The organism is Chryseobacterium sp. HNCC26DJ241 (assembly GCF_057180505.1).
The window spans coordinates 1-57,671 of sequence record NZ_JBXUGL010000016.1; the positions used below are offsets into that span (position 1 = coordinate 1).

A 57,671-nucleotide genomic window follows, 5' to 3' on the forward strand; every position below is an offset into this window, starting at 1 on the left:
ATTAAGAGAAAAAGTTTAAGTAAAGAAATAAATTTTAACAGTTCTGAAGAACTTTTAAACTTTACTAATGAAATTCAAGATAACAATATAACAGGAATTGAGTTTAGACCTATACTATTATTATTTACCAAATATATAAGTTATACAAAAAAATACAATAACATAAAGCCTCAATAATGAGGCTTTTTTATTTTGATTGACTTATTTATTATTTCTTTTTAGCTGCAAGTTTGCTCCAAGTATTCAGTACAAAAACCAAAATAACTCCTACAATTCCTGCGGAAGCAGATAGAATAAATTTAGAATTTTCTTCATGCATAAAACCGAGCTCCCAATCGATCACATAAAGATTGAAGCCAATAAAAATAATAAAAAGGACGAGGAAAACTTTATATAATGTCTGCATAATAATTCTTGTTTTAAAACTTTACATAAGTGGCAAAAAGCTGTGCAAAGTTAGCAGTAAATAATTTAATAGAGATAGCCAAAAGAATAATTCCGAAAACTTTTTTCAAAATCTGAAGTGTGCCGTCTCCCAATTTTTCTTCGAGCCAGTTTGCTGATTTCAGAACAGCAAATACAACTAGCGTATTCAGAGCAATTCCAAAAATTATATTGATGTCGTGATATTCTGCTTTCAGGGAAAGAGTTGTTGTCAATGTACCTGCACCTGCAATCAACGGAAACGCAATCGGAACAATGGAAGCAGATTTAGATTCAGTATCTTTATGGATTTCAATTCCGAGAATCATTTCTACAGCAATAATAAAGATAACAAACGCTCCAGCAATAGCAAACGAATTGACATCTACACCTATAAATTTCAAAATATTGTTACCAATAAACAAAAAGGCAATCATCAAAATACCCGCAACAACAGATGCTTTTCCCGCTTCAATTTGCCCAAATTTTTGCTTTAAACTTACAATAATCGGGATAGAACCAATAATATCAATCACTGCAAACAATACCATCGATGCAGTAAGCATTTCTTTCAGATCGAAATTTTCAAAAATATTCATAGCTTTTAAAAATTTCGCAAAAATACAAAATATTTTTTGATTAATTCTTAATTACAGAAAACAAGTCGTATATCTCAGAATAAAGCTCATTCAAATACTCATCTTCGTGAATAGGAGAATATTTTTCAATAGAAATTTTATTAGACAATGCCCTAAATTTTTCTTCCATTTGGCTTCCGAAATTTTTCTGAAAATATGAATTTACATTCAATTCTCCTTTTCCAACTATATGATTTTCAAAATCTTTTATCATGTTTTCATATACAGAAAAGAATTTTTGAGAATCTTTTTCGTCTTTCAGTTTTTCCAGATATTTCAAATCATCTTCAATAGAAAAATGGTTTTGCGCTTTTAGTTTTTCTTCTGTTTCCGCAATCGTTTCTACAGACTGTACGTTTGCATTTTTCAATGCGAATTTTCTTTTTTTATAGCTTCTTTTCAGAAAAAATAATAAAAATATCACTCCTGAAAAAAGAGTAATGTTGAGAACAATAGTTTTCCAGTTCAACTTGTTTTTTTCCCTGATCTGCAATACAGAAGTATTAATTACCGGTGTATTTACCGTTTCCAGAATATCGTTGGTATATTCATTCACTTTTTCCAAAGTACTTTTGGAATCGGAAACTTGTTCATGACTCAAAACATTAATATCCAACATTTTAGATCCTAAATCTACATATTTTTTTTCTTCCGGATTGAAATACGCAAATTGTTCGGTTGCAATAGAAATTTTGCCCGGCTTTGTAGGGATTATCACATAATGAGCTGATATTTCGCCTTCCATTCCATTATTTCCGGATGTATAGTTATTGGAAATTTGTGGAGCATAAAAACGGTAACTGTCACTTTCTACAATTTTCGGAAGTTTTACATTCACGAAATTACCCTCTCCTTTCATTCTTAGCACTACATTGATGGGCTTGTCCACTTCTATTGTTTCTGTAGAATCTTTTTCAATATCAATAGAAAATTTTCCCACTGCATTTTTAAAGTTAGACGGAGATCCGGAAGGAAGTTTTTTTACATTAAGATTTATTTTATTGGAAGCTATCTTAATATTTTTATGCTTAATTTTTGCACAGACAGGTTCAATTTCTATTTTGCCTGCTTCTGTAGGAAATATGATAAAAACACCAATCACTTGAGAAACCAAATCTCCCGAAGTTCTTTCTATATCGGATTTTTTATCACTTACAAATTGAAAATTAACATTGTTCTGACTTGGCAAAACTATACTTCCAACTTTTCTGAAATTATCAAAATCACGACTATAAGCTCTCAGAATAGCGATAGTTGGCTGATTGGTATAGATATTCCTATCTTTCACTTCCATATTCAGATATAGATCATTGGAAGCTAAATCATTATTAGAATTGGATCTTTTCTCTGAATCTTTTACAAAAATATCAAAGGGTTCCGTTTTGTACATTTTCCCATTCACCTGAACCAAAGCAGAACCGATCTTGGTTTTTCCGGCTTCTTTTGGTTCCAAAACCGCCTGATATACCAATTGGTTGATGACAATATTTTTTTTGGGATCTACATAGGTATTTCTGTTGGATGCAGTACCTACCATATTGAAATTTGATAAATCGGGAAGTCTTAACGGACTTTCCTGTACATATTCATCACCACTGATTTCCAAAACGAAAGTAACGGTAAACTTTTCATTTACTTTCAAATTATTATCTTCCGTAGCTACCACTAAAGTAACCTGACCGTATGAAAATATGGCTGACAGAAAAAATAATATGTACGAAAATTTAGGGTTCATTACCAATCTTTTTCGTTGCTTTCCGGCAATGAATAAGAATTTTTATTTAAAATTTTTCTCGCAGTTTCACGTTCTTTGTTGGAAACTCTGTTCAGGATTGCATCTTCCAGATCTTTCGGCATGTCGTTATTTTCCTTTGGCTGGTTTTGCTCGCCTTGTCCGTTATTCTGATTTTGAGGATTTTGTCCGTTGTTTCCACTTTGCGGATTTTTTCCCTGCTTATTATCCTTGTTTTGATTTTTATCATTTCCATTACCGCCTCCGGAATTTCCTTTTTTGCTTTGCTGATTTTGTTTTTCTTTATCTTTCAACATTGCAATCTCATAATTCTTACGAATCTTCTCATTGTAAGGATCCTGCTTTAGAGATTGCTTATAAAATTCCGCAGCCTTTTCCGGCTTATTGGCTTTCATGTAAGCATTTCCAAGATTATATAAGGCGGCAACTTTATCCGTTTTAGTTTTTGCAAATTTTTGAGCTAATTCGTATTCGGATTTGGCTTCTTCAAACATATTCCTTTTATAATAGGAATTGCCAAGATTGTAGTGCGCCGCAAAATCATTCTCTTTCAATTTTGCAGCCTCCTTAAATTTTGCAGAGGAAGTCTCGTAGTCTTTTTTATTGAAATTTTTGTTGCCTTCAAAAAGAAGACGTTTGTAACTTTCCTGAGCCGAAGCCAAAGTAGAGCTAAGAAAAAATAAAGTTATACCTATAATAAATCTTTTTAAAATCATCAACGCAAATTTATTTCTTTTAATGTTAAAACGACAGATCAAAATTGTTAAATTTCGGTTAAAAAATTTTGCAATGTTCTGATTATTAGAAATAATTTAAATATTCAAATCTCTTCTCGGATTGAATAGATAAATAATAAGAAAGAAGAACAAAGATATTGCCAGAAAATATTGATAATAATGAATTTCGTTGGTAGATTTCACTAAAAGAGTAGAAGTTGAGCTTGTTTTATTAAGGGCAGCAACAATTTGATTTACAGCATCATTCATATTATTACCATCAATATATGTTCCTCCTGTAGAAGAGGCTATTTTTTTAAGAGCATCCGTTTGTCTTTTAGAAATCACCGTTTCTCCATTTATATCTGTTTTATAGCCCATCAATTGCCCAAAAAGATAACTCGGAATTGGCGCTCCTTCTTCTGTTCCCACTCCAACAGAAATGACGGACATTCCTTGATTATTGGCTTCACGAATTGCAGCAGCATCATTTCCTTCATTATCTTCTCCATCGCTGATTAAAACAATCTTTCTTGAACCTTTGGAAATATTTTTGAATTTTTGTGCTGCCATTTGCATTCCTTTTAGAAAATCAGTACCCTGTATTTTCATAACATCAGTTTCAATTCCGCTTAAATAGGTTTCGGCAGCAGTATAATCTGTAGTTAGCGGCATGATTGAAGCTGCATCTCCCGCAAAAATCACCACTCCTACTCTATCATTCTTAAATTTTTGTAAAGAATTAATGATCAGATTTTTTGCCACTACCAAACGATTTGGTTCAATATCTTCTGTATTCATGGAATTGGAAACATCCAGCAGAAAAACTACATTACTCATTTTCTGCTTGGTTTCTACTTCTTCATTGCCCTTCAAAACATCTATAATAGAAAAGATCAAAAAAGTAAAAGCTAAAATATATAAGAGAAAAAAGGCTTTAGAAAACCATGTATTTTTTTCAAACAGATTTTCATGAAATCTACTCTCTGCAAATTGTTCTCTTCTTTTCTTTTTCCATTTTACAAAACTGAAAACAAGAATTCCCAGCAACGGCAAAAGCAGCAGCAATATAAGATAATACGGATTCCCAAGATACCAGTTCATCAACTCAAAAATTTATAAAAAACCCATCTTAATAACGCATCCAAAATCAAAACAAACAAAGCTATCCATAAAAACAATCTAAAATATTCTTCATAATTATAGAGTTTAGACGATTTAATGTCCGATTTTTCAAGCTGGTCAATCTCATTATATACTTCCTGCAAACTTCTATTGGAAACAGCCCGAAAATATTTTCCGTTCGTTACATTTGCGATATCCATAAGAGTTGCTTCATCTATATTAACTACGGTCTCACTAAAAATCAAATTTCCGAATACATCAATTTGAGTTGGCATTAAAGCATAGCCATTGGTTCCGATTCCTATTGTATAAACTTTTATATTATTATTTTTTGCCAGTTCAGCAGCAATTTTAGGCGGCATTGCATTTTCTATGGTATTAACGCCATCCGTCATCAAAACAATAATTTTACTTTTCGCTTTGCTATTTTTCAAATGATTTACTGCAACTGAAAGTCCCTCTCCAATTGCAGTACCCGGCTCAAGTTCAGCAGGATTAAGATTTTGAAGCTCATCAATAACTACTTGATGATCAGAAGTGACCGGAACTTTTGTAAAGGCTTCTCCGGAATAGGTAACCAAACCTATTCTGTCATTTGTTCTTTTTTGAACAAATTTTATTGCAATTTCTTTAAGTGCAGTCAATCTATCCGGATCAAAATCTTTCGTAAGCATACTGAACGAAACATCTATCGATAAAATGATATCCACACCTTTCGCATCATCTCTGTTTTCAGAAACGCTGAATGTTCTGGGTCTTGCCAAAGCAATAATGAGACAAGAAAGAATAACATATTTTGAAATTTTCAGGAGAAATAATATAAAAAGAATTTCTCTATTATTCTTCATGTTTTTTATAGTAGGAACCGTTACTCCTTTTCTTTTCTTTTTACGAATATCCAGAATAAGAATGGGTATCAGCAAAAGAAACAGAAGCAAAAACCACGGACTACAAAATTCAAAATTTCCTAAGCTAAACATCTTTCCGTATTAAGTTTTCGAATTCCAGATCTTTGGAAGAGCGTTTTACAAAATCACGAATTTCTTGCCAATCTTTTTCCATTGTCGATTGATCGGGAAAGGTTTTTGCAAATTTTACCAAATCTCCTCTCTGAAAAACATCTTCCAATATTTTTTCATTTTCCTGCGAAATAGTATTATGATTTTTCATCAGATCAATAAGATCATCCGTTAATAAAACATCAGCAGGAATGTGATATTGGTTGGTTAAAAAATTTCGAGTAATATCGATAAGTTCCACATAGAAAGAACGGAAATTTCCAGTCTCGATATATTTTTTCTTTTTGAGTGCATCAAGTTCTTTCAGCGCTTTATTTGTTATTACTACAGGAGAATTCTTTCTTTTTCTTCCGTATTTTATTAATTGGTAGATCACAAATATCAAGGCAAGCAAAATCAGAAATCCGAGAATGTACCATTTATAGATCTCCCAATAATCTTTTACATCCAGCTTCACTTCCTTATTATTCATAATGTCATTAATCTGGTCTTCTTTTTTAGCTGTATTAACGACATCTATTTCATAAGGAACAGTCTGGTAAACCTTTCCGTTGATCTTAAAATCCAAAGCCGGAATTGTGAATTTTCCTTCCTGAAAAACCTGAAACTGGATAATTCTTTCATACGTTTCAGGAGTTTTACTGATGGAATCTTTTATTTCTTCAAAATGAAATGGCAACAGTTCATTTTTCGGAGCAGAAGCTACATCTTTTCCCTTTAAGTCAAAAACTTTTACTTTATATGTACCTACTTCTCCAAGTGCCAACGTTTTTTTATCCAAACTGGCGCCCAATGTTTGAGAAAACCCCAAAACATTCATTAAAACGAGAAACAGTAAAAATATTTTTTTCAAAATTTTTAAATATTTTAAATTCAATCTGTTAGATATCGCTCCTTCGGAGCTTTTTTATAGCTCTGAAGCTATTTTCTATCCACATATCGCCGCTTTGCGGCTTCCCTTGCAATTATTATTTTTTCTTGAAATATTGAAAAAGATGTTTTGCATAATCCCCGCCAGTTTCTATGTCCATAAATCCGGCAGAAGAATTTTCAAAATCTTCTTTTATTTTTTTCACTTTTTGCCTTTGTTCTTCTGCGAATGTGTAACGCCATCTTGCACTGGAAGTATTTGCCCAGATTTGTTTTCCGGTTTCCGCATCGCGAAATAACGTGTAGCCAATATTTGGAATTTCATTATCCTTTTCATCAAAAATCCTCATTGCCAAAAGCGAATGTTTTTTAGAAGCCACTCTTAAAACCTTTGTACTGAATTCATCTTCAAAATCCGAAAATAAAAACACGAAAGATTTTTTCTTGAAAACATTCATCATATATTCCAAAGCTCCATCAATATTACTTTCAGAAGGAACATAATCCGCTGTAAGAATCTGGGAAATTATTGCTAAAATATGTTTTCTGCCTTTTTGCGGAGGAATTACTTTGTACACTTTATCGGCAAAAAGAATCACCCCGACCTTATCATTATTACCCACCGCAGAAAAACCGAGGCTTGCACAAATTTCTGCAACAAATTCTCTTTTCAAGGCGGTTTTTGTTCCATAATCCATAGAAGCCGAAATATCTACGAGAAGCATAACGGTAAGTTCCCGTTCTTCTTCCATTACTTTTACATAAGGTTCGCGAAAACGGGCGGTTTTGTTCCAGTCGATTCTTCGGATTTCATCACCAAATTGGTATGGACGCACTTCTGAAAATGTCATTCCCTGTCCTTTGAAAGCACTGTGATATTGCCCCATTAAAGATGCTTCCGTTTTCTTACGAGTTCGGATTTCTATTTGTTTTACTTTTTTGACAATATCTTTTATTTGCATAATTTCAGTTGTTGGTTGTCTGTTGATAGTTGTTGGTCTCAAAAAAACTGACAACCAACAACTATAAACACTCAACTAATCATTAAGGTGCCTGAATTTTTGAAAGAATTTTATCTACAAGATTTTCGCTTGAAACTTCTTCTGCTTCTGCTTCAAAGGTGAGTCCGATTCTGTGTCTCAAAACATCTTTTGCCACTTCTTTTACATCTTCCGGAATTACGAATGCTCTGTTTTTCAAAAATGCATACGCTCTGGATGCAACAGCCAAATTAATAGAAGCTCTAGGTGAAGCTCCGAAACTGATGTAATTTTTCAAATCTGAAAGTCCATATTTTTCAGGGAAACGAGTAGCAAAAACCATATCCAAAATATATTTTTCAATTTTTTCATCCAGATAAATCTGGTTGATTAGGCTTTTTGCTTCCACTACATTGTTAAGAGAAATTACCGGAGAAATAGCCGGTTGATGCGAAGTAGAAACCATTCGCATTACCTTTCTTTCGTCCTCAAATTCCGGATAATCAATTTTGCATTTCAGCATAAAACGGTCGCTTTGAGCTTCCGGCAAAAGATAAGTTCCTTCCTGATCTATTGGATTTTGTGTAGCCAAAACGAGAAAAGGTTTCGGAAGTGGCATTGTTTCATCACCAATAGTTACTTGTTTCTCCTGCATCGCTTCAAGAAGAGCAGATTGCACTTTAGAAGGTGCTCTGTTGATCTCATCTGCTAAAACAAAATTGGCAAAAATTGGCCCTTTTTTTATAGAAAAATCATTTTCCTTTACATTATAAATTTGTGTTCCTACTACATCCGCAGGCAATAAATCAGGGGTAAACTGGATTCTTGAAAATTCTCCGTGAACTGCTTCTGCCAATGTTTTGATTGCCAAAGTTTTTGCCAATCCCGGAACGCCTTCCAAAAGAATATGTCCATTTCCTAAAAGACCAATCAGCAAACGATCAATCATGTATTCCTGACCAATAATAGCTTTATTGATTTCCTGTTTCAGAAGAGTGAAAAAATAATTCTGCTCCCGAACTTTTTCGGTGAGTTGTCTGATATCTTCAGCCTGATGTAATTCTGACATAATTTTATTAAAAATAATTCGTAAAAATGCAATAAAATACCCGCATCAAGCAACACAATTAATGCCATTTTTGAGTTAAAGTTTGTTAAAAAAACAGAAATTGTATCAATACCAAGAATTCTTATTCCCAAAACAACAAACTTCTTGCATCCAAATTGCTACATCCAACATAATAAACTTTGGCATTCTCAGTTTATTAGAGTATTTTTGAACCGATAAAATTTCACAAAATGAATTATCATTTTTTGGCTCACCGACAAGTGAGAAAAAATCTTCTGGATATTCTTCAAAACACTTCGCATGAAGATCTTTTGCTGATTCCTGATGGTTTTAACAATAATGTATACTGGAACATCGCCCATTGTGTAGCTACCCAACAACTTTTACATTATTATCTAAGTGGAAATCCCTTCAGAATTGATAAATACTGGATCGAAACCTATAAAAAAGGAACACTTCCCAATCTGAACGTACAACCTTCCGAAGTAGAAGATCTTACTTTTTTGCTTACGGAGACTTCTAAAATATTGATGAAAGATTACGATGCCGATTTCTTTTCGGATTATACTCCTTACACTACAAGTTTTGGAATGGATCTGAAAAGTATTCAAGATGCCATTATTTTCAACAATATGCATGAAAGTTTGCATTACGGATATGTGATGGCGCAAAAACGGGCAATTTTAGGAGAAAAGTTTTAAATATGGGAGAAATAGTTGTAGGGAGTTTTCATTTCAGATTAACTGACGCCGGAAATTTAATTGGTGAGTACTTCAATAATTACGGAAATTTTGTTTTAACTGAAAGTTCCAATAGAACAGAACCTGGTTCCGGGTTTGAAGGAACATTCGTAACATCCTGGCTGGAAAAAAATCAAGCTCATTCCAATCGACTTACTATTAAAAATATTGCAAATACAAATATGTTTACTCTAATCTGGACAAAAGGAAATAGAGAAACGTTTCGAGGAAAAGCAACTCGCTTAGGAGAAAATATTATTTATGGATATTACTCTGGAACACCATTTATACAAGAAAATAATTAATGAATAATACTAACGATAAAAAAGACGATTTCATTTTCGGACTGCGACCAGTAATGGAAGCAATAGAAGCCGGAAAAACCATAGACAAAATATTTCTGCAAAATGCTTTACAGGGAGAAATTTATTATGAACTGAAGCAGCTTTTAACAAAACATAAAATTCGCCCGAATTATGTTCCGGTGGAAAAACTAAACCGTTTTACCCGCAAAAATCATCAAGGTGTAGTTGCCTTTATTTCGGATGTTCCGTTTTATAAAATTGAGGATGTTCTTCCGCAACTATTTGAAGAAGGAAAAACTCCTTTTCTTTTGATTTTGGACAGATTGACGGACGTTAGAAACTTCGGAGCAATTTGCAGAACCGCAGAATGTGTAGGAATTGATGCCGTTATTATTCCTGAAAAAGGAGCTGCTCCTATTAATTCTGATGCCATCAAAACTTCAGCAGGAGCTATTTACAACGTTAAAATCTGTAAAGAAAAAAATCTGGCTCATACTGTAGATTTTTTGCAGCAATCAGGAGTTCAGGTTTTTGCATCGACTGAAAAAGCACAGAAATTAATTTATGAAGTGAATTTCACTGAACCTTGCGCAATTGTAATGGGAAATGAAGAAACCGGAATTTCCAAAGAAGTTTTGCATCATTCCGACGAAAAAATAAAACTCCCAATTGAAGGAAAAACCCAATCCCTGAATGTTTCCGTAGCTTGCGGAGCAGTTTTATATGAAGCCTTAAGACAAAAATTAGGCAATATTTAAAAACTTTTTATAAAAAATCTGGCAAGAGAATTGCCGAAAACAAAAATTAAAATTTAAATAATGAAAAAAATTACAGCACTTGTGCTTCTATCAATAGCCATGATTTCTTGTAAAAAAGAAACCCAAACTATAACTAAAGTTGATCCCAAAACCGGAAAAACCATAACTGTGGAAGTTCCTGCCGATTCTGTGAAAGCGGTTGCCGAAATTCCTGCAATTAAAGATTCTTTGGGAGTTTACAGACAATCATTCAAATTAGAAAAAGGGAAAACGTATCCAATGGTTACGCTTCAAAAAGATGAACAAACGGTAACTGCTCCAAACGGACAATCACAGTCGGGAAAAAGCGAAAGTAATGACGAAATGTCTTTCACAGTGAACGATTTCAAAAATGGAGTTTATGACATTACCATCAATTTGATTAATAAAAAAAGTTCTCAATCGGCAAATGGAAAAACACTCGTTGTTGATACGAAAGCTGCTGCTCCGAAAGAAGAACAATTGAAAACGATGTGGAGTATCAATAAAGCTTTGGTTGGAAATAAACTTCAAATGAAAATGAAAGAAAATGGAGATGTGGTTTCCATTACGGGATTTGATCCTATTTATTCCAAAGTTGTAGCTTCAACAGGAAGCACTCTGAAAAATGCAGACGAAAAAGCAGCTTTCACAAAAAGTTTCAAAAATAGTTTTAACGAAAACGTAATAAAGGAACAATTTATGAAAAATCTAAAACTGATTCCTGCAAAAGGCGTTAAAATAGGAGAAAGCTGGACCGATACACAAAATGCTACTCCAAATGGTGGAATACAACTAACAACCAAATATACATTGAAAAGTGTTGGAAATGGTTCTGTAGAAATCGGAGTTTCCGGAGGAATTCCAAAAAAATCGGATAAACAAACCAATCAGGGCGTTACACATAGCATGAGTTCTGAACTGAACCAAAACGGAACAATTATTCTTGATCAAAATACGGGTTGGGTAAAAAATCAGAAAATTTCTGTAAACACGACCCAGACAGAAACTTATTCTGATGGGAAACAATCTCAAAGCATGAAAAGTTCCACCACTTCTACTGTAATGGTAAATCCGTAACTTTTATTCTTAAAAACCAACTAATTTCCTGATTTAAAAAATTTAAAAAGGAAAAAGAAAATGAAATATATTTTTGAATTCATACTTCTTGTCATCATTATTTTCTTTGTCTGGAATATATTGAAGCGTATTTTTTTTAATACCTTCTATAAATTTCCTACAAACAATACTTCTGAAAAACCTTCCGACCCTAAGGAAAAGATAAAATCCGGAAAAAACGGTCTGAATTGGGATGCAGAAACCATTGAGTATGAAGAAGTAAAAGAAGAAAAAACTAAAAATTAATCTGAACATTCAAAGAAAAATGCTTAAAGACAAAAAAAACCTGATTTTTATTATAGCAAGTATCGTTCTTTTTGCGGTTCTGGCTTTTGTTTATGCCAATCCTGTCATCAGTGGAAAACAACTTTTCCAGCATGATATTGTACAATACAAAGGCGGAGCAAAAGAACTTCTGGATTACAGAGCACAAAACGGAGAAGAAACATATTGGAGCGATTCCATGTTTGGAGGGATGCCAACTTATCAAATGGGAGCTCAGTTTCCGGGAGATATTATTAAAAAAGTAGACGGTATTTTCAATATTTTTCCGAAACCTGCCAATTATCTTTTCCTACTTTTTTCAGGATTTTTTCTTTTGGGAATTGTTGCAGTTAGAAATTGGAAGTATGCTTTATTGGGAGCTACTTTCTTTGGATTGTCCACTTATTTTTACATCATCATTGCAGCCGGACATAACGGAAAAGTTCATACTATTGCTTATTTTGCTCCACTTTTAGCGGGAATTCTTCTGGTTTATATTCGTAAAAAATATATTCTCGGCTTCATTGTCACTACTCTTTTCATGGGATTGCAAATTGCTGCAAACCATCCACAAATGACCTATTATTTATTTCTGGCTTTAGGTTTTTTATTCCTTTCGGAATTGGTGCGTGCTTTTCAGAAAAAAACACCTTGGAAACATTTTCTGATTTCCACAGGAATTGTCGGATTAGCCTCAATAATCGGAGTTGGAATGAATTCCCAAAGAATTATGGCGAATTCCGAATACATCAAAGAAACCGTTCGTGGAAAACAAATTCTGAATAACGATAAACTTTCTTCTGAAAAATCCGGAATGGACAAAGAAAGTATGCTGATGTGGAGCTACGGAAAATTGGAAACCTTGAATCTTTTTATCCCGAGATTGATGGGAGGAGCAAGTCAGGAATCAGGTTCAGACAAAATTGCGACAGGTGTACAAAGTAGAATTCAGGAAAATGTAAATACTCAGGAAGAATACGACCGAATTATGAAAGGTTTTGGCGGACTCACCTATTGGGGAGACCAGGAAGGAACTTCAGGTCCTGCTTATCAAGGAGCAGTAGTTGTATTTTTAGCCATTTTAGGATTTTTCTTTGCCTGGAAAAAATACAGATACTGGATTTTAGGAGCTTCCATTCTTACGATTGCTTTGGCTTGGGGAAGAAATTTCCTTCCGCTTTCAGATTTTTTTATAGATTTTGTACCTTTTTATAATAAATTCAGAGCACCTTCTTCCATTCTTGTAGTGGTAGAACTTTTATTTCCGTTAATCGCAATTTTAGGATTATACCGTTTCTTTAATTCCAATGAAAAAACAGAAACTCAACCAGAAAATATTTTAACTGAAGAATATAAAAAGAAAACCCTTATTTATACCACTTCCGGAGTTTTAGGGTTCACTTTCATTCTTTTACTTTTCGGAAAATCGCTTTTAGGATTTCATACCGAAGCAGAAAAAACCTATTTTCCGCCTTATCTTTTGGATTTTCTTGTAGATGAAAGATTTAAAATGTTCCGCGAAGATGCGATAAAAGCCATTCTGTATGTCGGAATTACGGCAGCAATTTTATTCTTTAGTCTTAAACAAAAAATCAATCAGAACATTGCACTTATTGTAATCGGATTGGTGAGTCTTTTCGATTTATGGAGTGTAAACAAACGTTACCTGAACAATGATAATTTCATAGACAAAATTTTTGCTGAAAATCCGTTTCAAACAGAAAATTCCGAACTTTTGATGGGAAAAGTGGGCGATAACACCTCGCTTCAATCTTTACTTCAAAATACCAATGTCAATAAAACTTTAGAAACTATTGCTGAAAAAGATAAAACTCATTACAGAATTTACAATCAGGTTTTAGGAACGTTCAGCGAAACCAATACTTCGTATTTCAAATCTTCAATCGGTGGTTATCATGCTGTAAAACTGAGACGTTATGACGATCTTATCAATGAATATTTGATGAATATGGACACCGTAAAAGCTCCAAAAATCCTGAATATGCTCAATGCAAAATATATGATTTTCGGAGATACGGAAAAACCTCAGGTTGTTCCAAATCCTTATAGCAATGGAAATGCGTGGTTTGTTTCCGATATCAAATTTGCCTCAAATCCGAATGAAGAAATCAAGCAAATTGGAATAGTTGATACCAAAAAAACAGCGGTTGTTTCTATTGACGACAAAAAATATTTCGATGGAAAACAAGTAGTAACAGATTCTACCGCAGCCATAAATCTCACAAAATATCAACCTAATGAACTGGAACTAAAAACCCAAAGTAAAACTCCACAATTGGCAGTTTTTTCAGAAATTTATTATCCTTACGGATGGAAAATGTTTGTGGATGGAAAAGAAGTTCCTTATATCAAAGCTGATTATTTACTGAGAGCAGTTCACGTTCCTGCCGGAAATCATACGATAAAAATGACTTTTGAACCTGAGGTCATTAAAAAGGGAAAACTATTTTCAATGATTTCTTTTGGGCTGTTTTTGATATTGAGTTTAATTGGAATCTGGTGGTTATTTAAAACTACAAAAGAAAAAACTGAGTAAAAACTATTACATTGTCATTCAGAACGAAGCAAAGCGCAGTGAAGAATCTTTTTATATTTTGTTATTTAAAAAATTTCAATTTCGATTCTTGTTTTTGAATATTAATTCTTTTGTTTCTTTTTTGTTCAAATAAAAATGGATTCTCCAAAAAAAATACTAATCATTTCATATTATTGGCCACCAGCTGGTGGACCGGGAGTACAGCGATGGTTAAAATTTGTAAAATATTTACCGGAACTCGGATGGAAACCTACTATTTTTATCCCTGAAAATCCAAGTTATCCTTTGATTGATGAAAGTCTTGAAAAAGAAATTTCAAAAGACTTAGACATCATTAAAACAAAAATCTGGGAACCGTACCAATTAGCAGAAAAACTGAATAAAAACAATAAAAAATTTAAAGCAGGACAGTTTGATGTCGGGCAAAACCAAAGTTGGAAATCTCGATTTTCGATTTGGGTTCGGGGAAATTTTTTCATTCCTGATGCGAGAGTTTTTTGGGTAAAACCTTCGGTAAAATTTTTGAAAAAATATTTGTCTGAAAATCATTTCGATGCTTTAGTAACAACCGGACCTCCACATTCTTTGCATTTAATCGGATTAGAATTAAAGAAAGAATTTCCAAATCTGAAATGGATTGCCGATTTCCGTGATCCATGGACAGAAATTTCGTATTACAAACACTTAAAACTTTCCAAAAGAGCAGATAAAAGACATCGTGAACTGGAAGAAAAAGTTTTCAAAAATGCAGATATTACTTTAGCTACGAGTTATACAGATGCAGAAAATTTTAGGAAAAAGGGAGCGAATTCGGTTTGTATTACCAATGGATTTGATGGAGAAGCTGGAAGTCGGAAGTCGAAAGTCGGAAGTTCTGAAAAAGATTCCTCGTTCCTCGGAATGACAAATTCGCAGAAATTTACATTAAGTTATGTCGGAGTTTTGGAGCAGCTTCGGAATCCTGAAATTCTTTGGGAAGTATTGAATGAAATCCTAAATGAAAATCAAAGTTTTAAAAACGATTTTGAACTAAAATTTGTAGGAAAAGTAGATGATAAAATTTTGAAAAATTTAGAAAATTCTGATCTGAAAAATAGCATTCAAAATTTAGGATACGTTTCTCATGATAAAGCTGTTGAAGAAATGGAAGATGCCTCGCTTTTATTAATTACAAATTTTCCAGAGGACTCTTCAAAAGGTATTATTCCCGGAAAAATCTTCGAATATTTGGCAACCGGAAATCAGATTTTATCATTTGGACCAAAAGACGCCGATGTTGCAAAAATTTTAGAAAAAACCAATTCAGGAAAGCATTTCGGATATAATGAAAAAGAAAATGTAAAAACATTCATTCTCGAAATTTATGAAAAATGGAAATCCGGAAATCTTCAACAAGGAAATTCAAATATTGAAGAATTTTCAAGAAAAAAATTAACGGAAAGATTGTCAGAGATTCTTTAATTTTTCAAAAGAAGAACGCACCTTGATGGTGCGTTCCTACAAAATATTTTTATTCTAACCAGCCTTGTTCGCGCATCCAATCGTCATTGTAAATTTTTGCAACATAACGAGAACCATGATCGTGTAAAAGAACGACAATCACATCATCTTTTGTAAATTGGTCTTTCATCTGTACCAGTGAAGCAATGGCACTTCCGGCAGAATATCCACAAAAAATTCCTTCTTCTTTTGCTAATCTTCTTGCGTAAATTGCTCCGTCTTTATCGGTCACTTTTTCGAAATGATCGATCACGCTCATATCATAATTTTCGGGAATTATGTCTTCACCAATTCCTTCCGTAATATAAGTGTATGCATGATCGTAATGAATCTCGCCCGTTTCGTGGAATTCCTTTAGAATAGAACCATACGTATCCACACCAATCACTTGAATATCAGGATTTTTTTCTTTGAAAAATTTTCCACAACCGGTGATAGTTCCGCCTGTTCCGGCTCCAACTACGAAGTGCGTTAATTCTCCATCAACCTGCTCCCAAATTTCAGGAGCTGTTTGCTCATAATGAGCCTGTCTGTTGGAAAGATTATCATATTGATTCACATACCAACCATTTTCAGTTTCTGTTGCCAATCTTTTGGAAACGGAATAATACGAACGTGGATCGGTAGGTTTTACATCCGTCGGACAAACGATAACTTCCGCACCAACAGCACGAAGAATATCGCATTTTTCTTTGGATTGTTTAGAATTTGTTACAAAAATACATTTATATCCTTTCACAATAGCCGCCAAAGCCAAACCCATTCCTGTATTTCCTGAAGTTCCTTCAATAATAGTTCCACCAGGCTTTAAGCGGCCGTCTTTTTCAGCATCTTCAATCATTTTCAAAGCCATTCTATCTTTTACGGAATTTCCCGGATTGAAGGTTTCGATTTTTGCTAAAACCAAAGCTGGAAAATCTTCACCTAAAACTTTATTTAGTTTTACTAATGGTGTATTCCCAATGGTTTCGAGAATATTTTGAGCGTATTTCATTATATAAGATTAGGGTCGTAAAGATAGTTTTTAAAACTAAAAGTTCAAAACCACACTTATGTTGTTAAAATCTTTATTCTAATAAACATGAACTCGGGTGGAAAATAGAAAATATCTTTTAACACAAAGTATTACTTTTCAATCTGCTGTATTTTAAGGCGCTTTGCTTAGCGAAATTCGCAAGGCAAAAAATCAAAGATTTTTATTTCAAAACAAACCCTTTATCTATGTTTTAAAAAACAACTTTTTCAAACAGCTCATTTTCAATAAAATACTATCGAATTATTATTTATAAATTTTTAGCTTTTTTATGCCAAAGCTGATCTCCTTTTAGATATAATTCCGATTCAAAATTATTGATGAAAAGTGCGCCGGTTCCCAATCCTTGCGGAATTTTCGGATTTTTGGTGAAGGTATATTGTGCAATTGCATTCAATCCAATATTGCTTTCCAGAGCGGAAGTAATCCACCAACCGATTTTTAAATTTTCAGCTAAAGAAATCCATTCATCAGAACCGGAAATTCCACCAACTAAAGATGGTTTTAAAATAATGTATTTTGGTTTTATTTTTTCCAAAAGGCTTTTCTTTTCTTCAAATTCTACAATTCCGATCAATTCTTCGTCTAAAGCAATCGGAATTGGAGTACTAGCACAAAGTTCTGCCATATCAAAGAAAGCTTCCAACTTCCGACTTCCGACTTCCGATTTTTTTGTCGCTTTTATAGGCTGTTCAATAGAATGAATTTCCAAATCTGCCAATTGCTGCAAAACTATTTTGGCTTCGTCAAAAGTAAATCCGCCATTTGCATCGACACGAAGTTCAAGCTGTTCTTTCGGAAATTTTTCTCTTAGCTTTTTAAGGATGGATTTTTCTGAATTCCAATCGACACCAATTTTCAGTTTGATACAATCATACCCTTTTTCTAATTTTTCAGAAATCTGTTCTTCCATGAAATCTACATCGCCCATCCAAATTAGTCCATTGATTTTAATGGATTTTTTTTCTTCTGTAAATTCGCTTGGAAAATAGAAATCTGATCCGTGCTTCAAATTGAGAATTGCTTGTTCATACCCAAACCAAATGGAAGGAAAATGAAGTAATTCTTTTTTTAAATTTTCCGGATTTTGGTGAATGTTTTCGCAAAGCCATTTGAGTTTTTCTTCATATTCGGGAACATCATCATAGCTTAATCCACGAAATAATCCGCACTCTCCTATTCCTTTTTTTTCGTTTTCAGAAATTTCCAGAAAATAGGTTTCTTTTGTATGTAAAATTCCGCGTGAAGTTCCAGCCGAGCGTTTGAATTCGAGAATGTGTTTGAAATAGGTTGCCTGCATTTTTTTAACGTTTCCGTTTCTTAAGTCCGTATTTTTGTTATTTATATTGCTTTTCAAATCTTAATTTTAAAATTCTGAAAAAATTTTATTACGCTTTTTAAAATAGCCCCGATTGCAGCGGTTACCCCGCAATGAAGCTGCGGAGCGAAGCGGAGCAGCGAAATGAGGAGTATGAGCGGAAAGCGGGAAATAGCTCCTAAAAATTATTGTGCATTTCGCATAAATTCTTCAGCTTTTTCTACCATTTCGATGCTTCCACAGAAAAAGGGAACTCTCTGGTGAAGTTCTGTTGGCTCTACTTCCAAAATTCTGTTGAATCCGTCGCTGCATTTTCCGCCGGCTTGTTCCGCCAAAAAAGCCATCGGATTGCATTCATAAAGCAAACGAAGTTTTCCATTCGGAGATTGTGAAGTGGATGGGTAAATGTAAATCCCACCTTTTATCATATTTCTGTGAAAATCCGAAACCAAACTTCCGATATATCGTGAAGTATACGGACGATCGCCTTCTTCCAACTGACAATATTTGATATAATCTTTTACACCTTGCGGAAATTTGATATAATTTCCTTCATTGATAGAATAAATTTTTCCGTTTTTTGGAAATTTCATGTTAGGGTGAGAAAGATAATACGTTCCCAAACTTGGATCAAGCGTAAAACCATGAACTCCGTTTCCGGTAGTATAGACAATCATTGTGGAAGAGCCATAAACTACATATCCTGCTGCTACCTGATAAATTCCTTTTTGTAGAAAATCTTTTAGTTCTACAGGAGTTCCCGGTTCTGTAACACGGCGATAAATGGAAAAAATAGTTCCCACAGAAACATTCACATCAATATTGGAGGAACCGTCCAAAGGATCTATCAACACGACATATTTGCTGAGATGTCCGTTTTCTCCACATTTTATATTTACAAAATCATCACTTTCTTCAGAAGCAATTCCGCAAACTACTTCACGCTGGGAAAGTGCTGTGATAAAAATTTCATTCGCCAAAACATCCAACTTTTGCTGATCTTCTCCCTGAATATTTGTATTTCCCACTTTTCCTATGATATCTGCGATTCCGGCTTTGTTTACTTCCCGATTTACTACTTTGGAGGCCAATCGAATGGCACTTAAAAGTCTGGAAAGTTCACCTGTGGAATATTTGAAATCGTCCTGTTTATCGATGATAAATTCACCTAACGTTTGCAAAGGTTCGTTTGACATAAAAAAGGGTTTGTGGTTTTCTCAAATTTCGGAAATTTATTTTAATATTTAAAATCCAATGCATAACTTGATTGCTATGTTATTTTTTTATTTCTCAATCTAAATCTTTATTTTTGGAGATTAATTTATTTATTAAAATCTAATCTTAGACAACTAAAATTTACCTTACCAATAGCTTATAATGAAAGTCTTTAAATTTGGAGGAGCATCAGTAAAGGATGCCAATGGAGTGAAAAATGTAGCCCTTGTTTTGGAAAATCAAGGCTTTGAAAACTGTCTGCTCGTAGTTTCAGCAATGGGAAAAACAACCAATGCGCTGGAAAAAGTAGTGGAATTTTATTTTAAAAAAGAAGACTATCAATCCGAAATAGAACTCATCAAAAAAAATCATATTGATATTGCAAAAGGACTCTTCAGTGAGGATCATGCCGTTTTTGCAGAAATTTCTCTTTTCTTCGACGATATTGATTCTTTCCTAAGAAGAAACAAATCGCCAAACTATAATTTTGTATACGACCAAGTAGTAAGTTGCGGAGAAATGATTTCTTCAAAAATTTTAAGCGAATATCTGAATGATATCCAGTTTTTTAATCAATGGCTGGATGTAAGAGACTACATAAAAACGGATAACACCTACAGAGAAGGTGCTGTAAACTGGAAAAAAACGGAAGAAAATATCTCTACACTTAACAAAAGTGTTTGCTATGTTACCCAAGGTTTTATTGGTTCTGATGAAAATAATTTCACCGTAACTTTAGGAAGAGAAGGTTCCGATTATACCGCAGCTATTTTTGCTTATTGCTTAAATGCAGATGCGATGACCATTTGGAAGGATGTTCCGGGAGTAATGACCGGAGATCCGAGAAAATTTGAAAATGTTTCTTTGCTTTCCAACATTTCCTATGAAGAAGCAATTGAAATGGCCTATTATGGAGCTTCCGTTATCCACCCGAAAACATTGCAGCCTCTAAAACAAAAACATATTCCTTTTTTTGTAAAATCTTTCGTTGAGCCTGAAAAACCAGGAACCAAAGTAAGCGTAACAGACAAAAACCAGCACGAAGAATCATACATTCTGAAAGAAAATCAAGTATTAATGAGAATTGCAACTCGTGATTTTTCTTTTATTGCAGAAGAGCATTTAAGTCTTATCTTTAATGAATTGGCAAAAAACAAAATTAAAATTTCATTAATGCAAAATTCTGCAATTTCATTAGCTCTTTGTCTTGAGGATAAATATAACAATATTGATGTTCTGAATGAAGAACTTAGTAAGACTTTTAATACTGAAATTACAAAGCAAGTGTCTTTATTTACGGTAAGAAATGTGCATCTGGATAATGTTGTAAAATTTTATAAAGGCAAAAATGTTTTACTGGAGCAAATCTCAAAACAAACCTTGCAAATGGTCACCCAATAATAACCTAAAACATGAGTCTCATTTCTAAAAACGACCTTATTAAAGCAGCCGGTTTAAGTAAAATAGGATTTTTGAAAAATCCTGTTGCAGGAGCTTTAATGAAAATGACCAAAATAGATGAAGTAAATGCACTTTACGACAAACTAAAAGATAAAGAAGGAAAAGATTTTTTCGATTCATTTGTAAAAGAAAGAGACTTAAAGTATGTAGTTTTTGAAGAAGATCTTGCCAAAATTCCGAAAACAGGACCTTTTATCTTAGTTTCCAACCATCCTCTTGGTGCTATCGACGGAATCTTGATGTGCAAAATACTTACAGAAATTCGCCCCGATTTCAAAATAATGGGAAATTTTCTTTTAGAGAAAATAAAACCTATGGAACCGTATGTAATTTCTGTAAATCCTTTTGAAAACAGAAAAGAAGCCTACAAAAGTTCCTCCGGAATGAGAGAAACTCTAAAACACCTGCAAAATGGAGGTTGTGTCGGGATTTTTCCGGCGGGAGAAGTATCCAATAAAAATAATGAAGAAAGAGAAATAAGAGATAAAGAATGGGAAAAACCAGCCTTGAAACTTATCAAAATGGCAAAAGTACCGGTAGTCCCAATGTATTTCCATGCAAAAAACAGTAGACTTTTCTATAATGTAGCAAAAATACACCCCGATCTTCAAACAATAATGCTTCCTACCGAGATGATGAGGAATCGTGAAAAACCAATCAGAATAAGGATTGGGAAACCCGTTTCTGTAAAAGTAATGGAAGAACAGGAAACTATTGAAGAACTTGGAGAGCTGCTCCAAAATAAAATCTATCTACTAAAATCCTATTATGAAAGACGGAAAAGCATTCCTGAAATTCTAAAAATTCCTAATCTGAAACTTAATTTTCCTTTTGATAAAGAAGAGAATATTATTCAGAATATTATCGATGAAACTCCTAAAGAAGATATTTTAAAAGAAATTGAAAAGCTCCGGACTTTTGAAAAACTTCTTTTCAAAAATGGAAATTATGAGGTCTTTTTCACCGAATATGAAGAAATTCCCTCTATTATGAGAGAAATCGGGAGACAACGGGAAATCACTTTCCGCGCTATCGGAGAAGGCAGTAATCTTCCTTTTGATCTAGATGAATATGATAAACACTATTATCATCTTTTTCTTTGGGACAATGATGCTAAAAAAATTGTAGGAGCCTATCGAATGGCACTTGGAAAAGAAGTGATCAAAAAATTAGGAATCGATGGATTCTATACGGCTTCTTTATTTGAATTTGATCACGAGCTTCAGCCATTTTTCAGGAAGGTTATCGAAATGGGAAGAGCTTATATTTCGCAAGAATACCAGCAAAAACCGTTGCCTTTATTTTTGCTTTGGAGAGGAATTGTACACGTTTGTTTAAGAAATCCTGATCATAAATTTTTGATGGGAGGAGTGAGTATAAGCAACAAATTTTCAGAATTTTCAAAATCTCTGATGATTGAATTTATGCGTTCTCATTATTTTGATTCTGCTGTAGCACAATACATCCACCCAAAAAATGAATTTAAAGTAAAACTGAAAGAGCGCGATAAAAGCATCTTCTTCGATGAAATGGAAGCAGACCTTAATAAACTTGATAAAGTGATTGATGATCTGGAGCCGGAAATGAGACTTCCTGTTTTGATTAAAAAATATATTAAACAAAATGCAAAAGTGATCGCATTTAATGTAGATCCGAGTTTTAATGATGCAATTGATGGTTTGATGTATATTCGTATCAGTGATCTTCCGGAAAGTACAATAAAACCCGTTTTGGAAGAAATGAGTGAACAAATCAGAAAAGAGCAAGAAAATAATCCTTCTGAAAATCAGTAAGTTTTTTCTTAATTTGAAAAAAAAGCAACAAGAAACTTGCGAGTTATAGCAAAAAAATATACTTTTGCACCACTTAATTCAACAATGGTTTCTTAGCTCAGTTGGTAGAGCAACGGACTGAAAATCCGTGTGTCCCTGGTTCGATTCCTGGAGAAACCACTTAAAATCCCGAAAATTTTCGGGATTTTTTCATTTCTATATATTCCTGAAAAAATTATTATCTTCGCATTGAAATTTTTGCAAATGAAAAATCTATTAAAGCTTTTATATACCCTTACTCCATTTATGTTTTTTGCACAACAAAACATAAAATTTGAAGAGGGAACTTTCAAGGAAATTCTTGAAAAAGCAAAAAAAGAAAACAAACTTGTTTTTTTGGATGCATACGCTTCATGGTGCGGACCTTGTAAAATGATGGAAAAAAATATTTTTACATTAAAATCCGTAAGTGATTATTACAACTCCAATTTTATCAATGCTCATTTCGATATGGAAAAAGGAGAAGGTAGAGAAATTGCACAAAAATTTGCCATCCGCTCCTATCCTACCTATCTTTTCCTGAATGGAAATGGAGAACTTATTTTGAAAAATTTTGGATATATGGTAGAAAACGATTTCCTTCAAATTGCTAAGGAAGCCAATAATCCTGAAAATTTAAAATATTCTATAAAAGAACGTTTTGAAAAAGGAGAATCTGATCCTGATTTTCTCATTAATGCCATGAAACAATCCGCAGACACTGATTATGATTTTGCAAAAAAAGTATCTGAAAGATATTTTAAGAACAAAAAAGCGGATGATTATACAAAAGATGATGTAGGAATGCTTTTCTATTTTATTCGTTCCACTGATGATGCCAATTATAAGGCTTTTCAGAATAATAAAACTCAAATTCTGAAATTCATTCCGGAAAATTCTTACAAAGATTTTGATAACAATATTAAAATTTCCAAAATTTTAGAAAGTGCACTAGATCAGCAAAATAAAATCATCAAGGATGATTATTTTTATACCAACGCAGTTCCTTTGGTAGGAAAAGAAGAAGCTACTAAAGCTCTTAACAGAATGAAAGTAAACTTCTATCCGGCAGTTGGAAATTATGCAGAATATGAAAAAGCTGCATTGGAATATTATAAAAATCCTGAAGAAGTTGATACCAACGAACTTTTGAAAGCCGCTTGGATTTTCAGTGAATATATACAAAATCCTTCTTCCATAAAAAAAGCACAGGAATGGGCTGAAAAATGTATTATGAGGGTAGAAACCGCCGAAAGCACTTATATCCTTGCCAAACTATACAAACAGACAGGCAACAAAGATGGGGCAAAAATGTATGCCGAAATCTCTAAAAATCTTGCAGAACAAAATGGTAATGATTCTGCAATGGCAGCAAAGCTTTTGAAAGAACTTCAATAAATTTAAGGATTTGAAAAAAATAGTAGTACTTGCAACAATATTTCTAGCTTTATTTTGCAGAGCACAAGAAAATACATCGTCCGGAAAATCCACTTACATAAAAGCAAACGCTGTATTTCTTCCTTTAGGAATGCTAAATGCAGGTATTGAAACTCAACTTTCAGAAAAATATACATTTCAGGGAGATGTTTTTATTTCTCCATGGAAATCTTTTGGTGGACATTATGCACAAATGTATATGATCGGGTTTGAAGGAAGATATTACTTCGATCAGGCTTTCAAACATTGGTATATTGGTGCTAATGTTTCTGCTGCACGATATATTTTGCAAAAATGGAATTATTGGAAAAGTACTCCTTATCAATATACAGAAGATTCCCCTGTTTATGTAAAATCTGATCTTTATCAGGACGGATTTTCATTTATGTTGGGAGCAACAGTTGGTTATCAATTCCAATTGAATGAAAACTGGAATATGGATCTCTATATCGGAGGCGGAACTTCTCAGGATTTTTATAAAGGATATCATAAAACTCTTGGTGTTCGTTACGATGATCCGAACCGAAGCTGGAATCGAAGCGGAGAATGGATTCCGTATAGAGGCGGCGTAATGATTTCCTACAAACTGAAATAATGAATATCAAAAGTAAAAGATTTTTAACGATTGCAATTGCAACTTTTATCATTCTTTTTCTAATGAATTATATTGGGAATGATCAGCCTGACAAATTATACCGTGCTTTACTTACAGCTTTTGCTGGAGTTGCCGGATTAACCATCGGAGTATGGTTCTTATATAAGAATCGTGACGATAATGGAATAAATCAGAATTTTGATTAATTTCTAAATGTGAACTCGGCGGAAAACAATATATATAATTTAGCACAATATTATATTTTAAGATATATTACTAATGCGAATTAAGGGTTAAAAAATGGGTTTTAAAAAACAAGCAGTAAGTTTTCCAAAAACATGTACAATTAATCCGTTAGTTGATCGAACTTTACTTGCATTTTGAATTTGAGTTTTCTCGTTAATCCAATTAAAGAAAGATTCAATAGGTTGTCTTACAGTAGAAACAGCCTTTGAGAATAAGGTTTCATAGGCAAAATCTCTTTGTTTTAATTCATCTGATTTATCCTTTATTCCTTTGATAGGTGTAAACATAACAGATTGATTTTCAATGTATAGTTTTTCAAAAAAAGGATTATCGTGATAGATTTTATCACCAAAGAACTTTCTATTTTCAAGTTCTGTCCAATTTTCTTTGAAAATAGTCAAATCATTCTCTGAGGCTTTGCTTAAAACAATACTTTCGGGATAAGGCAAAGTTCCCTTGTTATAGGAGTTTAAGGCATGCAATTTCATTCCATAATACCATAGATTTTTAGTAGAACAAAAACTTTTATCAGTCAACTCTCGTGCTACTTTTCCTGTTCGCTTTCCACTACAGGTCATAATGGGAAAAGAGTCTAAAACAGATATTTCACTTGAATATTTTTTAGGAAAAAAGCCTTCTATTGTACATGAGCATAATTTTCTTATTGCTTCACAAAGCCAATTTAACCTTGTGTTAAAAGCAACATAAGAATGTAGCTTGGGAAACCAATCCATCAAATAGTTCTTGCTAAAATCATACATCTGCTTCACTTTAAATTTTTGTTCTTCATACACTGAAAACAGATAAATTGTAATCACTTCTTGGTCTGTAAATTCAGGTTTATTATTGGGGCTAAATCTTTCGCAATGATATTGTAATTCTTCTTCATATTTATTGCATACATAGTGGTATATTTTTATTAACTTTAGTGCCTTAGTCTGATTAATCATGTTGTTTATAATGTTTGAAATTCAATATAAATATACTGATTATCAGGCTTTTATATAAATACATACTCTGTTTTATTAAGTTTTTTTAACCCTTAATTCGCATTACTAAGCAACGACTACACTTCTTCCTCAAGTCTTAACTGCATTGCTCCAAGAGAAACAGAAATTTAAAAATATTTTTATTATTGATAATCAATAAATTAAAACATTATTTACCATTTTGTATATTTGGGTATTAGCAGAAATATCATCCAACCAGAATTTATAAAACTATTTTCTTATTTTTACAGACATTGCATAGAAATATTGTATATGAAAAAAATCGAAGTTGAGGACAAAATAATTGCTATAACATCGTATAAAGATGAAGATTATATCTGTTTGACAGATATGGTGAGAGGAGAAGAAGGTAATGACCATATTAGAAACTGGATGAGAAATAGAAATACAGTTGAGTTTTTAGGAATTTGGGAGCAATTATATAACCCAAATTTTAAAGGTGTCGAATTCGACACCTTTAAAAAAGAAGCTGGATTAAATTCATTTAATCTGACACCTAAAAAATGGATAGAAGCAACTGATGCAATCGGAATAGTATCTAAAAGTGGTAGACAAGGAGGAACATATGCTCATAGAGATATAGCTTTTGAATTTGGCGCTTGGATTAGTCCAATGTTTAAACTTTTGTTAATAAAAGAGTTTCAAAGATTAAAAGAAATTGAAACAAACCAATTTAATTTAGAATGGGATGTAAAAAGAGTTTTAAGTAAACTAAATTATCATATTCATACGGATGCAGTTAAGAATCATATAATTCCATCTTCAAACTTTACAAAAAGTAATGAATGGTTAGTATATGCAGAAGAAGCTGACATACTAAATGTTGCTTTATTTGGTTGTACAGCTAAACAATGGAGAGAAGCAAACCCTCAACAAACTCTTGAAGGAAAGAATATGCGAGATTTTGCAAGTATTAATGAATTGGCAGTACTTTCAAATCTAGAATCATTGAACTCTGAATTGATCAAATCTAAAGTAGACAAACAGATTAGATTTAATAACCTCTATAGAATTGCTAAACAACAATTAGAAATATTAAATCAAAAAGATTTTATCAAGTCTATCAAAAAAATTTCTGAAAAAACCTATATAGACCAACAAAATAGAATTGAATAAAGATACACCGCTAGTTAGAGCCATATGAAAAATACTACTGTTATTGAATTTAAAGAGAATTTTGTTGCAAATATTTTTAAAAATTTTCTGATTTTTTCAATTATTATTATATCACTTCACTTGATTTTGAAGTTTACTTTTGGTTACACTAATCACAAAATTAATTATGCATTTTTAATTGGATGGATAATTGCAACTATTCAGGATATTAGCCCAAAATCATTAATATTTAATGACGAAAAAAAGGAATTATTAATTATTAAAAAACCATTATTTGGTTCTGTTCAAAAAATAAAATTGAATTATAATGAAATAGAATTTGAATTTTATAATTACAATAAATTTTTAAGTTTATTTTTTGGAAGCAAAAGGCTTAGAGTATTGCATAATAAAAATGAAGTCATCAAATGGCAAGATATTAAATCCTCGAAGAAAATTTCAGAAATTGAAAAATTAACCGAAAAAAGATTCAATATTTCAACATAATTGAGGTCAATTCTTTAGTTTTAACGCAAATTCGATAGTATATGAGAAAATAGAATTTGAAAAATAATACTTTGCGTTAAATTTTATATGCTACTTTCTATTAATCCTGATACATTACATATTTTGATCGGATTTTCTGAAATTTTTCCAGACCTTTTTTCCATGAATTTTTAATTTCTTCAGCGGATTTTCCTACAATAATTTGCTTTCTTAATTCGTCGGTTCCTGCTAATTTATCAAAGAAAAGATTTTTCAGAAAGAAATCTTGTTGTGGATTTTTATAATTTTTGTACGCTTTAATCAGCCAATCCAAATTCAGATAACGAAGATCTTCACGATATTGAGTTAGATTTTCTCCATAGCACAATTTTCCATTCAGGAAAGGATCTTTTGCTCCGAAATTCGGTTTTGGAGTAAACTGATAAGGCAATTTTTTTGTCCATGGACTTCCATACACTTGAAAAGGAGAATCTGTTCCACGTCCTACCGAAACTTGTGTTCCCTCAAAAAAACAAAGTGAAGGATAAAGATTGATGGCTTTTTCATTTGGCAAATTCGGGGAAGGTTTTTCAAAAAAACCGTAACGTTGTTTTTTATGATAATTCATCATCGGAATTACCGTGTATTTTGCTGTGATTCCATTTTTCAACCATTTTTCTCCATTTACCATTTTTCCATATTCGCCAATAGTAAGTCCATATACAACAGGAACCGGATGCAAACCTACAAAACTGGAAAATTCCGGCTTCAAAATTGGACCGTCAATATAACCGTCATGAGGATTTGGACGATCCAGAAGAATTACCTCAATATTATTTTCCGCAGCAGCTTCCATTATATATGCAAGCGTGGAAATATAGGTATAAAATCTCACTCCGACATCCTGAATATCAAAAAGAATAATATCTGTTCCCTGCAATTGTTCCGGTTTTGGCTTTTTATTATCTCCATAAAGAGAAATGATGGGAATTCCGGTTTTTTTATCTACACCGTTTTTCACATGTTCGCCTGCATCTGCATCTCCACGAAATCCGTGTTCAGGAGCAAAAATACTTTTGATTTTAACATTATTCCTGACTAAAAAATCAACCAAATGTGTTCGGTCACTTAAAAGTCCTGTTTGGTTGGTAACCACCGAAATGGCTTTATCTTTCAGAAGTGGAAGATACAATTCCGGACGATCGGCTCCTGTCTTAAAACAATTTTTATCAAGATTCTGCCCTTTAAAGAAAAAGATGTTTCCTAAAAAAATTAGGCAAATAAGAAGTAAATTTTTAATTTTGGGACTTAAACTCATTCGTTTGAAATTTCCATTATATTTTTCAAGAAAAATAGCGTTTTCCAAAGATAACAAAAATAATCTTTCACGGGTTATTATCTTTATTGGTAGGCTTTCCGTAGCTTTAGGCGTTATTGTTTCATTGATTACCGTTTCCACAGGTTTCGGTTCAAAACGTGCAATTAAAGAAAGAACGGCAGATTTCAGTGGTCATATTTCTATTAAATCAAAACACTCCAACTCATCATACAATTCTTCTCCGCTCAGCAACGAAGGTTTTCAGCTCAATAAAATAAAAGCTCTTCCCGACATTGCTACAACGCAGAGCTATGCAACAGTAAGCGGAATCTTGAGAACAAAAGACAATTTTGCAGGAATTATTTTTAAAGGAGTGGGAAAAGATTTTGACCGTGATCGTTTTGATAAATTTATATTAGAAGGAACTACTCCTAAGATTACAGAAAATGGCTATAACAACGAAATTGTAATCTCTCAAAAACTTGCCCACAATCTGAAGCTGAAACTAAAAGATAGCATTGTTGCTGTATTTTCTAAAGCCGACCAAAAGCCCATTTACCGAAAATTTGCAATTGTCGGGATATACAAAACAGACATTAAGTTAATAGATGACCTCTTTATTATTGGAGACATCAATCATGCAAGAAAAATTCTCGAAATAGAAAAAAATAAGGTAGGCGGAGTTGATATTTTTTTAAAAAATATTGATGATATGAATCAGGATTTTCCAGAAATTGAACATCTTTCCGGTTATAAAAATTATGCAGAAAAAGCCACTGACAAATATCCCGAAATCACAGATTGGGTCAATATTTTTGACACCAATATCGCACTTATTATTACGCTAATGCTTATTGTAGTGGTGATTAATATCATCATGGTTCTTCTTATTCTGATCATTGAACGTACCAATTCTATCGGAGTCTTGAAAACATTAGGTGCATCCAACGGACAAATCCGTGCAGTTTTCATCAATTATACTTTACTGATTATGATTCCCGGCTTGCTTATCGGAAATTTTATCGGATTGGGCTTTCTTATTCTTCAGAAAATTTTTGGTTTTATAAAATTAAATCCTGAAAATTACTATGTAAGTATTGTTCCGGTAGAGCTGAATGTTTTTCATATTCTAGCCATTTCATTGGGAATATTGATAATTTCCGGTATTTCGTTGGTTTTACCAAGCTATCTTATTAGTAAAATTTCTCCGGTAAAAGCAATTAAATACAATTAGATAAATGCTGTAAAATATATTTCACATTAAACAGAATGAGAAATCTTCCGTACGATTGGATTCCCTTCCGTTGGAATGATTACCATTATTTAGATTAAAAGATTTTCAGATTCGTTTTAAAATATTATTTTTACGAATCTAGAAAATTTTATATGAAAAGTAAACATCCTAAAGGTTTGCCTTATTTGTTTTTTACGGAAATGTGGGAACGATTCGGCTATTATCTCATTCTCGGAATTTTTGTACTCTATCTTATTGAACCACAAGGTTTAAACGGCGGACTCGGAATTCCGGATAAATCAGCAGATGATATTTTCGGAACTTATATTGCTCTCACTTATCTCACTCCTTTTATTGGCGGATTTCTGGCAGACAGAGTTTTAGGGTACATCAAATCCATTTATATCGGTGGAATTCTGATGGCTTTAGGTTATATCGGTTTAGGAATTTTCAAAGAACTTCCGCTTTTTTATACGTCTTTAGGTTTAATTATTGTTGGAAACGGTTTTTTCAAACCCACTATTTCTACACTTCTCGGAAATTTATATGCAGAAGAACCGTACAAAGCCAACAAAGATGCAGGCTATAATATTTTCTATATGGGAATCAATATTGGTGCTTTTATTTGTAATATTATTGCTGCGTTCATGCGTAATAAATTTGGTTGGGGCGAAGCTTTTATCACAGCCGGAGTTGGGATGTTGCTTGGTTTGGTGATTTTCACTATCGGAAGAAAGCATTACATTCATGCTGCACAAATGAAACCAAAAGAAGAAGGCGACACCAAACTTTCTGAAATTATGCTAAAAGTTTTTCTACCTGCCATTATCGCTGGTGCAGTTGGATGGTTCATTCCTGAAAATATTTTCGGAAGTGACAGTACAGATGCTTTTATTTTTGCCTGCATTCCTGTGATTTATTTTTACGCATCATTATATTTCAAATCCAATGAAAAAGAAAAACCTGCAATTGGAGCGTTATTATCCATTTTTGTGGTGAGTATGTTTTTCTGGGCTGTCTTCAAACAAAACGGAACAGCTTTGACAAGATGGGCCAATTATTATACAGACAGAAGTGTTCCGGGTTCTTTGGAAAAACCTTTGGAAAATATTTATATGGTGGATGGAAAAGATTATAAAGACAAAGAAGTTCCAGTGTATGATAATCAGTTTCAGGCTCAGAAAGATAAAGACAAAAAACCATTGAAAACCATAGGAAAAGATATTTATTTCAAAAATATTTCCCCAGAAAAAAAAGCAGCATTAGAAGCCAATCCTGAAAGTAAAATTTTCCTTTACAATACAGAATTATTCCAATCCATCAATCCGTTTTGGGTCATTGTTCTTACACCGATTGTAGTAGGATTTTGGGCAATGCTTCGCAAAAAAGGAAAAGAACCGCTTACTCCTACAAAGATTGTCATTGGTTTATTTATTTCCGCATTATCTTGTTTGGTAATGGTTTTAGCAGTAAATGCCGGAAGTAATGGAGCTGTAAAAGTTTCACCATTATGGTTGGTTGCAGGTTATGGAGTGATTACGATTGGAGAACTTTGTCTTTCACCAATGGGACTTTCTTTTGTTTCTAAAATTTCTCCGGTAAGAATTACAGCTTTGATGATGGGCGGATTTTTTCTTGCCAATTCTGTTGGAAACAAACTTTCCGGAATTCTCGCCAGTACATGGTACAATTATGAAAATAAAACCAATTATTTCCTCGTGAATTTTGGACTGCTGATTTTTGCAACTTTACTCGGACTTTCCATGTTGAAAAGATTAAACCGAATCATGAGAGAACAAGGACATTAAATTCAAAAAAATTGATTTCTATAAAAACTGTTGAAATATTTCAGCAGTTTTTTTCATTTTAATCCAATCTCAAACTTGTCTGAATCTCAAAAAAAACTATATTTGTGAATCTTAACAAAAATTAACAAAAAAATATATGGAAAATTTAGAGGCAATTGATAAAACTGATGAGTTTCTAGAAGGAAAAACTGGTTCCAAACATCCAAAAGGATTATGGGTTCTTTTTGGTACCGAAATGTGGGAGCGTTTCAACTTTTATGGGATGAGAGCATTATTACCATTATTCATGGTAAACTCTTTAAAGCTAATTGAAGCAGACAGTTCCATCATCTATGGCGGATTCTTGGCACTTTGCTACCTTACACCAATGTTAGGTGGATTTATTTCCGACAAATATTTAGGAAACCGTAACTGTATTCTCATTGGAGGAACATTAATGGGAATCGGTCAATTGATTCTGTTTTTCAGTGCAAGTGTTTTTAGTGGAAATATGGATTTAGCAAAAACCTTGCTTTGGCTTGCCTTATTCATTATCATTTTTGGAAATGGCTTCTTCAAACCGAATATATCTTCAATGGTGGGAAGTCTGTATCCGAAGCAAGAAAAAACAAAGCTGGATTCTGCTTTCACTATTTTCTATATGGGAATTAATTTGGGTGCATTTTTAGGTCAGTTTATTTGTCCTATTTTAGGAGATGTTGTAGATGCAAATGGAAACAGAGATATTTTTGCTTTCAAATGGGGATTTTTAGCTGCTTCCATAGCTATGTTTATTGGTACTATTACGTTTTTCGTTTTGAAAAACAAATATGTTGTAACGCCAGAAGGAAGAGCAATTGGTGGATTGCCAAAAAACAATACATCTGACGATTTTGAGGAAGGAGAAGCTCAGTCTGCAAAATTTGCGGGAAGCTCTGTTGCTTTTGCTGGAGTTCTTTTTGTAGCATTATTTTTTATTTTCCGTTATCTTCATGTAGGAGAATTCTGGTTTTCAAAATTTGAAATCGGAACCTTAGTGAAAGGAATTATTTATCCTATTATTTATGGAGCAGGGATTTCTCTTGCTACTTTAATCATGCTTGACAGTTCTATTACTTCTGTGGAACGAAGCCGGATTTTTGTTATTTATATTATTTCGTTCTTTATTATATTTTTCTGGGCAGCTTTTGAACAGGCGGGTTCTTCCTTGACATTTATTGCTGATAACCAGACTGACAGACATATTTTCGGTTGGAATATGCCTCCATCAATGGTTCAGATTTTCAATGGATTATTCATTGTAATTTTAGCTGTTCCGTTCAGTATTTTATGGGATAAATTGAGAAATATGGGAAAAGAACCTGTTTCTCCATTGAAGCAAGCTATTGGTTTAGGATTAATCGCTCTTTCTTATTTTATCATTGCCCATAATGTAAAAGATTTAGGAAACACAGGACTTTTAGCAGTTAAATGGTTGATTCTTTTATATCTAATCCAAACTTGTGGGGAACTTTGTCTTTCTCCAATCGGACTTTCTTTGGTAGGAAAACTTTCTCCAAAAAGATTTTCATCACTTTTATATGGAGTGTTCTTTATTTCAAATGCTGCTGGTTATGCATTGGCAGGAACTTTAGGAGCTTTAATTCCCGCTACTGGTGATAAATTTAAAAAAGCTGAAGAATTAGGAATCAATCTTCAAAATGTTTTGGATAAAAAAGTAACACTTACCGCAGAACAATCTAAACTTTTAACTGAAAGCCAGATTGCCATGGAATATCCTACATTTGCCGGATTTACAATCCATAATTTATTTGAATTCTTTATGGTATTTGTGGTATTATGTGGAATTGCAGGAATTATTCTAGCATTAATCTCTCCTATCCTTAAGAAAATGATGCATGGTGTAAAATAAAATATTTTTAAATAAAACGTTCTAACCTCTGATTAATCAGAGGTTTTTTTTATATTCGTAGGAATTTGTTTAAAATTTTTAAACTTTGAAAAAATTTTTACATCAAAAAATAATTTTATGGAATTAACCCTCGACCAAATACAGAATTTCAAAGGAAAATACCCAAAACAAATCTGGAATCTTTTTTTCTCCGAAATGTGGGAACGTTTTTGCTTCTATGGAATGCGCGGAATGCTCGTCGTATTTATGATTTCACAGCTTGGTTTTGGTGAAGAAAAAGCCAACCTTCAATATGGAGCAACACAGGCTTTTGTGTATGCTTTTACTTTTGTAGGAGGATTATTCGCAGATAAAATTTTAGGGTTTCGAAAATCACTTTTCTGGGGAGGCTTGCTGATGATTGCAGGAAGCATCATTCTTTCTATAAATCCTCACGATTATTTCTTTTTCGGACTTTCTTTTACCATTATCGGAACAGGTTTTTTCAAACCGAATATTTCCACAATGGTCGGAAAACTCTATAAATCAGGAGATACCAGAACAGATGCAGGTTTTACGCTTTTTTATGCGGGAATTAATTTGGGAGCTCTTTTAGGTGGGTATTTTTGTGTAGCCATTGGTCAAGGTGATATTCTCAAATCTTTGATTCCGGCTGATAAAACCTGGAATGTAGCATTTGGATTGGCTGCGATTGTAATGGTTATCAGTTTAATTAATTTTATATTTACGCAAAAAAAATTAGGACCGATTGGTCTTCATCCCGGACATCCGCTTTCTGACGAACCGGATAAAAAAATTGAAAAATGGATGGAAATTGCAGTTTATGCAGGTTCATTACTTATAATTCCATTAATTATGACCATGGTTTCCAAAACGGAATACACCGATTATTTTATGTACACAATTGGGCCACTTACGTTGATTTATCTTTTTTATGAAATGACCAAAGTAACACCTTCAGAAAGAAATAAACTGATTGCAGCTTTAGTATTCATTATTTTTTCCATTTTCTTTTGGGGAATTTATGAGCAAAGTGGTGGTTCATTAAGCATTTTTGCTGTAAAAAATCTGAATCGCGATTTACTGAATCTCAATCCGAATGGTGTGAACAATTCCGGTGGTGCGTTTTTTATTCTTCTTTTGGCTGTTCCGCTTGGTTTGCTTTGGATTTGGCTGGGAAAAAGAAAAATAGAACCGAACACTATTATTAAATTCGGGCTCGGATTTTTATTTTTAGGATTAGGATATTATGTCATTTTTGCGACACGCTATTTTGCCAACGAAGCAGGAGTTTCTTCTTTAAGTATTTTTACAATTGCTTTATTTGTGATTACTTTGGGCGAAATGTGCCTTTCTCCGATCGGACTTTCCATTATGACGAAACTTTCCACAAAAAATCTTCAAGGAATGATGATGGGAATGTGGTTTTTAGCATCTGCTTACGGACAATACGTAGCCGGAATCATCGGTGCAAATATGGCTACTACAAAAGAAGGTTCTTCCAATCTGGATGCTTTGATGACGTATACGGAAGGCTATAAACAACTCGGTTTGTATGCACTGATTTGTGGAGTGGTATTGATTTTGATATCCCCTTTGGTGAAAAAACTGATGCAAGAGGTTCATTAATGCATTTTTCAAATTCTTTTTTTATGAAAAAAATATCTATTTTACTTTTGATTTTTTCTGGATTTTTGGGGTTTGCCCAAGTAAAATGGATGTCTCTTTCCGAAGCATTAGCTGCGCAAAAAATTCAGCCTAAAAAAATTCTCATTGATTTTTATGCCGATTGGTGTGGTCCGTGCAAAATAATGGATATGCAAACATATACCAATCCGATAATTATTGAACAAATCAATGCTCATTATTATCCGGTAAAATTTGATGCGGAAGGTTCAGAAAATTTTGTAATTTTTGGAAGACAATTTTCAAATCCCGATTTTGAAACAGGTAAAAAGAAAAACTCTCTACATGAGTTTACCAAATACATGAATGTTTCTTCCATTCCAAGTATGGTTTTTCTGGATGAAAAGAGCAATCCCATTACTATTTTGAATGGACTTTTAACTGCAAAGGAAATAGAACCTTATCTTTCCATGATTTCGGGAAGCGATTATAAAAAAATCAAAACGAGACAGCAATGGGACGATTATCAGAGAAAATTCAAATCGAAAATTAAAGATTAATATAGAAAAGACTTTTAGAAATGAAAGTCTTTTTTAATTGTTTTCATTTTGTTTTATATCTATTTTTACGAAAAAATTTTATCCAATGAAATTTCGTTTTGCATTTATCGGTTTATTAATGATGTTACTTTTATCGGGTCAGAAAAAATATGTTCTTGTCGTTCATGGAGGAGCAGGAACTATTACTAAAGAAATGATGACTCCCGAAAAAGAAAAAGCCTATAAAGAAAAACTTACAGAAGCACTAAAAGCCGGATATTCTGAGCTACAAAAAGGAAAAACATCAGTAGAAGCTGTAGAAGCAGCAATTATAATTCTGGAAGATTCTCCTCTTTTTAATGCCGGAAAAGGTTCTGTTTTCACGTATGATGGCAAAAATGAGATGGATGCTTCCGTAATGGTAGGAAAAGATTTATCAGCAGGAGCAGTTGCCGGTGTTCACACCATCAAAAATCCGATAAAAGCGGCAATTGCTGTCATGCAAAAAAGCCAACATGTAATGCTTTCCGGTTCTGGTGCAGAGCAGTTTGCAAAAGAACAAGGTTTGGAAATTGTGGATCCAAGCTATTTTTTCACTCAAGATCGCTGGGAAAGTCTTCAAAAATTGAAACAAAAGGAAGCAGAAAAAAGCACTAAAAAAACTTCTTCTACCACAAAGCCGGATTATTTTGAAATCGACCATAAATTTGGAACTGTTGGCGCAGTTGCTATCGATAAAAACGGAATCATTACTGCCGGAACTTCTACAGGAGGAATGACTGGAAAAAAATGGAACAGAATTGGAGATTCGCCAGTAATCGGAGCCGGAACTTACGCCAATTCACAGGTAGGAATTTCCGGAACAGGTTGGGGCGAATATTTTATACGAAGCACAGCTGCAAGAACAGCTGCCGCAAAAATGGAATATCAAAATAAAGACATCCAAACGGCAACTCAGGAAACTATTGACATAATAGAGAAATTGGGTGGAAGTGGCGGATTGATCGCATTAGATAAAGACGGAAATATAGCAATGCCTTTCAATACAAACGGAATGTATCGCGGTGCAATCACAGAAGACGGAAAAATCGAAGTTGATATTTATAAATAAAAAATTCATGGAATTTGAAGTTTACACAATAGAAAACTGGCAACAGGTAGCGGATGCAATTATTCCACATTTGCGTCATACTGTTTTGCTTCTGAAAGGAAATCTCGGTGCCGGAAAAACGACTTTCACACAATTTCTTCTTAAAAATTTAGGAAGTAATGATGAAGTCTCCTCTCCTACTTATGCTATCGTAAATGAATATAACTCGCCAAAAGGAAAAATTTTCCATTTCGATCTTTACCGCATGAAAAGCATTGAGGAAGTATATGATATTGGTATTGAAGAATATCTTGACAATGCCTATCTCTGCATTATTGAATGGCCTGAAATTTATGAACAAGATCTGGAAGAATCCTTCCATGAAATGACGATTGAAAATAAAGGTGATTTTAGAAAAGTGAATTTCAAATAATTTATTTAGGAATTATAGAAGGTTATGTATCTTTGTGGTTCAATATTAATCTTTCATCGTAATGGGCAGTAATATTTTTACACCTTTTTCAGAAGCTGAATTATTACCAAAGGAAGAAAAACTGGAGGTAGTAAAAAAAGGGAAAAAATTCAGTATTGGTATTCCTAAAGAAACCTGTCTGAATGAACGCAGAACATGCATAACACCGGATGCAGTACAAGTCTTGGTAGATCACGGCCATGAAATTATTATTGAAAGCGGCACCGGAAAAGGATCTTTTTTCACGGATGTACAATATTCTGATGCAGGTGCAAAAATTGTATCTTCTCCACAAGAAGCTTTTGCTCAAGATCTTGTCTTAAAAGTAAATCCTCCCACCGAAGAAGAAATTGAATATCTGAAACCCAATACATATTTAGTCTCTGCATTACAAATTAATCTTAGAGATAAAGAATATTTTCTGAAGCTCGCCAACAAAAAAATAAATGCCATTGCTTTTGAATTTATTGTTGATGATTATAAACAATTAGCATTGGTACGTTTAATCGGAGAAATAGCAGGAACAATTTCCATTCTCTATGCATCGGAACTTCTGGCTCTTTCCAATGGACTGATGTTAGGCGGAATTACAGGAGTTCGGCCAACAGAAGTAGTCATTATTGGAGCAGGAATAGTTGGAGAATTTGCAACGAAATCAGCCATCGGACTTGGAGCAAGCGTTAAAGTTTTTGATAATTCTCTTTCTAAATTAAGAAGATTACATACATTGGTTGATAGCAGAGTTCCTACCTCTATCATCGATCCGAAAGAATTGGCAAAAAGTCTGAGAAGAGCTGATGTAGTAATTGCCGCACTTCCACGTTTGAATATGTCTCCAATCGTAACAGAAGACATGGTTTTGAAAATGAAAAAAGGAAGCGTAATTATTGACGTAACCATTGATAACGGAAAAGCCATCGAAACTTCTGAACTTACTACACAGGAAAATCCATACATTATAAAACACGATGTTATCCATGCCGGTTTGCCGAATCTTACCTCCAAAATGCCAAGAACCACAACAAAGGCTATCTCGAATTTTTTCCTGAGTTATCTCCTAAATTATGACGAAGAAGGTGGTTTTGAAAATATGCTGGTAAAGAAAAACGAAATGAAAGACTCTTTGTACATGTACAAAGGAAGGCATACAAAAAAAATGATCTGTGATCGCTTTGATCTTACTTATCATGATATTAATCTTTTAATTTTCTAAATGCGAAAACTAAAATTCTACCTTATCGGTTTAGTTCCGGGACTTTTAATCGTTTTCTTTATACTTAATAAAAAAGGAGCAAGTTGTAGTGGATATCTTCCCAATAGTAGAGTAATTGCCGAAACTTTGAGTAAAGATTTTCAGTATAGTCCGGAATTTAAAACTCAAATGGATGCCATGAAAATTGATGAAAAATTTCTGAAAGACAGCATCATCACCAATGGAGAAGTCAATTTTGAAAAAAGCCACGCTCAAAAAAAACCATGTCCGGATTATGTACTGAACTATCCTAAAAAAAAACCGAAATTTGAAATAACTTTTGAAAAATGTAAAGACCAGGTTACGTTTTTGAATATAAAAAATCAATAATTTTGATGGAAGCTAAACTTCCAATGTCCAAATAATAAATTTTATGGGAAAATACAGGAATATTATTTTTTATATCAGTACAATAATTGTATTTTCAGCATTGATGTATTGGTTTTTCATTCAAGGAAAAACTTTGGAAATAGGGGAAAATATTTCTCGAAATGAAACTACGGGAACTATGTGGAAAAATTTCACAGAATCCTTTATAACCAATCTGCACCATCCTTTAGCATTATTACTAGCTCAGATTGTTACCATTATTTTTGTCGCAAGACTTTTCGGATGGATATGCATGAAGATGAAGCAGCCTTCGGTAATTGGCGAAATGATTGCAGGAATTGTGCTGGGTCCATCACTTTTAGGACTTTTCTTTCCGGAATTTTCAGCATTTCTTTTCCCAAAAGAATCTTTACCGAATCTTCAATTTTTAAGCCAGATCGGGCTTATTTTATTTATGTACATTGTGGGAATGGAGCTTGATCTAAGTGTTCTCAGAAAAAAAGCTCATGATGCAGTCGTAATCAGCCATGCAAGCATCATTATTCCATTTGCTTTAGGAATTGGACTTTCTTATTATACTTACAAAGAATTTGCTCCTAATGGAGTTCAGTTTAGTTCCTTCGCATTATTTATTGCAATTGCTATGAGTATTACTGCATTTCCGGTATTGGCAAGAATTGTTCAGGAAAGAAATTTACAAAAAACAAAACTTGGAACCATAGTTATCACTTGTGCTGCAGCCGACGATATTACAGCATGGTGTATTTTAGCAGCGGTAATAGCTATTGTAAAAGCAGGTTCTTTTGCCAGTTCTATCTATGTTATTTTGATGGCTATTGCTTACGTTTTTCTAATGATAAAAATTGTAAGACCATTCCTAAAAAGAATCGGAGATTTGCAGGCAGGAAAAGGAATGATCAGTAAGGCTGTCGTTGCCATCTTTTTTTTAACACTTATCATTTCTGCTTATGCTACGGAAGTAATTGGCATTCATGCTTTATTCGGTGCATTTATGGCAGGAGCAATAATGCCGGAAAATGTAAAGTTCAGAAATCTATTTATTGAAAAAGTAGAAGATGTTGCCTTAGTTTTGCTACTTCCTCTATTTTTTGTTTTTACAGGTCTGCGAACACAAATAGGATTACTGAATGAGGGACATCTATGGCTTACAGCCGGATTCATTATTTTAGTTGCTATTACAGGAAAATTTATAGGAAGTGCACTGACAGCAAAATTTCTACGAATGAGCTGGAAAGACAGTCTCACCATTGGTGCATTGATGAATACACGAGGATTGATGGAACTCATTGTATTGAACATCGGATATGATCTCGGAGTTTTGAGCCCGGAAATTTTTGCAATGATGGTAATAATGGCTTTGTTCACAACATTTATGACGGGGCCTGCTTTAGATTTTATCAATTTTGCTTTTAAAGGAAAAAAATCCGAATCTTTGGATACTATTGACGAAAACGATACCAAATATAAAGTTCTGATTTCTTTTGACAAGCCGGATTCCGGATGCTCATTGCTAAAACTTGCGGATAATCTTACTCATAAAATGAATGGTAATAAAAGCATTACCACCATGAATATAGCTCCGGTGGAAGAACTCCATGCTTTTGATGCAGAAGAATATGAAAGAGCCCAGTTTGAAGACGTAATTGATACTTCACATAAGCTAAAACTTAAAATAACGACCTTCTTCAAAGCTTCTACAGATATTGAAAATGATTTGGTGAACATCACTAATAAAGGTAATTATGACCTTCTTCTTATCATGTTAGGAAGATCAATATACGAAGGAACGTTACTCGGAAGATTACTCGGATTTACTACTAAAATCATTAATCCCGAAAAACTTTTGAACACCGTAAAAGGGAAAAATTATATTTTTAATTCGTCTCCTTTTGATGATCTTACATTGAAAATTTTGGACAAAACACATATACCGGTTGGTATTATGATGGACAAAAATTTTGAAAGTGCAGACCGTGTTTTTATCCCAGTTTTAGATCTTGGAGATTTTTTCCTTTTAGAATTTGCCAAAAGACTTATCAATAATAATAACTCCCAAATCATTATTATGGATGTAGCCGGCCAAATCAGAAAAAACTCCGAAATCCGTGAATTAATTGGAAATATCGAACAGATTGCTCCGAAAAACATTACTTTTTACAGCGAAAAAACTATTGAAAAAGATTTTCTGGAATCACAAGATCTAATGCTGATAAGTAGTAGAAGCTGGAAAAACCTTATTGATTCTAAAAATTTATGGCTTTCTGACATTCCTTCAACGTTAATTATCTCCAATCCATAGAGTTTTTTTAAAATTAATTTTTATATTCGCATAGTGAAAAAAGTAGCAAAAACATATTATTATAGAATTTTCAAATCTTAGTAAGGATTAGGATTCTGTATTTTATATAACAATGAACCTCGTCCTTTTGACGGGGTTTTTTAATGAAATTTTTGAATATGAAGATCAGTATTATTGGAGTTGGATTAATCGGGGGTTCTATAGCGTTAAAACTCCGTGAAAAAGGATTTACAAATTTTGTATATGGAATTGATAAAAACGAAAACCACCTTTCCGAAGCTCTGGAATTAAATGTTATTAATGAAATTGCGGAATTTGAGAATGGAATAAAAAATTCTGACCTCATCATTATTGCCATTCCTGTAGATGCTGCAAGAAAAATTTTGCCTTCGGTTTTAGATTTAACTAATGAAAATCAAACTGTTATGGATGTTGGCTCTACAAAATCAGGAATGACTGAAGTTGTAAAAAATCATCCTAAAAGAAACAGATATGTAGCATTCCATCCAATGTGGGGAACGGAAAATTCCGGGCCAAAATCTGCACAAAGCGACAGTTTTACAGGAAGAGCAGCCGTAATTTGTAATCAGGAAGAATCTGCTGCTGATGCTCTGGAAATTGTAAAAAAAGTAGTTGAAACCTTAGAAATGCATCCCATTTATATGAATGCGGAAGACCATGATATTCATACTGCTTATATTTCACACATTTCTCATATTACATCTTATGCTTTAGCCAATACTGTTTTGGAAAAAGAACGTGAAGAAGATACCATTTTCCAGTTGGCAAGTTCCGGATTTTCGAGTACGGTACGTCTTGCGAAATCTCATCCCGAAATGTGGGTTCCTATCTTCAAACAAAATAAAGAAAATGTTTTGGATGTTCTGAATGAGCATATCTCCCAACTTCGAAAATTTAAATCCGCTCTTGAAAAAGAAAATTATGAACTATTGGAAGAGCTAATCGTAAATGCCAATAAAATAAGGGGAATTTTGGATAAATAATATATGGAAAATGAAATTTTCATTACTAAAAAGCCTCATTCAGAAATATTAAAAAAATATATTTCTTATTATTATTTTCATTCAATAGAAACTGCCGGACAATTAAAAAAAATTATTTATTACCCTAATGTTATCAATGCTTTAACTATTTACAAAAATTCTGAATTAAAATTTGAAGAGGGTCTTTCTTTTGCATTTCCTACAGAAAATAAATTTAATTTTTACTATGGTGGAATTTTAAAAAATTACAGAATTGCCAAAATGCAGTCACCTTTCTATAAAATAGGTATTGCTTTTACAGCTCTAGGAATTCACCAATTTATAGACCAACCTCTTTATGAACTTATTAATAAAGAAGAAAATTTAGAATTCAATTATTTTAGAGAATCTATCGAAACAATTCTTGATAAAGTTTTTACAAATGAAGACTATGATGAAAAGGTAGAGCTTTTGGAAAAATATTTTCTTTCCTTGCTTAATGATTTTCAAGATATCATTTTAGAAAATTCTGTTAAATTGATTCTTGAAGATTCTCAAAAGCATAAAGTTTCTTATATAGCAGAAAAAGCAGGTGTTTCTTCAAAAACGTTAAACAGAAAATTTAAAAAATATTTAAATTGTTCGGTAAAGGATTATATTGAAATTGCACAATTTAGAAAATCTTTTAATCATTTCTTCAATCAGGAATTTTCAAAAAAATTATCGGATTTGGCTTATGAATTTGATTATTATGATCAATCTGAATTTATTAAGCATTTTAGAAAAATTACAGGCGTCAATCCTAAAAAATTGTTCAAAAATGTAGAACATTATGGAAATGAAGAACTTTTCTGGAATACAAAAATTTAAAATTGTCCATTTTTACCAATTTTAAAAATTAAATAGATGTTATTTTTGTATTATTAAAGAAAAAAAATGAAAAAAACATTCCTATTTCTATTTTGCCTATTTGCAATTATAGCTTATGGACAGAAAAATTTCCAATTAAAAAAAACTATAGACAGTTTATATGAAATTGATCAGCAAGTACAATGGAAAGTAGCTGATGCACAAAAAAATAATGTATCTATTGATAGTATTCAAAAATTGGACAGGATAAAAAAGCAAACATTTGAAAAAAATATCTCATTAGTTAAAAAGATTTATTCAACGTATAATTATCCAACAATAGAGATGGTTGGAAAACAAAGTTCTGAGAATTATTTTATTCTTATTCAGCATGCAGATAGTGATCCAAAATTTCAGGCTTCCATGTTACCAATTTTAGAAAAATATTCAAAAAAAGGTAAGATTTCTAAAAGAGATTACGCTTACTTATATGACAGAGTACAGCTTAATACAGGGAAAAAACAGCTTTACGGAACGCAGCTTTCATTTGATGGAAATGGAAATTTATTTGATAGCAATAATAAAATAATACTACCTAAAAATTTGACTGATCCAAAAAACGTGGACAAAAGAAGAAAGAAAATGGAGCTTCAACCTATTGAAAAATATTATGAAGAATCATTACAAATATTAGGAAGACCTAGAAAAAAATAAAGGGGATAGTTTTATTTTTCAGCTTTATATCTGTTTTTAAAAACTTTCATTGATATATCCGAAACACTTATCAACAATTCCCTATCTTTACACCCACGAGAAAATCGGCTTGTTGATTTTCAAAATTTTGAAAATAGGAAAGTCCGGACATCAAAGAGCAGCAAAGCGGATAACATCCGTCGTTCGTGAGAGCAGGACAAGTGCAACAGAAAGCAAGTACAGTTCGGCTGTAGTGAAATCAGGTAAACTCTTTGTGGTGCAATGATAAGTATATCGGTGCTTTTCAGCAATGAAAATAGGGGCTGCTCGTCCTGAAAACCGAGGGGTAATCAGCTAAAGTTTTACAGCAATGTAAAACGTAGATAAATAACAGGCATTCGCTTTTGCGAAAACAGAATCCGGCTTACAGATTTTCTCGTGGTTTTTATGGAAAACGAAATCCGTTGAAATACATTTCCTGAAAATTGTAATTCACTTCTTCTTTGGATTTTATATACAAAACGGCCAAAATAGTTTTATTTCCCCAACATTTTATGGTGTAATCTTCTCCTTCTGCATTTTCACCATATTCTAACAAACCTTTTACATCAGGATATTTTTCCAAGGTATGCCCTTTTCCAATATCTGTAGTTTTGGTCAATCCCAAAAAATTCTCATTAAGATAAAGTAGATAATTTTCCAAAACAATTTCAGTATTTTCTATGGGTTCGGCAAGTTTTACAACTACAGCTCCATAAGTCACATTATTGAAATTTACTTCAGCAGTATACACATTACTTTTATCTTCTGATAGTGTTTTTTCCCATTTCGGTTCATCCGGAATATATAAAAATGCCCCCGAATCCGAAACCGGATATTTTACAAATCTTGGAACTTGGGCATTAGCAAAAGAGCATAACGATATGATAATAAATAAGTTTAATGCTAAAAACTTTTTCATTACTGATTTTTTATAGAGTTTTTTTCAAGTCTCAAATTACAAAATTTATATGTTTTGTAAAGATTAATCATTTCAAATTAATAATACGAAAATAAGACTTTTTTAAATCTTAAAGATACTAAAATAAGATTTTTATATTTTCTCAATCCATCATCTTTGCTTCAAAGAAACCCAAATGAATACGGAACTCATTATAAAACAGAAAATACCACTCACCGATATATTTTGTCCACTTTTCATTTATTTAATATTTATAGCTCCTCTTGCAGAATTATCGGCTGCATCTTTGATATTTTTTGCACTTTGGGCATTACTTACCATCATTAGTCTATGTATATTTTGTTATCTTTTATACTACATATTCATTCAGGTTTATGAATGGAAAGGCTATTTTTTCAAAAAACGAATTGCCTTAGAAATTAATTCAATCGGAATAAGCGGTATTGACGAAAACGAAAATAGATTAGATGGTAAATCTCTTTTTCACACTTTTTACCCCAAAAGAAAAAAACGGGAATTTTTAATATGGAGCGAAATATCAAAAATAGAAATTATAGATAAAAAGAAAATTTCGGTAGAAGCTTTTGAAGATCCGAATCGTGATTTTGAAGTGGAATTTGGCTCTAAAAAATTCAGTGAAGTTCTTTTTTTTCTTAAAAAATACTCCAATAAAGAAATATCTATTTATGAATCACCTCCATCTTGCGGATGTTAAAAAACAATAAAAAAATGAAAACAAAAATTACTTTACAATCACTTCCCGAAGAAAAACCCGGATATTTTGCCATTATTTTTTATGTAGTCTTTATATATGCATTACTTTGGGGAATTAGAGAATTCATAAATTATTTATTTAAAGATATATATATAGATGGCTTTTTTGGGAAAATCCTCTATGAAGCTATAAGGATAGGATATATGTTTTTATACTATAAAATTGTAAAACGTTTTCTGTATCTCGTCAACAAGCAAAGAAAACCTATAGAAATTTTCCCAATTTTAAGCATCTCAGAAGAAGGCATCCATTATCATACTGAAAACAAAAAGACAAGCTGGAACAGCATTTCGGAAATTCAAATTATTGATTCCGTACTTTCTGTCGCTGTAGATTCTAATCCAAAAAACGAATTCAAATTACACTTAAATACCACCGATCTCAAAAAACAGACATCACGAGAAGATTTTGAAAAATTGCTGAAACAGTATTACAAGAAAAATATTTATACCTATGATACACCTCCATCTTGTGGATGCGGTTGTTAATCAAAATTTTGTAAAAAAACAATGAAAACAGGAATTACTCTATATAAAAAATCAAATTATGGAAATACAGGTTGTTTCACATTTATCTTTTTTATTGTATTAATTCCAATTCTATTTAGTCGTGGTGTTCCTTCGATTGTATACATTTTATTGGCGATTCTGTTTACATTAATGCTTATTAGTGCCTTTATAGAACAAATTCAGTCTCAGAAAAAATTACTGGCTATTTCGGAAAAAGGCATACTTAATCACATCAAAAAACAACAATTAATTTGGGATGAAATTTCCGAAATTCAGATTGTTGATTCTGTTCTTTCGGTAACTGTGGATTCACATCACGAAAAAGATTTTCAGTTAAGATTATGCGAAATCAATATTAAGGAACAGAAAATGAGTACAGATGATTTAAAAAAAATAATGGATAAATACTATAAAAAAAATATCTATACTTATCAATCTCCCCCATCTTGTGGATGTGGATGTTGATCTTAATACCTTCTTTTAATTATGAAAAATAAAAAGTCCAAACAAAAAAAGAAGAGAGAAAATGAAGATTGCATCAATGTTAAATTAAAAATCATTTTCCTCAATTCCAATGAAAAAGAAAATGAAGCTTATGAGAAAAAAATGAATGCTTTTTATCTGAAAAATGCAGATATAATGATTGATTAAAAATTAAAATTCCATATACTATGAAACCAGAATTTACCTCCATTTTATTAGATAGTACACAACTAGAATATCAAAAAAATCCTTTATGGGACAGAATTTCAGCCTATCAGATAGATCAGGCAGAAGTAATCATTCCGTTTTCCAGAAAATTAGGACAAATGGAAGGCTGGACAAGAAGGTTCTGTCTAGTTGCGATTGAAGAATATAAAAAATTTGTTTATTTATGCTGTGTTTCCAAAAATGGGGCATCTCCTTCCATAGTGGTAGATAAAGTGTGGCATTTGCATTTACTTTATACAACCGAATATTGGAAAGAATTTTGCCCAAAAATTTTGGAAAGAGAATTACACCATTTCCCCAATGTTGGCGGAATTAATGATTATAATAAACACCAAGATTGGTATTTGGAAACATTAAAGTTGTACATCAACATATTCAAGCAAAATCCACCTGAAGTTTTCTGGCGGATTCCTAAAGAAATTATTCCATTTTTATTACCTGAAGATAACAAAAAAACAACCGGACAATTCACATGGAGAAAAACCGTTGAAAATTGGTACTCAAAAATTTTAAATTTAAAATATTGAAAATCATTCGTTTTCTAATTGTTTTTTAGCTTCCTGCAAACTTTGCTTATCTTTTTCGGAAAGTTCAGGATACTTTAAATTCATTTTTTCCAAAGTATCAATTATAATCTGAATTGCGGCAACTCTTGCAAACCATTTATCATCTGCAGGAAGCACATACCAAGGAGCATAATCTTTTGACGTTTCACGGATTGCTTTTTCATACGCTTTCATATATTCATCAAATAATGCTCTTTCCGGTAGATCTCCTAAAGAAAATTTCCAGTTTTTTTCCTGCTCATCTATTCTGTCCAAAAACCGTTTCTTTTGCTCATCTTTGGAAACATTCAGAAAAATCTTAATAACAGTAGTTCCGTTTTGGGAAAGGTGCTTTTCAAAATTTCGAATACTTTCATAGCGGTTTTCCCAAAATTTTTCATTAAAATCCTTTGTATTATTCCATACTTTTTCGCTCAGATTATATTCAGGATGTACCTTGCATACCAAAACGCTTTCGTAATGGCTTCTGTTGAAAATTCCGATCTTTCCTTTCTCGGGAAGTGCAATATAATGTCTCCAAAGAAAATCGTGAGAATATTCTTTGGAACTTGGCGCTTTGAAAGACGTTACTTCACAACCTTGCGGATTTACTCCACCAAAAACATGTTCTATCAGAGAATCTTTTCCTGCTGCATCCATTGCCTGAAGAATGATAAGCAAAGATTTACTTCCATCGGCATAGAGTTTTTCTTGTAATTCCCGAAGTTTATCTTTTTCTTTGATAAGCATTTCCTCGCCTTCTTCCTTGGTAAGTCGTCCTTTATAGGAGTGTTCCGATTTTTTTATAGAAAAGGTTTCGTCTACAAGAAAATCATCACTAAAGTTGGTATCCATTCAAAAAATATTTTAGTGAATATAAATAAAAAAACCGTTTCAATATTATTTGAAACGGATTATTTTAAAAAAAATAGTTTTAATTATGCAGCTTTCGCTTTTTTAGTTTTCTTTACTGCTTTTTTTTCAGCTACTTGTTTTTTAGCAGCAGGTGCAGCTTTTGTAGAACTTGCATCTGCAGACTTCACTTCAGCAGATTTTGTTTCAAGACTAGAATTATCTTCTACAGTTCCTTTGATATAGATTACAGATCTACTATTTTGAGGATCATTAGAATATACTTCAATTAATTTCTGGAAAGATCCATTAATTTTAGTATTGTATCCTACTTTTATTTGTGCAGATTTTCCCGGCATAATAGGATCTTGGCTCCACTCAGGAGTAGTACATCCACAAGAAGGCTGAACTTTAGAAATAATTAAAGGCTTATCTCCAGTGTTGGTTACAGTAAACACTCTATGTCCTTCTGCTCCATTTTTTACAGTTCCGTAGTCCCAAGTTGTTTTATCAAATGTGATAGTTTGTGCAGAAGCAAATGCTGCCATTCCCATTAATGCTATTCCAGCGAATAATTTTTTCATTTTATTTAAATTTTTGTTTTTAAAAAATAATTAATAAGCAAAGGTAAAATATTTTTAATTAATACTTAAAATTTTTTTTGTTTGAACTATTTTTGCAAATTGTAAGCCAAAGATAGAGTTTTATGCAGATTTCAGAAAAATATAATCCAAAAGAGACCGAACAAAAATGGTACAATTACTGGTTGGAAAACAAATACTTCCATTCAGAACCGAATGATAAACCGCCTTATACAGTAGTAATACCTCCGCCAAACGTTACGGGGATTTTACACATGGGACATATGCTGAACAATACCATTCAGGATGTTTTGGTGCGTCGTGCAAGAATGCAGGGCTATAATGCTTGTTGGATTCCGGGAACAGATCATGCTTCTATTGCTACAGAAGCGAAGGTTGTTGCTAAACTGAAATCTGAAGGAATTAATAAATCGGATATTACCAGAGAAGAATTTTTAAAACATGCTTGGGAATGGACTCACAAATATGGAGGAACAATCCTTGAACAGTTGAAAAAATTAGGCTGTTCCTGCGATTGGGACAGAACCCGCTTTACGATGGAACCCAAACTTTCTCAGCAGGTGATCAAATCTTTTGTTGATTTATATAATAAAGGATTAATTTATCGTGGGTACAGAATGGTAAACTGGGATCCTGAAGCAAAAACCAATATTTCTGACGAGGAAGTAATCTTCAAAGAACAAAACGGAAAATTATATTTCTTAAAATACAAGATTGAAGGTTCGGAAGAATTTCTTTCGGTGGCTACAACGCGTCCCGAAACTATTTTCGGAGATACCGCGGTTTGTATCAATCCGAATGATGAGAGATATGCTCATTTGAAAGGGAAAAACGTAATTGTACCGATTGTAAACAGAGTAGTTCCTATCATCGAAGATGAATATGTAGATATTGAATTCGGAACGGGAGCTTTAAAAATTACTCCTGCTCATGATGTTAATGACTACGAGATCGGACAAAAACACAATCTTCAGATGATTGATGCTTTGGATGATGACGGAAATTTGAACGATTATGGTTTACATTACGCCGGAAAAAACAGATTTGAGGTAAGAAAGCAAATTGCAAAAGAACTGGAAGAAAAAGATCTTTTGCTGAAAGCAGAAGATTACATGAATAAAGTAGGAACTTCCGAAAGAACAGGTGCAGTAATTGAACCTAAAATTTCTGTTCAGTGGTTTTTGAAAATGTCTGAAATTGCAAAGCCTGCATTGGATGTTGTAATGGATGATGAAATTAAATTTTATCCTGAAAAGTTTAAAAATACTTACAAACACTGGATGGAAAACATCCGCGACTGGAATATTTCCCGCCAGCTTTGGTGGGGACAACAAATTCCTGCATATTATTTTGGTGACGGAGAAAATGATTTCGTAGTTGCAGAAAATATAGAAGAAGCATTAGAACTTGCAAAGCAAAAAACCGACAACGATCAACTGACAACGGAGAACTTAAAACAAGACGAAGATGCCCTTGATACATGGTTCTCATCTTGGTTGTGGCCAATGTCTGTTTTTGACGGATTGCTTGATCCTGAAAATAAAGATATCAATTATTATTACCCAACTTCAGATTTGGTAACTGGTCCGGATATTATTTTCTTCTGGGTAGCAAGAATGATCATGGCAGGATTAGAATACAGAAAAGAAGTTCCGTTCAAAAATGTATATTTTACAGGAATTGTAAGAGACAAACAGAGAAGAAAGATGTCTAAGCAATTAGGCAATTCTCCCGATCCGTTAGAATTAATAGAAAAATATGGAGCAGATGGAGTTCGTGTAGGAATTTTATTGAGTTCTGCAGCAGGAAACGATTTACTTTTTGATGAAGATTTGATGTTGCAGGGAAGAAATTTTATGACAAAAATTTGGAGTGCCTTCCGTTTAATCAACATGTGGAATCATGAGGATAAGCCTGCAAATACAACTGAAACAGAAACTATTGAATGGTTCGAAAATAAATTAAATAAAACAATCACCGAGATCAACGATCAGTTTGAGAAATTCAGAATTTCTGATGCTCTTCATTTGATTCAAAAATTAATTTGGGACGATTTCTGTGGTTGGTATCTGGAAGCAATAAAACCAAATTATGGTGAAGGAATTTCTAAAGAAGTTTATCATAAAACGGTTGAATTTTTTGAAGAACTAATGAAATTGCTTCATCCGTTTATGCCATTCTTGACGGAAGAATTATGGCAGTCCATTTCAGAAAGAAGTATTGAAGATGCATTAATTATCGCTCAACAGAAAAAGGCGGAATCTTTTGATGAAACTGTTGTTAAAAACTTTGAAACGGCATCAGAAATTATTTCCGGAGTTAGAAACTACCGTCAGACAAAAGGAATTTCTCCAAGAGAAGCTGTCGAAATTTATACAAACGCTTCAGAATTTGCGAATGAATCGGTTATTAAAAAATTAGCGAATGTTTCAGAAATTCACTTTGGAACAAAAACAGATAAGCCGAGCTTTACATTTTTAGTTGGAGCAACGGAAGTTTCCATTCCTTTAAGTGAAAATCTGGATTTAGGAGAAGAAAAAAAGAAGACAGAAGAAGAATTAGCGTATTTGAAAGGTTTCTTAATTTCCGTTGATAAAAAATTGTCCAACGAAAAGTTTGTTGCCAACGCAAAACCTGAAGTTGTAGAAGTGGAACGTAAGAAACAAAAAGACGCTCAAAATAAAATTGCAATTTTGGAAGAGAAGCTGAAAAGTTTGTAAAATTTTAAATAAGGCTTCGACTCCGCTCAGCCTGACAACGCAAAATAAAACTAGCATTTAATATTAAAGTTACTTTTTTAAGTGTTTTAGTTTCTTTCAGCATTTTGTTACATTATTATTACAAGTGTCAGGCTGAGCGGAGTCGAAGCCTAATAATTAGAATAAAATGTTTTAAATTCCTAAAGAAAATAATAGTAAATTCATCCTGAAATCGAAGCCTTGCTTATTATGAAGCAATATTTTGTTTACATATTAAAATGCTCAGATAATTCATATTATACAGGAATTACTAGTGATTTAGAGGGAAGACTTGTAAAGCATCAATCGGGTTATTATCCTGAAAGCTACACCCATAACAGAAGACCGATTGAATTGGTTTTTTATACTGAATTTATCGATGTTGAACAAGCTATTGTATTTGAAAAGCAAGTAAAAGGCTGGAGCAGAAAGAAAAAGGAAGCCATCATCAATAACAATTGGGATAAGTTAAAGGAATTATCTATTTGTAAAAATGAAAGTCATTCAAAAAATTTTAAAAAAGATAAAGCAAAAAGAGGCTTCGACTAAGTTTATATTGAGCGAAGTCGAAATACTCAGCCTGACAATGACTAACTCAGCCTGACAGTAATAATGAATTGTAGAGCCAAATGAAACATATAGAAAACATAAAAAAACTATTCTCAAAAAATTTCGTAGAAAGTCCATTATTGGAGAGTTTTGAAGTTGGAAAAATATATCTTTCCAGCGGAAAACTTGTTGCCTGTGATCCCCTGATTACAAACGATATGAAACCCTTCTCAACAGATTTTCCAAAAGGAGATTTTTCGGTTTTACTGCACAAAGAAAGAGAAAGTAATTGTGTAGCGTATGCAGAAATTGTTTTTAACCAGTCAGAAATTACAGACTGGAAACTGGCAACTACAAAAGGACAAAATAGTAACGACTTAAAAGAAGGGGAAGTTTTCGGATATCCTGTAGAAAGCGGAATGGGATGTTTTATGGATTTGGAAGCTCAGAATAGCCTCAATGAATTAGAGCAAAAACTTTTCCGAAGAAAAGGAGCAGATTTTATGGGAATCTATGAAGAATTTTTTCATGAACACTTCTTCGATGAAAATGGAGCTATCGATCAGTTTGCCTTCTTAAAACCTGATGAAGAAAAACCTGAAAATCTATTCGCTTTTGAAACAGGTTATGGTGAAGGTTTTTATGCAAGTTATATTGGATTTAGCAATGAAAAAATTCCTGTAAAAATTGTAACAGAATTTATAGAAATTAGCATATCTTAACTTTTTTTCTACGATTTTTTAATTACATTTGTTACAAATTGATGATAAATGATATTCAACTCTGAACCACCAAAAATTCTGGTAATCGGAAGTTCTTCTGTAGATCTGGTACTTAATACAAGCCATATTCCACAGCCAAACGAAACTCTAATTGCTGAAAAAATTGAAAATTTTTTCGGAGGAAAGGGTGCTAACCAAGCCGTAGGTACAGCCAGACTTGGAGCAAGTGTGCACTTTATCAGTTGCGTTGGTATGGATCCTCTTGGTCAGCAAGTAATGAGAAATTTGGTAGAAGAAGGTGTAAACGTGGGATTCATGGTAGAATCCGAAATTGCTTCTACGGGAACAGCTTATGCAACAACAGCTGACGGAAAAAATAGTATTGTGGTAGTTCCTGCTGCCAATTATCATCTACAACCCACTCATATAGATGATGCAGAAAAACTTTTTGCAACTACAGATTTAATTTTATTGCAACTGGAAATCCCTATCAAAACAGTACATCATGCCGTGAAATTGGCAAAAAAATACAATACAAAAATAGGGATCTATGCGTCTCCTGCACAACCGCTTCCTTCCGAAATTATTGAATATGCTTCTTTTATTATTGCAAAAAGCAGTGAACTTTCAATTATCTTCAATGGAGAATCCAGAGAAGATATTCTGAAAAAATATCCTAATAAACTCTTTGTACGAGACGATACCAATTCTACTACTTACTTCAATGGATCAGAAATGAAATATTTTCGAAATGATCATGACGATGTCTCTTACAAAATAGGAATGGGTGATGCATTTACATCCGGATTTGCAGTAGCACTTTGTCATAAAAATACTATTGAAAAATGTGTAAAATTCGGAAATGATGTTTCTCTAAAAGTAGCTAAAAACAGAGGTTCACAAAGCGGACTTCCCTATCTGAAAGATTTTTTACCTGTAAAAGTGTAAGCTGTTTCCACGAGACGCTGAATATTTATACATACAAAAGGGTATTGCTAAGTTGATTAACAATACCCTTTTTATTTTTAGATATGGTTGTCTATTTTTTGAGAAATTGTTCAAATAGTATTTTTTTGTCTTTCGTCAGAAGTTTTAAATAGTACATACCTGTAGGAAGTTTCTTTACATCAATTTGTTTGGAAGAAATATCTTTCTGAAGAATCATATTTCCGGCAGAATCATAAATGGCATATTTAAGCAATTCACCATCCAAATCCAAATAAAGAATCTGATCAACAGGATTTGGATAAATAGAGTTTTTTTTCTTCGATGGATTTTGATCCGTTACACTTAATGTTTGCGTCTCCCAATTGTACCAAATGTCAGAAGTGATATTTGTAATATCTTGTGTCTGATTGGTTCCTACTCCACTGTTACCATTATTAAAAATTACATTAAGTTTCGTAACTCCCGGAAAAGTATATTTATACCAACCGTTTCCTTCATCGATCATCAAAACTCCAGGCCATGAAGTAGATGGAATAGTACCGCCGATCACATTCCAATAATACACTTTTGGTGTAATTCCTGACCAACCAGAAGCAGTTGGATTTGGTTTGAAATGTACAGTAATACCGGATGTAATAAAATTGTAATTTTCTGTTTGAATGGATGAAGTATTTCCTGCATTATCTTTTGAAAAAGCTTTCAAAATAGTGTTCGTACTAATGTTTAGTGTTCCACTACCCATAAAAGAAGCCGAATTGGTAGTAGGATCAGAACCGTCTAATGTATAATAAATTTGGGCATTAGAATCTACCGAAGAAGTTGCCTGTAATGAAACATTTAGAGTAGTTCCCGTTGCAAAATTTCCTCCAGCCGGCGAAACGGTAAGACAAGGATTAGCAATAACAGGAGGTGTAGAAAGCCAACCATTCCCCCATTCATAATAACTTGTTGAATTTGCAGTTAAATCAGCAGTTTGGTTAGTACCAACTCCGCTATTTCCGTTATTAAAAATAAGATTAACCGAAGAAACACCCGCAAATGTATAAGAATACCATCCGTTACAATTTTTCGTCATTGCAACTCCCGGCCAAGAAGTATTAGCCAATACTCCAGAAGGTGTTGCATTCCAATAATGGATTTTAGGAATTGTCGTATTCCATGACGATGGAGGTTTAAAATAAACGGTAAAACTTGGAATATTCCCGATATAATATGTTTTAGTATAAACATCCGATTTATTTCCATCAGCATCTTTGGCAAATACTTTTATCGTAGTCGTCTGTGTAAGATTTAATGTAATTGTTTTTATGGCAGAAGCAGAACTTTCGGTAGGAGTACTTCCATCCAGAGTATAATACAAAACAGGATTCTGATCAGTAGAATCTGTTGCTGTAATTGTGGCATTGACAGATGTAGAAGAATAATTATTTTCCGGTGTAATCGTAATTTTAGGAGCTACGTCCAGATTTTTACCCACCCAAACATGCTGAATTTTTGTCTTGGTAATATTCCCTTTCGTATCTGTTATTTCCACATAATAATCCAATAATTTCTCGGAAACACCATTGATATAACCATAGTATAAATTCGCAATATAATCAGGAAGCATAAAAAAACTTACTTCCGGATTATTTGTAATGTTATCTTTCGGCATTATTCTTTCTAACATTGGAATACTGATCCAGTTTTCAACATCATTTCCTCCTACATAAGTTTCATTATCATTGTTATTTGAAGAATTCACACCATCTTTATCCACCCTATATTTCAGTACCGCATTCTGAATACCGCTTACATCAAAAGCCAATGTCCAAACCGCAAAATCGGCAGAATTCAGAATTTGTTGATATCCATAATTAGGTCCAAAACCAATTTCTCCCGGATTGTAAGGATATCTTTGGGGAATCATTACCGAAGGTTTCGTAGCATCAGTATTTGGGTTTTGATTAATTGTTCTTTGTGCAAATTCTATTGCTCTGTTTGCTGCCAAAGTAGCTTTTATTTCGAGATCCAAAGCTAAACCGTAGTATGCATTTCCGCTATCATATCCCGGAAGCAAAAAATGCCATGCTTTTGCAGCATCAGGAGATGAACTATTGGGAGAAACAACATCGGATATATTCACGCCACCATTGAGTTGTTCTGCCATTTTACAAAAATTATCTCCTGCATACAGTACTGCCATATTTCTCACATCTTCTGTCCATCCGTTTGGATCAAATTTGGATTTATCCGTCGTTTTGTAAAGCGGCCAAAGCCAATTAATAAACTGAGGAGAACCCCAATCGTTTGCAGCATTGAACCAAGAACCATCTTCTACTTTTACAACATCCGAATCCGGAACCGGGAAATCTGATAAATATTGCTGTATCGTAGTCGGAACATATCCTTGAGATGCAGCCTGATTAGTAAAACCGGGAACAGCTTCTCCATAATAGCTCGAACCTCCTCCCCAAGCATTATCACCATCATGTGCTAATAAAACTAACGGAGGTCTTGTTCCTGCGTAAGGAGCTATATTGGTATCTATATTACTTGTTCCTTGTTGTGAAAATCCATCTTTATAGCTATCAAGATCGGCCATTGGTATTACTGTAATTTTATATTCAGTGCCATTTTCCGGATCTACATATTTTGCTTTATGCGGAGTAAAACAATAAGGCGCAGCAAACTGACCACCTCTTCCATCAATCTGACCGCTATGCCAATTATTTCCAACGGTTGCTACTTTATCTGCTTTGTTTGGAGGATCTATATTACAACCATTAGTTCCAAAAACAAGAGGATAATCAGCTAAAGTCCTTGCAAGGTGAGAATTTGCAATTACAGTCCATTCAAAGCCTTCTTCTTTAAGAGTTTTAATAATATTTTCAGAAAAAGCATCTTCAGCAGGCCAATATCCCGGAGAATAATATCCGAATTCCTGAGTTTGATAAAAACGGTGTGCTTGTATTTCTTTTTTTAAAACTTCATCAGAACACAAAGGAGATAATGTATGATGCATAGTAAAGCCCATTACGTCCAATCTCGGTTTTCCTCCGGAAGTAAGCCATGAGTGCGCTGTATTAATCTGATTTTTCCAAGAAGGAATATATCCCCATTGATTATTAGCAGCTAAAGAATTAATATTCTCTATCAATGAACCTCCATACGTCATTTGTGCTCCCGCTTTCGGATTGCTCAAAATACTTTGCACTGCATTTTTGGGTTGGTATTGATATGCGTTTACACGATCTGCAAGGCTAAAAATTTCTTCCAGATTATTAAGCGGGTGAGCCAATCCATCCGAATAATTATTTTGCCCGGAAAGTTTCAAATCTTGTGATTCTTTTACTTTCTGATAAGCATTGGGATTTGACTTGCTTTTTTCTCCCCAATATGTTGGCTGATGCATATGCCACAGATAAGTAGTGTGCACTTGTGATGTTGCCATCAGTGAAAATAATATAAAAAGACAAAGTATTAATTTTCTCATTTATAAAGTTTTTTATCAAGAATATTTAAAATTGCATTTAATAGAAAGACTAAATTTAAAAAAGATTTTATACTTAAAATATAAACTGTATTGTTTTTTACAAAATTTAAATAAAAAAACTGCTTCCATAATTGTAAAGCAGTTTTTTATATATTTTATGTTGATTTTAAGATCAGTAGCCTAAAAGTTTTAAAACATCTTCCGGTTTCTGCTCTTCTCTGAAAACCGAATACACAAAATTCCCATCTTCATCCTTATCAATCAAAATATGTTTCGGTTGTGGCATCAAACAATGATGAACTCCACCATAACCACCGA

Annotated in this window: 54 protein-coding genes, 1 tRNA gene and 1 other RNA gene (1 of these 56 running past the window's edge); 37 read left to right on the forward strand and 19 right to left on the reverse strand. The window is 33.0% G+C overall.

What is annotated here, in order from left to right; all coding sequences use genetic code 11:
* Positions 1–208: 208 nt before the first annotated feature.
* The 9 genes from AC2A1C_RS08930 to AC2A1C_RS08970 form a co-directional block, all read right to left on the reverse strand.
* Positions 209–406 (reverse strand): hypothetical protein, encoded by a 198-nt coding sequence (locus AC2A1C_RS08930; protein WP_484025362.1) that lies wholly within the window; start codon positions 404–406, stop codon positions 209–211.
* Positions 407–419: 13 nt separating this feature from the next.
* Complete coding sequence (locus tag AC2A1C_RS08935; RefSeq protein WP_484025363.1) at positions 420–1,022, reverse strand: MarC family protein; 603 nt, start codon at positions 1,020–1,022, stop codon at positions 420–422.
* A gap of 40 nt (positions 1,023–1,062) precedes the next feature.
* Complete coding sequence (locus tag AC2A1C_RS08940) at positions 1,063–2,796, reverse strand: BatD family protein (protein ID WP_484025364.1); 1,734 nt, start codon at positions 2,794–2,796, stop codon at positions 1,063–1,065.
* Positions 2,796–3,530: a tetratricopeptide repeat protein gene (locus AC2A1C_RS08945; RefSeq protein WP_484025365.1), complete on the reverse strand. Its 735-nt coding sequence runs from the start codon at positions 3,528–3,530 to the stop codon at positions 2,796–2,798. The genes AC2A1C_RS08940 and AC2A1C_RS08945 overlap by 1 nt, the downstream gene beginning before the upstream one ends.
* Positions 3,531–3,626: 96 nt before the next feature.
* The gene (locus AC2A1C_RS08950; protein WP_484025366.1) at positions 3,627–4,634 is read right to left on the reverse strand and encodes a vWA domain-containing protein; all 1,008 of its coding nucleotides are present in this window, start codon (positions 4,632–4,634) and stop codon (positions 3,627–3,629) included.
* A complete protein-coding gene (locus AC2A1C_RS08955; RefSeq protein WP_484025367.1) occupies positions 4,634–5,635 on the reverse strand; it encodes a VWA domain-containing protein in 1,002 nt (333 codons plus the stop codon). Before AC2A1C_RS08955 ends, AC2A1C_RS08950 begins: the two co-directional genes overlap by 1 nt.
* Positions 5,628–6,527, reverse strand: a complete 900-nt coding sequence (locus AC2A1C_RS08960) for a BatD family protein (RefSeq protein ID WP_484025368.1) — start codon at positions 6,525–6,527, stop codon at positions 5,628–5,630. Before AC2A1C_RS08960 ends, AC2A1C_RS08955 begins: the two co-directional genes overlap by 8 nt.
* 115 nt (positions 6,528–6,642) lie before the next feature.
* A complete protein-coding gene (locus AC2A1C_RS08965) occupies positions 6,643–7,506 on the reverse strand; it encodes a DUF58 domain-containing protein (RefSeq protein WP_484025369.1) in 864 nt (287 codons plus the stop codon).
* Positions 7,507–7,588: 82 nt separating this feature from the next.
* Positions 7,589–8,593: an AAA family ATPase gene (locus AC2A1C_RS08970; RefSeq protein ID WP_484025370.1), complete on the reverse strand. Its 1,005-nt coding sequence runs from the start codon at positions 8,591–8,593 to the stop codon at positions 7,589–7,591.
* Between the two features lie 230 nt (positions 8,594–8,823).
* On the opposite strand from AC2A1C_RS08970, the gene AC2A1C_RS08975 reads away from it, so the two are divergent.
* The 7 genes from AC2A1C_RS08975 (at position 8,824) to AC2A1C_RS09005 (ending at position 15,815) form a co-directional block, all read left to right on the forward strand.
* Positions 8,824–9,294, forward strand: coding sequence for a DinB family protein (locus AC2A1C_RS08975; protein ID WP_484025371.1), 471 nt, complete (start codon positions 8,824–8,826; stop codon positions 9,292–9,294).
* Between the two features lie 2 nt (positions 9,295–9,296).
* On the forward strand, positions 9,297–9,638 hold the full coding sequence (locus AC2A1C_RS08980) for a hypothetical protein (protein ID WP_484025372.1): 342 nt from the start codon (positions 9,297–9,299) through the stop codon (positions 9,636–9,638).
* Positions 9,638–10,396 (forward strand): 23S rRNA (guanosine(2251)-2'-O)-methyltransferase RlmB, encoded by a 759-nt coding sequence (rlmB, locus tag AC2A1C_RS08985; RefSeq protein ID WP_484025373.1) that lies wholly within the window; start codon positions 9,638–9,640, stop codon positions 10,394–10,396. The genes AC2A1C_RS08980 and rlmB overlap by 1 nt, the downstream gene beginning before the upstream one ends.
* Positions 10,397–10,456: 60 nt before the next feature.
* Positions 10,457–11,494, forward strand: coding sequence for a DUF6263 family protein (locus AC2A1C_RS08990; RefSeq protein WP_484025374.1), 1,038 nt, complete (start codon positions 10,457–10,459; stop codon positions 11,492–11,494).
* A gap of 60 nt (positions 11,495–11,554) precedes the next feature.
* The gene (locus tag AC2A1C_RS08995) at positions 11,555–11,779 is read left to right on the forward strand and encodes a hypothetical protein (protein ID WP_484025375.1); all 225 of its coding nucleotides are present in this window, start codon (positions 11,555–11,557) and stop codon (positions 11,777–11,779) included.
* A 19-nt stretch (positions 11,780–11,798) separates the two neighbouring features.
* Complete coding sequence (locus tag AC2A1C_RS09000; RefSeq protein WP_484025376.1) at positions 11,799–14,354, forward strand: YfhO family protein; 2,556 nt, start codon at positions 11,799–11,801, stop codon at positions 14,352–14,354.
* Positions 14,355–14,489: 135 nt separating this feature from the next.
* A complete protein-coding gene (locus AC2A1C_RS09005) occupies positions 14,490–15,815 on the forward strand; it encodes a glycosyltransferase family protein (protein WP_484025377.1) in 1,326 nt (441 codons plus the stop codon).
* Positions 15,816–15,864: 49 nt separating this feature from the next.
* Here the strand turns inward: AC2A1C_RS09005 and AC2A1C_RS09010 are convergent, their stop codons facing one another.
* The 3 genes from AC2A1C_RS09010 to fbp all read right to left on the reverse strand — a co-directional run bounded on the left by AC2A1C_RS09010 (position 15,865) and on the right by fbp (position 19,401).
* Positions 15,865–16,848 (reverse strand): PLP-dependent cysteine synthase family protein, encoded by a 984-nt coding sequence (locus tag AC2A1C_RS09010; protein WP_484025378.1) that lies wholly within the window; start codon positions 16,846–16,848, stop codon positions 15,865–15,867.
* A gap of 289 nt (positions 16,849–17,137) precedes the next feature.
* Positions 17,138–18,187 (reverse strand): o-succinylbenzoate synthase, encoded by a 1,050-nt coding sequence (locus AC2A1C_RS09015; RefSeq protein WP_484025428.1) that lies wholly within the window; start codon positions 18,185–18,187, stop codon positions 17,138–17,140.
* A 203-nt stretch (positions 18,188–18,390) separates the two neighbouring features.
* Positions 18,391–19,401, reverse strand: a complete 1,011-nt coding sequence (fbp, locus tag AC2A1C_RS09020; RefSeq protein WP_484025379.1) for a class 1 fructose-bisphosphatase — start codon at positions 19,399–19,401, stop codon at positions 18,391–18,393.
* Between the two features lie 181 nt (positions 19,402–19,582).
* On the opposite strand from fbp, the gene AC2A1C_RS09025 reads away from it, so the two are divergent.
* The 6 genes from AC2A1C_RS09025 to AC2A1C_RS09050 all read left to right on the forward strand — a co-directional run bounded on the left by AC2A1C_RS09025 (position 19,583) and on the right by AC2A1C_RS09050 (position 24,930).
* Positions 19,583–20,821, forward strand: a complete 1,239-nt coding sequence (locus AC2A1C_RS09025; protein WP_484025380.1) for an aspartate kinase — start codon at positions 19,583–19,585, stop codon at positions 20,819–20,821.
* Positions 20,822–20,832: 11 nt separating this feature from the next.
* Positions 20,833–22,674, forward strand: a complete 1,842-nt coding sequence (locus AC2A1C_RS09030; protein WP_484025381.1) for a lysophospholipid acyltransferase family protein — start codon at positions 20,833–20,835, stop codon at positions 22,672–22,674.
* 86 nt (positions 22,675–22,760) lie between these two features.
* Positions 22,761–22,833: transfer RNA gene (locus AC2A1C_RS09035), tRNA-Phe, on the forward strand.
* A gap of 84 nt (positions 22,834–22,917) precedes the next feature.
* The gene (locus tag AC2A1C_RS09040; RefSeq protein WP_484025382.1) at positions 22,918–24,090 is read left to right on the forward strand and encodes a thioredoxin fold domain-containing protein; all 1,173 of its coding nucleotides are present in this window, start codon (positions 22,918–22,920) and stop codon (positions 24,088–24,090) included.
* A gap of 10 nt (positions 24,091–24,100) precedes the next feature.
* Positions 24,101–24,724, forward strand: coding sequence for a DUF3575 domain-containing protein (locus AC2A1C_RS09045; protein ID WP_484025383.1), 624 nt, complete (start codon positions 24,101–24,103; stop codon positions 24,722–24,724).
* A complete protein-coding gene (locus AC2A1C_RS09050) occupies positions 24,724–24,930 on the forward strand; it encodes a hypothetical protein (protein WP_484025384.1) in 207 nt (68 codons plus the stop codon). The genes AC2A1C_RS09045 and AC2A1C_RS09050 overlap by 1 nt, the downstream gene beginning before the upstream one ends.
* 87 nt (positions 24,931–25,017) lie before the next feature.
* Here AC2A1C_RS09050 and AC2A1C_RS09055 read toward each other — a convergent pair whose 3' ends face one another.
* Positions 25,018–25,920, reverse strand: a complete 903-nt coding sequence (locus AC2A1C_RS09055; RefSeq protein WP_484025385.1) for a transposase — start codon at positions 25,918–25,920, stop codon at positions 25,018–25,020.
* Between the two features lie 312 nt (positions 25,921–26,232).
* Here AC2A1C_RS09055 and AC2A1C_RS09060 point away from each other — a divergent pair, with 312 nt between their 5' ends.
* A complete protein-coding gene (locus tag AC2A1C_RS09060) occupies positions 26,233–27,096 on the forward strand; it encodes a KilA-N domain-containing protein (RefSeq protein ID WP_484025386.1) in 864 nt (287 codons plus the stop codon).
* A 586-nt stretch (positions 27,097–27,682) separates the two neighbouring features.
* Here AC2A1C_RS09060 and AC2A1C_RS09065 read toward each other — a convergent pair.
* Positions 27,683–28,879, reverse strand: coding sequence for an exo-beta-N-acetylmuramidase NamZ family protein (locus AC2A1C_RS09065; RefSeq protein ID WP_484025387.1), 1,197 nt, complete (start codon positions 28,877–28,879; stop codon positions 27,683–27,685).
* A 4-nt stretch (positions 28,880–28,883) separates the two neighbouring features.
* Here AC2A1C_RS09065 and AC2A1C_RS09070 point away from each other — a divergent pair, with 4 nt between their 5' ends.
* The 14 genes from AC2A1C_RS09070 to rnpB all read left to right on the forward strand — a co-directional run bounded on the left by AC2A1C_RS09070 (position 28,884) and on the right by rnpB (position 44,409).
* Entirely contained in the window at positions 28,884–30,113 is a 1,230-nt protein-coding gene (locus AC2A1C_RS09070; protein WP_484025388.1) for an ABC transporter permease, read from the forward strand.
* Between the two features lie 152 nt (positions 30,114–30,265).
* The gene (locus tag AC2A1C_RS09075; RefSeq protein ID WP_484025389.1) at positions 30,266–31,921 is read left to right on the forward strand and encodes a peptide MFS transporter; all 1,656 of its coding nucleotides are present in this window, start codon (positions 30,266–30,268) and stop codon (positions 31,919–31,921) included.
* 136 nt (positions 31,922–32,057) lie between these two features.
* Entirely contained in the window at positions 32,058–33,812 is a 1,755-nt protein-coding gene (locus AC2A1C_RS09080; RefSeq protein ID WP_484025390.1) for a peptide MFS transporter, read from the forward strand.
* 117 nt (positions 33,813–33,929) lie between these two features.
* On the forward strand, positions 33,930–35,441 hold the full coding sequence (locus tag AC2A1C_RS09085; RefSeq protein ID WP_484025391.1) for a peptide MFS transporter: 1,512 nt from the start codon (positions 33,930–33,932) through the stop codon (positions 35,439–35,441).
* Between the two features lie 23 nt (positions 35,442–35,464).
* A complete protein-coding gene (locus tag AC2A1C_RS09090) occupies positions 35,465–35,998 on the forward strand; it encodes a thioredoxin family protein (protein ID WP_484025392.1) in 534 nt (177 codons plus the stop codon).
* 85 nt (positions 35,999–36,083) lie between these two features.
* Entirely contained in the window at positions 36,084–37,088 is a 1,005-nt protein-coding gene (locus AC2A1C_RS09095) for an isoaspartyl peptidase/L-asparaginase family protein (RefSeq protein ID WP_484025393.1), read from the forward strand.
* 7 nt (positions 37,089–37,095) lie between these two features.
* Entirely contained in the window at positions 37,096–37,500 is a 405-nt protein-coding gene (gene tsaE, locus AC2A1C_RS09100) for a tRNA (adenosine(37)-N6)-threonylcarbamoyltransferase complex ATPase subunit type 1 TsaE (RefSeq protein ID WP_484025394.1), read from the forward strand.
* Between the two features lie 61 nt (positions 37,501–37,561).
* On the forward strand, positions 37,562–38,752 hold the full coding sequence (locus AC2A1C_RS09105) for an alanine dehydrogenase (RefSeq protein WP_484025395.1): 1,191 nt from the start codon (positions 37,562–37,564) through the stop codon (positions 38,750–38,752).
* The gene (locus AC2A1C_RS09110) at positions 38,753–39,121 is read left to right on the forward strand and encodes a hypothetical protein (RefSeq protein WP_484025396.1); all 369 of its coding nucleotides are present in this window, start codon (positions 38,753–38,755) and stop codon (positions 39,119–39,121) included.
* A gap of 43 nt (positions 39,122–39,164) precedes the next feature.
* Positions 39,165–41,441, forward strand: coding sequence for a cation:proton antiporter (locus AC2A1C_RS09115; protein WP_484025397.1), 2,277 nt, complete (start codon positions 39,165–39,167; stop codon positions 41,439–41,441).
* A gap of 158 nt (positions 41,442–41,599) precedes the next feature.
* Positions 41,600–42,445, forward strand: a complete 846-nt coding sequence (locus AC2A1C_RS09120; protein WP_484025398.1) for a prephenate dehydrogenase — start codon at positions 41,600–41,602, stop codon at positions 42,443–42,445.
* 3 nt (positions 42,446–42,448) lie between these two features.
* On the forward strand, positions 42,449–43,294 hold the full coding sequence (locus AC2A1C_RS09125) for a helix-turn-helix domain-containing protein (RefSeq protein ID WP_484025399.1): 846 nt from the start codon (positions 42,449–42,451) through the stop codon (positions 43,292–43,294).
* Between the two features lie 66 nt (positions 43,295–43,360).
* Positions 43,361–43,987: a DUF6624 domain-containing protein gene (locus AC2A1C_RS09130; RefSeq protein ID WP_484025400.1), complete on the forward strand. Its 627-nt coding sequence runs from the start codon at positions 43,361–43,363 to the stop codon at positions 43,985–43,987.
* A 96-nt stretch (positions 43,988–44,083) separates the two neighbouring features.
* Positions 44,084–44,409: RNase P RNA component class A (gene rnpB / locus AC2A1C_RS09135), an RNA gene on the forward strand.
* A gap of 2 nt (positions 44,410–44,411) precedes the next feature.
* Here rnpB and AC2A1C_RS09140 read toward each other — a convergent pair.
* Positions 44,412–44,927, reverse strand: a complete 516-nt coding sequence (locus tag AC2A1C_RS09140) for a hypothetical protein (RefSeq protein ID WP_484025401.1) — start codon at positions 44,925–44,927, stop codon at positions 44,412–44,414.
* A gap of 175 nt (positions 44,928–45,102) precedes the next feature.
* Here AC2A1C_RS09140 and AC2A1C_RS09145 point away from each other — a divergent pair, with 175 nt between their 5' ends.
* Genes AC2A1C_RS09145 through AC2A1C_RS09165 form a run of 5 tightly spaced genes read left to right on the forward strand, consistent with a single transcriptional unit; the run spans position 45,103 to position 47,449 of the window.
* Positions 45,103–45,642: a hypothetical protein gene (locus AC2A1C_RS09145; protein WP_484025402.1), complete on the forward strand. Its 540-nt coding sequence runs from the start codon at positions 45,103–45,105 to the stop codon at positions 45,640–45,642.
* Positions 45,643–45,656: 14 nt separating this feature from the next.
* Positions 45,657–46,190, forward strand: coding sequence for a hypothetical protein (locus tag AC2A1C_RS09150; RefSeq protein WP_484025403.1), 534 nt, complete (start codon positions 45,657–45,659; stop codon positions 46,188–46,190).
* Positions 46,191–46,211: 21 nt separating this feature from the next.
* Complete coding sequence (locus AC2A1C_RS09155) at positions 46,212–46,676, forward strand: hypothetical protein (RefSeq protein ID WP_484025404.1); 465 nt, start codon at positions 46,212–46,214, stop codon at positions 46,674–46,676.
* Between the two features lie 21 nt (positions 46,677–46,697).
* Positions 46,698–46,862 carry a hypothetical protein gene (locus AC2A1C_RS09160; RefSeq protein ID WP_484025405.1) on the forward strand — a complete coding sequence of 55 codons (165 nt, stop codon included), beginning with the start codon at positions 46,698–46,700 and terminating at the stop codon, positions 46,860–46,862.
* Between the two features lie 20 nt (positions 46,863–46,882).
* A complete protein-coding gene (locus tag AC2A1C_RS09165) occupies positions 46,883–47,449 on the forward strand; it encodes a glycine-rich domain-containing protein (protein WP_484025406.1) in 567 nt (188 codons plus the stop codon).
* A gap of 3 nt (positions 47,450–47,452) precedes the next feature.
* Here AC2A1C_RS09165 and AC2A1C_RS09170 read toward each other — a convergent pair whose 3' ends face one another.
* Positions 47,453–48,322 (reverse strand): polyphosphate kinase 2 family protein, encoded by an 870-nt coding sequence (locus tag AC2A1C_RS09170; RefSeq protein WP_484025407.1) that lies wholly within the window; start codon positions 48,320–48,322, stop codon positions 47,453–47,455.
* An 83-nt stretch (positions 48,323–48,405) separates the two neighbouring features.
* Positions 48,406–48,903: a DUF1573 domain-containing protein gene (locus AC2A1C_RS09175; RefSeq protein WP_484025408.1), complete on the reverse strand. Its 498-nt coding sequence runs from the start codon at positions 48,901–48,903 to the stop codon at positions 48,406–48,408.
* A 122-nt stretch (positions 48,904–49,025) separates the two neighbouring features.
* Here AC2A1C_RS09175 and AC2A1C_RS09180 point away from each other — a divergent pair, with 122 nt between their 5' ends.
* The 4 genes from AC2A1C_RS09180 to AC2A1C_RS09195 all read left to right on the forward strand — a co-directional run bounded on the left by AC2A1C_RS09180 (position 49,026) and on the right by AC2A1C_RS09195 (position 53,878).
* Positions 49,026–51,641 carry a valine--tRNA ligase gene (locus tag AC2A1C_RS09180; protein WP_484025409.1) on the forward strand — a complete coding sequence of 872 codons (2,616 nt, stop codon included), beginning with the start codon at positions 49,026–49,028 and terminating at the stop codon, positions 51,639–51,641.
* Between the two features lie 228 nt (positions 51,642–51,869).
* A complete protein-coding gene (locus AC2A1C_RS09185) occupies positions 51,870–52,208 on the forward strand; it encodes a GIY-YIG nuclease family protein (protein WP_484025410.1) in 339 nt (112 codons plus the stop codon).
* Positions 52,209–52,288: 80 nt separating this feature from the next.
* Positions 52,289–52,930 carry a DUF4241 domain-containing protein gene (locus AC2A1C_RS09190; RefSeq protein ID WP_484025411.1) on the forward strand — a complete coding sequence of 214 codons (642 nt, stop codon included), beginning with the start codon at positions 52,289–52,291 and terminating at the stop codon, positions 52,928–52,930.
* A gap of 48 nt (positions 52,931–52,978) precedes the next feature.
* Entirely contained in the window at positions 52,979–53,878 is a 900-nt protein-coding gene (locus tag AC2A1C_RS09195; protein WP_484025412.1) for a ribokinase, read from the forward strand.
* Between the two features lie 91 nt (positions 53,879–53,969).
* Here AC2A1C_RS09195 and AC2A1C_RS09200 read toward each other — a convergent pair whose 3' ends face one another.
* Together AC2A1C_RS09200 and AC2A1C_RS09205 are read right to left on the reverse strand one after the other, a co-directional pair.
* Positions 53,970–57,353, reverse strand: a complete 3,384-nt coding sequence (locus tag AC2A1C_RS09200; protein ID WP_484025413.1) for a starch-binding protein — start codon at positions 57,351–57,353, stop codon at positions 53,970–53,972.
* A gap of 172 nt (positions 57,354–57,525) precedes the next feature.
* Positions 57,526–57,671, reverse strand: the 3' end of a protein-coding gene (locus tag AC2A1C_RS09205; RefSeq protein WP_484025414.1) for a type III PLP-dependent enzyme domain-containing protein. The gene runs 1,246 nt beyond the window's last position; 146 of the gene's 1,392 nt are visible here — the last part of the coding sequence; the start codon falls outside the window, past its right edge — the gene reads right to left on this strand; its stop codon occupies positions 57,526–57,528.

What these genes read in the sequence shown, in the direction of transcription:
- AC2A1C_RS08930 (WP_484025362.1), bottom strand. Translation starts at nt 406, where the DNA reads ATGCAGACATTATATAAAGTTTTCCTCGTCCTTTTTATTATTTTTATT.
- AC2A1C_RS08935 (WP_484025363.1), bottom strand. Translation starts at nt 1,022, where the DNA reads ATGAATATTTTTGAAAATTTCGATCTGAAAGAAATGCTTACTGCATCG.
- AC2A1C_RS08940 (WP_484025364.1), bottom strand. Translation starts at nt 2,796, where the DNA reads ATGAACCCTAAATTTTCGTACATATTATTTTTTCTGTCAGCCATATTT.
- AC2A1C_RS08945 (WP_484025365.1), bottom strand. Translation starts at nt 3,530, where the DNA reads ATGATTTTAAAAAGATTTATTATAGGTATAACTTTATTTTTTCTTAGC.
- AC2A1C_RS08950 (WP_484025366.1), bottom strand. Translation starts at nt 4,634, where the DNA reads ATGAACTGGTATCTTGGGAATCCGTATTATCTTATATTGCTGCTGCTT.
- AC2A1C_RS08955 (WP_484025367.1), bottom strand. Translation starts at nt 5,635, where the DNA reads ATGTTTAGCTTAGGAAATTTTGAATTTTGTAGTCCGTGGTTTTTGCTT.
- AC2A1C_RS08965 (WP_484025369.1), bottom strand. Translation starts at nt 7,506, where the DNA reads ATGCAAATAAAAGATATTGTCAAAAAAGTAAAACAAATAGAAATCCGA.
- AC2A1C_RS08970 (WP_484025370.1), bottom strand. Translation starts at nt 8,593, where the DNA reads ATGTCAGAATTACATCAGGCTGAAGATATCAGACAACTCACCGAAAAA.
- AC2A1C_RS08975 (WP_484025371.1), top strand. Translation starts at nt 8,824, where the DNA reads ATGAATTATCATTTTTTGGCTCACCGACAAGTGAGAAAAAATCTTCTG.
- AC2A1C_RS08980 (WP_484025372.1), top strand. Translation starts at nt 9,297, where the DNA reads ATGGGAGAAATAGTTGTAGGGAGTTTTCATTTCAGATTAACTGACGCC.
- rlmB (WP_484025373.1), top strand. Translation starts at nt 9,638, where the DNA reads ATGAATAATACTAACGATAAAAAAGACGATTTCATTTTCGGACTGCGA.
- AC2A1C_RS08990 (WP_484025374.1), top strand. Translation starts at nt 10,457, where the DNA reads ATGAAAAAAATTACAGCACTTGTGCTTCTATCAATAGCCATGATTTCT.
- AC2A1C_RS08995 (WP_484025375.1), top strand. Translation starts at nt 11,555, where the DNA reads ATGAAATATATTTTTGAATTCATACTTCTTGTCATCATTATTTTCTTT.
- AC2A1C_RS09000 (WP_484025376.1), top strand. Translation starts at nt 11,799, where the DNA reads ATGCTTAAAGACAAAAAAAACCTGATTTTTATTATAGCAAGTATCGTT.
- AC2A1C_RS09005 (WP_484025377.1), top strand. Translation starts at nt 14,490, where the DNA reads ATGGATTCTCCAAAAAAAATACTAATCATTTCATATTATTGGCCACCA.
- AC2A1C_RS09010 (WP_484025378.1), bottom strand. Translation starts at nt 16,848, where the DNA reads ATGAAATACGCTCAAAATATTCTCGAAACCATTGGGAATACACCATTA.
- AC2A1C_RS09015 (WP_484025428.1), bottom strand. Translation starts at nt 18,187, where the DNA reads ATGCAGGCAACCTATTTCAAACACATTCTCGAATTCAAACGCTCGGCT.
- fbp (WP_484025379.1), bottom strand. Translation starts at nt 19,401, where the DNA reads ATGTCAAACGAACCTTTGCAAACGTTAGGTGAATTTATCATCGATAAA.
- AC2A1C_RS09025 (WP_484025380.1), top strand. Translation starts at nt 19,583, where the DNA reads ATGAAAGTCTTTAAATTTGGAGGAGCATCAGTAAAGGATGCCAATGGA.
- AC2A1C_RS09030 (WP_484025381.1), top strand. Translation starts at nt 20,833, where the DNA reads ATGAGTCTCATTTCTAAAAACGACCTTATTAAAGCAGCCGGTTTAAGT.
- AC2A1C_RS09040 (WP_484025382.1), top strand. Translation starts at nt 22,918, where the DNA reads ATGAAAAATCTATTAAAGCTTTTATATACCCTTACTCCATTTATGTTT.
- AC2A1C_RS09050 (WP_484025384.1), top strand. Translation starts at nt 24,724, where the DNA reads ATGAATATCAAAAGTAAAAGATTTTTAACGATTGCAATTGCAACTTTT.
- AC2A1C_RS09055 (WP_484025385.1), bottom strand. Translation starts at nt 25,920, where the DNA reads ATGATTAATCAGACTAAGGCACTAAAGTTAATAAAAATATACCACTAT.
- AC2A1C_RS09060 (WP_484025386.1), top strand. Translation starts at nt 26,233, where the DNA reads ATGAAAAAAATCGAAGTTGAGGACAAAATAATTGCTATAACATCGTAT.
- AC2A1C_RS09065 (WP_484025387.1), bottom strand. Translation starts at nt 28,879, where the DNA reads ATGAGTTTAAGTCCCAAAATTAAAAATTTACTTCTTATTTGCCTAATT.
- AC2A1C_RS09075 (WP_484025389.1), top strand. Translation starts at nt 30,266, where the DNA reads ATGAAAAGTAAACATCCTAAAGGTTTGCCTTATTTGTTTTTTACGGAA.
- AC2A1C_RS09080 (WP_484025390.1), top strand. Translation starts at nt 32,058, where the DNA reads ATGGAAAATTTAGAGGCAATTGATAAAACTGATGAGTTTCTAGAAGGA.
- AC2A1C_RS09085 (WP_484025391.1), top strand. Translation starts at nt 33,930, where the DNA reads ATGGAATTAACCCTCGACCAAATACAGAATTTCAAAGGAAAATACCCA.
- AC2A1C_RS09090 (WP_484025392.1), top strand. Translation starts at nt 35,465, where the DNA reads ATGAAAAAAATATCTATTTTACTTTTGATTTTTTCTGGATTTTTGGGG.
- AC2A1C_RS09095 (WP_484025393.1), top strand. Translation starts at nt 36,084, where the DNA reads ATGAAATTTCGTTTTGCATTTATCGGTTTATTAATGATGTTACTTTTA.
- tsaE (WP_484025394.1), top strand. Translation starts at nt 37,096, where the DNA reads ATGGAATTTGAAGTTTACACAATAGAAAACTGGCAACAGGTAGCGGAT.
- AC2A1C_RS09105 (WP_484025395.1), top strand. Translation starts at nt 37,562, where the DNA reads ATGGGCAGTAATATTTTTACACCTTTTTCAGAAGCTGAATTATTACCA.
- AC2A1C_RS09110 (WP_484025396.1), top strand. Translation starts at nt 38,753, where the DNA reads ATGCGAAAACTAAAATTCTACCTTATCGGTTTAGTTCCGGGACTTTTA.
- AC2A1C_RS09115 (WP_484025397.1), top strand. Translation starts at nt 39,165, where the DNA reads ATGGGAAAATACAGGAATATTATTTTTTATATCAGTACAATAATTGTA.
- AC2A1C_RS09120 (WP_484025398.1), top strand. Translation starts at nt 41,600, where the DNA reads ATGAAGATCAGTATTATTGGAGTTGGATTAATCGGGGGTTCTATAGCG.
- AC2A1C_RS09125 (WP_484025399.1), top strand. Translation starts at nt 42,449, where the DNA reads ATGGAAAATGAAATTTTCATTACTAAAAAGCCTCATTCAGAAATATTA.
- AC2A1C_RS09130 (WP_484025400.1), top strand. Translation starts at nt 43,361, where the DNA reads ATGAAAAAAACATTCCTATTTCTATTTTGCCTATTTGCAATTATAGCT.
- AC2A1C_RS09140 (WP_484025401.1), bottom strand. Translation starts at nt 44,927, where the DNA reads ATGAAAAAGTTTTTAGCATTAAACTTATTTATTATCATATCGTTATGC.
- AC2A1C_RS09145 (WP_484025402.1), top strand. Translation starts at nt 45,103, where the DNA reads ATGAATACGGAACTCATTATAAAACAGAAAATACCACTCACCGATATA.
- AC2A1C_RS09150 (WP_484025403.1), top strand. Translation starts at nt 45,657, where the DNA reads ATGAAAACAAAAATTACTTTACAATCACTTCCCGAAGAAAAACCCGGA.
- AC2A1C_RS09155 (WP_484025404.1), top strand. Translation starts at nt 46,212, where the DNA reads ATGAAAACAGGAATTACTCTATATAAAAAATCAAATTATGGAAATACA.
- AC2A1C_RS09160 (WP_484025405.1), top strand. Translation starts at nt 46,698, where the DNA reads ATGAAAAATAAAAAGTCCAAACAAAAAAAGAAGAGAGAAAATGAAGAT.
- AC2A1C_RS09165 (WP_484025406.1), top strand. Translation starts at nt 46,883, where the DNA reads ATGAAACCAGAATTTACCTCCATTTTATTAGATAGTACACAACTAGAA.
- AC2A1C_RS09170 (WP_484025407.1), bottom strand. Translation starts at nt 48,322, where the DNA reads ATGGATACCAACTTTAGTGATGATTTTCTTGTAGACGAAACCTTTTCT.
- AC2A1C_RS09175 (WP_484025408.1), bottom strand. Translation starts at nt 48,903, where the DNA reads ATGAAAAAATTATTCGCTGGAATAGCATTAATGGGAATGGCAGCATTT.
- AC2A1C_RS09180 (WP_484025409.1), top strand. Translation starts at nt 49,026, where the DNA reads ATGCAGATTTCAGAAAAATATAATCCAAAAGAGACCGAACAAAAATGG.
- AC2A1C_RS09185 (WP_484025410.1), top strand. Translation starts at nt 51,870, where the DNA reads ATGAAGCAATATTTTGTTTACATATTAAAATGCTCAGATAATTCATAT.
- AC2A1C_RS09190 (WP_484025411.1), top strand. Translation starts at nt 52,289, where the DNA reads ATGAAACATATAGAAAACATAAAAAAACTATTCTCAAAAAATTTCGTA.
- AC2A1C_RS09195 (WP_484025412.1), top strand. Translation starts at nt 52,979, where the DNA reads ATGATATTCAACTCTGAACCACCAAAAATTCTGGTAATCGGAAGTTCT.
- AC2A1C_RS09200 (WP_484025413.1), bottom strand. Translation starts at nt 57,353, where the DNA reads ATGAGAAAATTAATACTTTGTCTTTTTATATTATTTTCACTGATGGCA.